Raw genomic sequence first — 57,671 nt, forward strand, 5'->3', positions numbered from 1 at the left:
CGCCTGGCACCAACCCGGCCTACGTCAGCGGCCTGGTCGACCTGGTGATGGAACGCGTCAACGACGTACCGGTCGACGAGCGCCCCGCGCTGACCGAGCTCGGACCCTGGTACGACGTCTGTCGCCCCGGATGCTGTGAAAATGTGCGCCTCGGCTTCAAGCCGGCGCTGGCAGGAATGACACCATGAACGCACCGATCACCCAGACCCCGATTCGCGTCGGTACCCGGGGCAGCGCCCTGGCGATGGCGCAGACCACTGCCATCGCCAATCGCCTCGGTGCGGCGGCCGGCGTGCCGGTGGAGATCATCCCGATCACGACCCACGGCGACACCTCGCGCGAGTCGCTGTCGACCCTCGGGGGTACTGGGGTGTTCGCCAGCGCGCTGCGCGAGTCATTGCTCGCCGGTGACTGCGATGTCATCGTCCACTCTTTGAAAGACCTGCCGACCGGAGCTCACCCCGGCCTGGTCATCGGCGCAACGCCCAAGCGGGCCGACCCGCGCGATGTGCTCTGCGCGCGCGACGGCCTGACTTTGGCCACGCTGCCGGAAGGCGCCAAGGTCGGCACCGGTTCGCCGCGTCGTGTGGCCCAGCTGCGCCGGCTGCGACCCGACCTGACCGTGGTGGACATCCGCGGCAACGTCGATACCCGCCTGGCCTTCGTCTCCGACGGTGAACTCGATGCCGTGGTGCTCGCCGCCGCCGGCCTCGGGCGGCTGGGCCGCCTCGACGCGGTGGCCACCGACTTTCTCGACCTGTCGGCCTGGCCGACCGCTCCCGGCCAGGGTGCGCTTGCGATCGAGGTGCGTGAGGGCAAGCTCGACCGTGCTCTCACTGCGGCGTTGGCGGCAGTCAACCATTCGACTACTCAGACCGTGACCACCGCCGAGCGGCTCGTTCTGGCCGGCCTGGAGGCCGGCTGCGCCGCTCCGATCGGGGCTTCGGCCGAGATCGACGATGGGCTGCTGTTTCTCACGGCAACGGTCTACCGACCCGATGGCACGGAGCAGCTCACCGCTTCGCACGCGGCCACCCCGGAATCTCACGCGCTGGTCGATCTTCTCGACGCCGCGCACGATGTCGCCGAGCGCGTCGTCGCGGAGCTGCTCGCGAAGGGGGCGGCCGAACTTGCGCCGCTTCGAGCCGCATCTGGTGGTGGAGCCGAGCCTCTTGGTGACGGAGCGGTCGGCGAATCGTTGCCGGACAACATCTCTCCGGGCGGCACCTCATGACGAAGTCGGTCGAGGTCAAGCCGCTCGCCGGCTGGCGCGTGCTCGTGCCCAGAGGCGGCCCCTGGGGCGATCAGGTGTCGGCCAAGCTGCGCGCTCAGGGCGCCCAACCGGTTGTCGCCCCGATGATCAACTTCGCTCCGACCGACGACGCCCCGACACTCGAGGCCGCGCTGGAGCGCCTCGCCGCCGGAGAGTTCGACTGGATGACCGTGACGAGTGCGACGACCGTCGACGTGTTGTCGTCGCACCGGGTTGTGGTTCCACCCACCACCCGCGTCGCCGCGGTGGGGGAGACCACCGCTGCAGCGCTCATCGCAGCCGGCTACCAGGTCGACATCGTTCCCTCCGAAGACAACTCAGCGCGGGGCCTGCTTGCTGAATGGGAAGCGGCGACCGACGGCGTGATCCCGCTGCGCATCCTGACTCTGCGGTCTGAAATCGCCAAGCCGCTGTTGACTGAGGGCCTTCGCCGCATCGGTCACGATGTGCAATCGGTCGTCGCCTACCGCACCATCGGGGTGCCGGTCAGCGAGCAGGTTGTCGCCGATGTCGCTGCCGGGCGCCTGCACGCCGTGCTCGTCACCTCCGGCAGCGTGGCCCAGCAGGTGCAGGAGCAGCTCGGCCCGATCCCTGAGACCACTCTGGTCGCCTGCATCGGTCCGCGCACGGCGAAGGACGCGGCGGCCGTCGGCCTGCGTGTCGATGTCATCGCCGACGAGCGCAGTGCCGAAAGCTTGATCGACGCCTTGGTGCGGGCGGCGCGCGCATCCTGAGCGTGCCGAACGCCCACCTGAACGGCGGATGCGGCGGCGACACTCAGAGAGGCCGCATAGGCTTGAAGGGTGAATAGCCCCGTCATCCGCCCGCGACGACTGCGTGCCACCCCCGCGCTCCGCCGCCTGGCTAGCGAAACCCGCCTCCACCCCGCCGACCTCGTTCTTCCGCTGTTTGTGCGTGAAGGCACCGAGCATCCACTGCCGATCCAGTCGATGCCTGGCGTCGTGCAGCACAGCCTCGACAGCGCCCGCCGAGCCGTCACTGAGGCCGCAGCAGCGGGCATCGGCGGAGTGATGCTGTTCGGCGTTCCGTCGCACCGCGATGCGACGGGCACCGGCGCAACAGATCCAGACGGCATCCTCAATGTGGCGACCAGGGCCCTCGTCGCCGAGATCGGCGACGCTCTCGTCGTGCAGACCGACCTCTGCCTCGACGAGTTCACCGACCACGGCCACTGCGGCGTTCTCGACTCCCACGGCCGCGTCGACAACGATGCAACCCTGGTGCGCTACCGCGAGATGGCGCTGGCACAGGCCTCGGCCGGCTCGGCACTGCTCGGGCTGAGCGGCATGATGGACGGCCAGGTTGCCGCCGTGCGCGAAACGCTCGATTCCAACGGATTCGCCGACACCGCGGTGCTCGCCTACTCGGCCAAATACGCCTCGGCGTTCTACGGCCCCTTCCGCGACGCCGTCGAGTCGACTCTCGACGGCGACCGCCGCAGCTACCAGCTCGACCCGGCCAACCGCCGTGAGGGTGTGCGCGAAGCGCAGCTCGACATTGCAGAAGGCGCTGACGTCGTGATGGTCAAGCCGGCCGGCGGCTATCTCGACGTGCTCGCCGATGTCGCGGCGATGAGTGAGATTCCAGTCTGGGCATATCAAGTTTCCGGCGAGTACGCCATGATCGAAGCGGCTGCGGCGCACGGCTGGATTGACCGCCGCCGCGCTGTTGAAGAATCGGTGCTGTCGATCCGTCGCGCCGGCGCCGACGCAGTGCTCAGCTACTGGGCTGTCGAACTTGCCACCTGGCTCAACGAAAAGGATGCCCGATGACCTCCCACTCCGTGACACACAACGACGAGCTGTTTGAGCGCGCACAGCGGTCGATCCCCGGCGGAGTGAACTCGCCGGTGCGGGCATTCCGCTCGGTCGGTGGCACCCCCTTGTTTCTCGTATCGGCGCAAGGCCCCTACGTCACCGACGCTGACGGTCGTGAGTATGTGGACCTCGTCTGCTCGTGGGGTCCGGCGATTCTCGGCCATGCGCATCCGGATGTTGTGAAAGCCGTGCAGGACGCCGCAGCGCGCGGCCTCTCTTTCGGGGCTTCGACCCCAGCAGAGACTGAGCTCGCTGAGCTCGTCACCGCTCGCGTCGGCGCCGTCGACAAGCTGCGCCTGGTGTCGACCGGCACCGAGGCGACGATGACGGCCATTCGGCTGGCTCGCGGATTCACCGGCCGTGACCTGCTGGTCAAGTTCGCCGGTCACTACCACGGCCACTCCGACGGGCTTCTCGCCGAGGCCGGCTCCGGCCTGGCCACGCTGGCGATGCCCGGCTCGGCCGGCGTGACCGCCGCGACCGCAGCGCAGACCCTTGTGCTTCCCTACAACGACCTCGACGCCGTGCGCGCCGCGTTTGCCGCGCATCCCGGCCAGATCGCCGCTGTCATCACCGAAGCCGCCGCCGCAAACATGGGCGTCGTCGCGCCGAACCTGGGCTTCAACGCGGCACTAGCCGACCTGGTTCACGCGGAGGGCGCTCTGCTCATCCTCGATGAGGTGCTCACCGGATTCCGCGTCGGCGCCGCCGGCTACTGGGGTCTCGAGAACCTCGGCGAGGTGCGTTACACGCCCGATCTGCTTACCTTCGGCAAGGTCATCGGCGGAGGGCTGCCCGTCGCGGCACTCGGTGGGCGAGCCGACGTGATGGATTACCTCGCCCCGTCCGGACCGGTCTACCAGGCCGGAACGCTCTCCGGAAACCCCGTTGCCGTCGCGGCCGGCATCGCCACGCTGCGTGCCGCCGACGAGAGCGTCTACCAGCGCCTCGATGCGACAAGTGTGATCATCTCGGAGGCCGTCTCGGCTGCACTCGATGCCGAGGGTGTCGACCACCGTGTGCAGCGTGCCGGCAACCTGTTCAGCTTCGTCTTCGGACCGGATGCAGCCGCCAACGCCCCGCAGAACTACGAGGCGGTCAAGCGCCAAGAGGCGTTCCGCTACGCGCCGTTCTTTCACGCGATGCAAGAAGGGGGAGTCTCGCTGCCGCCGTCGGTATTCGAGTCATGGTTCGTCTCGGCCGCCCACGACGATACGGCGATCAGCCGCATCTTCGATGCCCTTCCCGCTGCGGCGCGGGCCGCCGCGGCCGCGGTGGATCCGGCTGCGGTGCCGGTCGCGAGCTAACGCCCTCCGGTCCCTTCCGCTCCCCGCGGCTCCCGCTCCCGCCGCGCCGTTTCTGGCGTTGCGCGGGTCGGGTGCCGCTGCGCTGGTCGGCCCCAGCGCGCGCGTCGGCGCCCGACCCGCGCGCCGGGTTTGACACCTGCGGTCGAGTTTCCCCGTTCTGCCGGGCAAACTCGACCGAAACAGTCAAACTCGGCTGGGTACGACGGCCTACCACCGAGCTCTCGTGCCTTTGTCAGATTCAGACACGGCGAATTGACCGGCGACCGGGCAGACTAGACGCATGACCTCTCTGCGCGTGCACCCCGATCGGCTTGAGATCCACCTGTCGCGCGCTGAGAAGACAATGTCCCTCCGGCGAGAGGACATCGTCGTGCAGCGGGAGAACATCCGTTCGGTCACAATCACCGACGACCCTTGGATCTGGATCCGCGGAATCAGAGCCCCTGGCCTCGAGGTGCCGCTCGTGATCGCAGTCGGAACCTGGAAGTTTCACGGCGGCAAGGACTTCGTCGCGATCAAGAGCAAGCGTCAGGCCGTCGTGATCGACCTCGTCGACGAGGAGTTCGCGCGCGTGATTCTGACCTCGCAGCACGCTCCCGACCTGATTGCCTCGCTTAAAATCACACCATCCGAATCCGATCCGTCCGAGTCGATCACGTCGACTGAGGCGACGAAGCCAGCCGCGTCGACCGAGAAGCCGGCCAAGCCGACCACGTCGACCGAGAAGTCGGCCAAGCCGGCTAAGTCGGCCAGAGCGCCCAAATCAACGGAGCCGACCAAGTCGACCGAGCCGACCACGTCGACCGAGAAGTCGACCAAGTCGGCCAAGCCGGCCAGAGTGCCCAAATCAACGGAGCCGACCGAGCCGACCGCGCACTGACGACTCAGCGCACCCCGCTGCGCGTGACGATCGTGAGCCAGGGGCCAGCCGGCACATCCTTTTCCTCGACGAACCGCCAATTGACTTTGTCGTTCTCACCGTTGATATCGGTGAAGCGCAGACAACCGTTTATCGCGGGGGAGACATCCATCCCCGCACCGTTGAACTTGGAGTTGGCCGGCCGGGCGTCGTTGGTTCCGAACACATAGTTGGCGTCGTCGTAGACGCCGGGGCCGGCATCCTCGACTTGGCCGTAGCAGGTCTGCCCACGCGAGGTGATCTGCACCCACCGGTTCTTCATCATGCTGGAATTGGGGTCGGCGGCGAGGGAGGTGTAGGCCGCCTCGTTCGCCCATGGGATAACGTCGTTTCGAATTGCCGCCGCATGCGGGTCATTCACGTCGTCAAACGGGAGATCCAGATAGAACGGGTTCTGCTGCGGCTTCATCGAGGTCGGAAAATAGCCGTTGCTTTTGGTTCGAACTTCTGTCTCACAGGTGTCGGCGATGATCACACCGTCGCATCCGCCGTAGCTCTGCAGCCACTGTGAATCGTAGGTCGAGATCACCTGGCTTCCGTCTGAGGCATTCGGATCGAACACCTCACCGACCCAGAATGTCGTCGCGACGATGCCGGTGTGCCAGGGGTACTGCCCGTTATTCATACCATTCCCTTCCAGGGATCGCACGACGAAAAGAGCACCGGCAGCGATCACCCCGACACCGGCGAGCACCCCGACGCCGAGGAGGATCCGGCGGCGGGTGACGCCGCCGGATCCTCCTCGGCGAGAAGCGTGAGGATGAGAGTTACTCACCGGTCCGCTCCCTCGGGGTCAGTTGGCTCCGTGCTAGCTGCATGGCACCATGTTTTGCACTCCGCTGGTGAGCACCGCCTCGCCGCCGAAGAGCACGGCTTTGGTGGCGGCCACCCGGGCGATGTCGGCGCCGACAGATCCGAGGACACAGGTCGACGCGGTCAGGTACAGCGGCCCCGCCTTCGTGCCGGCCAGGGCGCCGCCGACAATGGCATCCGCATAGCCGGAGCCGGTGGCGAGGTAGACCGTGTCGCTCGTCGCGAACGCGTCATGGTTGATCGCAATCGCGGTGCCGTACCGATCACTGCCGGCAAAGCGTTTGACCGCGGCTGCACCGAACGACGTCTTCAGCGAGTTTTCGATTCCGGTGCTGACGGCGGCGGCGCCTCCCGCAATTTTGACCGTCGTCGTGCCGAGATTCTTCAGAAGTGTCACCGTCCCAGTATCGATCGCACCGGCGTTTCCGGGAACAAGCACGACAGGTCCCGCGAACCGTGCCGCGCCGGGCGCCGAGGCCAGTGCGTCAGGGAAGTTGAGTCCGCTCGCCACATACGCCGTTGTGGCGCTGCCGGAACTAAATGCGTTCTGCGCGATCAGCTGGGATGTCGCGTATCGGTCGGCGCCGCCGATTCGTACGGTGGCTCCGAGTGCTTTCAGTTGGTTGAGCACGCTGTCGGAGACGACAGCTGTTCCGCCCACCACAACGATGGTCGAAGGCTGCAGGCGCTGGATTTCAGCCTTCACCGCTGCCGGCAATGAACCGGCTTCTGTGAGCAGAACGGGCGAGGCGAAGTGCGCCGCGGCCGGTCCGGCGCTCAGCGCGTCGGGAAAGTTCCATCCGTTCGCCACATAGACGCGGGAGACCCCGGCGGCGAATTGCTTCGAGACCTGGATGGCCGTGCCGAACCTGTCGGCGCCTGCCAAGCGGGTAACGGCGAGCGGGGTTGTCGGACCGCCGCCGCCGACGGGAGGTGCGCCGACCGAATCGTAGAGGGCGTAGTCATCGGTGATGAGCTGCCCGTTCTGAATCAGGTTCAGACCGAATGCGATGGCGGTTACTCCGGCCGGAATCGCCGGAGTCGTCCAGGCAGCCTGGGTGTAGCTCGCGCTCGCCGCGAAATACGGGCTATCGGTCCAATACGTCCAGACACCGTTCACATCACGCTTCTGCACATTGAACTGGGTCGTGACTGTTGAGTTGTACCAGGCACGCAGCGAATAGGTGTGCCCTGGTGTGACAGTGGGCGCGCAGGTGCCGAGATCCATGGTCAGCAGGAGTTTCGAGTCTCCGCTCGCATAGTTGGTCATCGTGAGCTTCTCAGCGATCTGACCGGTGTGGCCGGGGGACACTGTCGAGTAGGCCGGTGTGTTCGTTCCGAATCCTTCGATCTTGAAACAGGACGGAACGCCGTTGGCTCCTACCGTCTCCAAGCTCGGGTTCTGCACTCCATTGACGCCCGGGCCGGGAGCTGCGGTGTTCGGGCTGGCAACAACCGGCTTCACTGAGCCGCCGATCACCTGGTTGGCGGTTTTCACGAGGGTGTTGTTCGTGGCCGACCGAGCGGCCAACCAGGTTGCGAAAGCGGTCAGTGTCGTGGGCGTGACCGAGAGGCCATCGGTATCGCACGCTGTGGCACAGATGTGGTGGAAGGTCAGTTGAACCCAGCCACCAGTGGTTTCTGCATTGGTGACGGTCTTCTTCAGATCGTCGAGAGTCCAGGCGGTGGTCACCTGGTCAGGTGCTTTAACTACGAACGGATTGGCCGGCGGTATCGTCTCCGCAAAGGCTTCGCCCGCGCCGCCGAATCGCGTCTGAATATCGCCGAGCCCCCGCGCGCTGTTGTAGCCGCAGCCCTTCACCGCTGCCTCTGCGGCAGCGTTGACCGATGCGAACGGGTAGGCGAAACTCGTCACCGCAAAGCCCCAACTCGTGAGTGTCGCCCGGTCGGTACAGACCTGGCGAGATGCCTCGGCAGCCGTCACCGTCGTCAAATCGGCATGGTTCACGGTGTGGCCGCCGATTTCGTGTCCTGAATTCGCCATGCTCGTCAATTGAGCGCGGGTCAGGTAACCGGCTGCGCCGACAAAGCCGGACGGAATGTAGAAGGTTCCTTTCAATCCGGCGGCATTCAGGATGCTGACTGCCGCCGTCTGATCGGCGTTCGCGTCGTCGAAAGACAGAGTGACTGCAGTGTTGGGGCCGACCGCTGCGTGTGCAGGGGCGACGACGCCCACCGTGGTCAGGGCAAGGATGAGACCGGTCAGGACCGCAATCCATCGTGCCGATGTGCCGGGCTTGTCTGGACGTCGAGTTTTCATATCGGGCAGCGCTCCTTGATCGCGGTAATGCGGTTAATCGACCGTGACCGACTTGGCCAGGTTGCGGGGTTTGTCGACGTCGAACCCGAGTTCGGCGGCGAGTGTGAAGGCGAGCAGTTGCAATGGGACAACCGCTTCGAGGGGGCCGCAGGGCGACAGAGTGCCCAGCGGGATATCGACAACGCTTCCGGCGCGACCGATCGTGACGACGCGTCCTCCGCGGGCCAGAACCTCAGCGATATTTCCGGCGAGGCGGGGGTCGCCGTTGTCGACGACGATGACCGGAGTGCCGTCCTCGACGAGGGCAAGGGGGCCATGTTTGAGCTCCCCAGCGGGATACGCTTCGGCCCACCGGTAGGTGAGTTCTTTCAATTTCAGAGCCCCCTCCATCGCGTACGGGACCGCGGCTCCGCGGCCCAGAAAGATGAAGCCGCTGGCGTGGCGCACCTCGTCGACGATGCCGGGAATCGCCGCGCGGGCAGCGAGCGTTGCGGTAGCAAGACGATCGGGCAGCGAACGCAACTCACCGACGAGATGCGCGGCGTCGCCGGAGCTCAGGCGACCAAACTCGACGAGTGCAGAGAGGATGAGTCCGGTTCCGACCAACACCTGGCAGACGAAGGTTTTGGTGGCGGCGACGCCGATCTCGGCGCCGGCGGAGCATCCGAGCACGGCGTCGACGTTACGCGCCAGCGTCGAATGCAGATTGTTCACCAGCGCCAGCATCGGGCGGTCTCGCGGGCCTTCCTCGACAGCCCGCAGCACATCGGCGGTTTCACCCGATTGGCTGATCGCGATGGTGAGCGTTCCCGGCTCGACGATGGTTCCGGCGGCCTCGCTCGCCACAACGATGTTGTGAGCGAGCCCGCCGAACCGGCTCACTGCTCCACCGATCACCAGACCGGCATTGAGCGAGGTACCGCAGGCGAGCAGTCTGAGGCGTTCGAAGGGTGCCAGCTCGAGTGAACGCCAGAGAGCGCCGTTTGCGATGTCGTCGCCGATCGTGTCGAGAATGCGCGCTGCAGCGTCAGGCTGCTCGTCGATCTCGCGGGCCATGTGATCGACGCGGTCGGTCGGCTGGATTCCCTGACGTCGTGGTGGGCAGGAAACCGGGTCGGGGGCCGGACTCCGCACTCCGGCGTGCAGCCAGATCAGTTCGTCGGCTAGTTCGACCGTGTCGCCATCGCCGAGAATGCGGAATTCGTCGACCCAGTCGGTCAGAGCAGAAATGTCGCTGGCAAAGAACGATCCCTCTGTCGATTGGGCGACGAGAAGGGGGGACCGGTGCGCGGATGCCACCACGCGGCCTGTCACGGTGTCCAGCGCGACGAAGGCCCAGGAACCGGTCAGTCGGTGCACGCTTTGATCCACGGCCTGCCTCAGGTCGCCGGAGTGCGCCATCGCTTCTTCGAGGAGATGGCCGATCACCTCGCTGTCGACCTCTGAGGCGAAGCCATGACCAGTTCTGCTCAGCTCCTTGCGCAGCACGTCGGCGTTTTCGATAATCCCGTTGTGCACGACGCTCAGACGCTGATTGCAGTCTTGGTGAGGGTGGGCATTGGCGACGCTGACCCCGCCGTGTGTCGCCCAGCGGGTATGACCGATGCCGGCGTCGCCGAGTTCCGGGCCTTCCCAGCTGTTCGTGAGTGTCTGCAAGGAATCGACCCGATTCGTGGTTCGAAAGACCGCAGTGCTTCCGTCTTGCGCGGTCACTGCAATCCCGGCGGAGTCATAGCCGCGGTATTCGAGTCGCTTCAGGCCGGCCATTAAATAGTCGGCGGCCCCGGTGGTTCCCCGGCAGGCGATGATGCCGCACATCAGCCGACCGCTTCGTGGGAGAACGGGGTCGCCAGCGTCATCGCTTCGTTGAGGTGTCCGCCATGCGACGTCGCGCCGGCCACCCGCCGAATGACCTCATCGAGCGGAGTCGACGGGGAGAACCCGACGAGGGCCATGGCCCGGGAGTTGTCAGGCACGCGTCGGCGCATGTCTTCGTAGCCTTCCGCATAGGCGTGCGCATACGGCACGAGCCGGATGGCGCTCCTGCTGTCGAGAACCGAGATCGTGCGGCGCGCGAGCTGAAGGATTGAAATCTCCTCAGCACCACCGAGGTTGACCGCAGTTCCGTATGCATCCGGCGTCTCCGCCAACTTCACCAGGGCCGGGATGATGTCGCCGACGTAGGAGAAGCACCGGGTTTGCAGGCCGTCGCCGAACACCGTTAGCGGCTCGCCGCGTTGCGCCTGCCCGACGAGGTTCGGAACGACCATTCCGTAGCGTCCGGTTTGACGCGGCCCGACGGTGTTGAAGAGCCGCACGATGGCCACCTGGAGCCCATATTCAGACCAGAAGGCGTGGGCGAATGACTCGTCGATCCCTTTGGCGGCGGCATAGGTCCAGCGGGACTTGAGCGCTGATCCGAGAATCCGATCCGCGTCTTCGGAGAGGCGGTCTGCCGTGTTCTTGCCGTACACCTCACTCGTCGAAGCGAGGAGCAGGGTCGCCCCGGCCGATTGGGTTGCCTCCAAGACGTTCTCGGTGCCATGGATGTTGGTGCGCAGGCTGGTCAGCGGCTCTTCGACGATGATCTTGACGCCGACCGCTGCGGCCAAGTGGTACACCTGGTCGGCGCCGGCGATCACGCTGTGCACGAGGGAGCGGTCGAGCACCGTTCCCTCAACGAATCGGAGCCGAGGATTGCGCAGGGCCGTCTCGAGGTTGAAAAGCGTTCCCGTCGACAGATTGTCGAGCACCACGACGTCGTCGCCGCGTCGAAGCAAGTGGTCGACCAGGTGGCTGCCGATGAAGCCGGCGCCTCCGGTAATGACACTTTTCATGGTTTCCTCCTGCGTGGTCAACTGACGGTCAGTGAGCAGAGCGCCCTGCCGCGGCTACAACAGCTCCCGCTCGAGCAGATCGTCTCTGCGGTAGGTGGCGTCAAGCACTGTCGTTTCGGCGGGAATCCAACTGAGATCCGATCCGGAGTGATTGGTGTGCACGAGCACCAGGTCAGCGCCGAACGCCGCCGGATTGACGGTTCCGTCGAGCTCGATTCCGTCGGCAAGCATGATCGACTCAAAATTGGGATCGTGGTAGGCGATTTCAGCGCCCAGCCCATTCAAGAGCGAGAGGATCTCGAGCGCAGGAGACTCCCGGAGGTCAGAGACATCCGGCTTGTAGGCGACTCCGACCACGAGAATGCGTGACCCGGCGATTGACTTGCGTTGGTCGGAAAGAATCTGGCGAATCCGCTCGACGACCCGACGAGGGCGCCCGGCGATCTCCGACATCGCTTGTTCGATCACCGGGAGGGTGATGTGCGATTTGCGCAGCTGCCAGAGGAGGTAGTGCGGGTCGCACGGGATGCAGTGCCCGCCGACGCCGGGGCCGGGAACGAACGGCATGAACCCGTATGGTTTCGTTGCGGCGGCCGTGATGACCTCCATCACCGGAAGCCCGAGCGCGAGGCACGCTTCTGCGAACTCATTGGCGAGGGCGATGTTGACGGCTCGAAACGTGTTCTCGAGCAGTTTCGTCATCTCGGCGACTTCCATCGATCCCACCGGGTGCACGCTGTGGGCGTATCGTCCCAGCAACGCAACCGCCAGGCGCTGGCACGTCTCGGTCGCCCCGCCGACCACGCGGGGAACGTCTTCGTGCGCGTAACCGGCATTGCCCGGGTCGATTCGTTCGGGGCTGAACGCCACGAAGACATCCCGCCCGACGCTGAGTCCGCGCATCTGCAACGGACGCAGCAGCAGATCGCGCGTGCAGCCGGCGTATGTCGTCGAGGTGAGAAGCAGAAGCTGCCCGCCGATGGCCGCGTCGACCACCATTGAGCAAGCGGCGCGAAGGATGGTCAAGTCGGGGGTGAGGTGTTCGTCGAGCGGGGTCGGCACGCAGATGATGACCGCTGCGGCGTCGCTCAACCGATAGGTGTCGCTGGAGATCTGAAAATCGTCTCCGGGGAGTGCGGCCTCCAGGCGTTCCCGGTCTGAGTCCAAGAGATCTGCCTCGCCATTGCGGATCGAGTCGAGTCGTCGTTCGCTGAGGTCGAGGCCCAGCACGCGTGCGCCAGACGCATGAAGTGACAACGCGGTCGGGAGACCGACGTAGCCGAGCCCGACGATTGCGACGTCGAAGTCGAATTGGGTGCGAGGGATGACCGGGATCGGCTCGGTCTCTGGCTGAAGCTCCGTGGAGGCTCGGCGCAGTCGGGATGTTTGTGTTGCGCGTGCCGTTTCGAGTGACATTCCATTCCTCAGTTCTGACTGGATGGATGCGGGGTGGGTTGTTCCTCAGTGTCTGCGAATTGCCGGGCAGCGTGAGTGTTTTCGGCCCGATGTGTGGTTTCACGCAGACATCCCGCAGTGCTGTGTGGTTAACCGTGGCGGTGAAGCTCAGCAGCAGGTTTTACTCGGTGTTACGGTGTCGAGGCGTTGGTTTCGATGCCATCGAAGACCTCACGCGAACCGGTGTCTGCACGTCACCGGCGTCGAACCCGGGAGACCTGATATGTCTGCATTCGTCATCGCGATGGTCGTGGTGTTGGGTGTGAACACTGTGCTCTGGAGCCTGGTGGGGCTGGGGCGCGCGATGTTCGCGTTCTTCACTCGTCACCGCTATCGGCGGTGGCCGAAACAGCGCAGCCGCGTTGAGGCCGGCTCCGTCGCCGTCTTGATCGCGGCGCACAATGAACAGCTCGTTATCGCCAGAACGATTCGCTCGGCTTATGCCCTGGTGCCCCACGGCAACGTCTTCGTGGTGTCAGACGGTTCGACCGACGGCACAGTGCGGGCGGCAGTCGAGGCCGGGGCGCGGGTGATGGATCTGTCACGGAATCGCGGAAAAGCTGGGGCGTTGACGGTGGGAATCACCCATTTCAATCTGGCCGATTCGTTCGAGGTGGTGATGCTTCTCGACGCGGACACCGTGCTGGCGCCTGACTACCTGGCCACTGGACTGCCCTACTTCGACGACCCCACCGTTGTCGCTGTCGCGGGGAGGGCGACCACGCTCACCGAACCGCAACCCCGCAACCGCGTCGGACGCTTCCTCGTCGCCTACCGGGAACGGTTCTATGTGGTCATCCAGTACCTCATCAAGTATGGACAGGCCGCGCGCCCGATCAATGTCGTGTCGATCGTTCCCGGGTTCGCGAGCATGTATCGCGCGCGGATCTTGGCGGACATCGATATCGCCGCTCCCGGATTGGCGATTGAAGACTTCAACATGACCTTCGAGGTTCATGCGAAACGACTCGGCCGGATCGCGTTCCGGCCACAGTCGGCAATCGCATCCACACAGGATCCCGACACCTTTGCCGATTACCGAAAACAGCTTCATCGCTGGACCTTGGGCTTCTGGCAGACGGTGCGTCGCCACGGCCTTCACTTCGGTGCGTTTTGGGCTGCGCTCGGGCTGTACATCCTCGAACTTGTCGTCAGCAGCGTGGTGCTCCTGATGCTCGTTCCGCTCTTCATCGTCTCCTGTGTGGCGACAATCTGGTTCGACTCGACAGGGACAGAGCTGGCGGGTGTCGGCCAGATCGCCGAGACGTTTCCGCCTTTGGCCATAGCGCTTGGCGTGTTCATTCCCGACTACCTGCTCACGATTTTCACGGTGTTCGTCACTGGCCGGCCGCGCTACCTCTTGCTCGGCCTCGGCTTTCCGTTCATGCGGGTTGTGGATGCAACGATCTGCTTGCGCTCGCTCGCACAAGCCCTGCTCGCCACAACGGTGGCCCCGGCCGGAGCATGGAAGAGCCCGGTGCGCCGACCGCCGGTTACAGCGGGCGCCCGGCGTCAGCTCTGAGACGCGTCAGCTCAGAGACGCGTCAGCGCGGCAGGATCGACCGTCGGTTCTCGCCACCGTCGGTCGAGAGCATGGCGGTGAGATGAGATCGCGAGCGTGCGCCGAGCTTGTGATAAATGTGGGTCAATCGCACTTCCACGGTGCGAAGCGACACGAAGAGCTCCGCCGCGATCTCCTTGTTCCGCATCCCGCGGCAGACGAGCAGGGCGACCATCTGTTCATCGGGGGCAAGCGATTGAAGAAGCGGATGCTCCGGCGTCGACTCGTAACCGCGGCCGGCGGCATCCGCCTTTCGCGCCCACGAAATTGCACCGAGCTGGGTGAGGATCATCCGGGCTGACAGAAACTGTTCCCGGCTCTCAGCTGAATGTCCGAGCGCTTCGAGTCGGGTGGCATAGCTCAGAAGGGTTCGACCGAGCTCGAACTGCGAGTCGCCGGTATGCCAGAGCTTGAGCGCGCTCTGGAAAGCGAGAAGCGATGGCTCTCCCGGAGTGACAAGAGCCCTGGCTCTGGCGGTCGCCAGCGTGATCCAGCGTGAACGGTAGGGCAGAGACCTGGCATGGAATTCCTGAAACTGGGCGACCGCTTCGTTCAACTGGCCCGCCATCGAGTACGCCTCAACAAGGTCGACCTCGTGGCGCAGAAGCGACGGATTCTTGAACCCGGCACCGATGGTCGATGCGGTGCGGAGAAAAGCGATCGCATCGCCTGGTCGTCCGTCCATCAGGGCAAAGCTCCCTTGATGGGCCAGGAGCCTGGCTGTCAGGGCCGGGTTGTCGGATGCCGCGAACCGGCGGGTGCATTCCGCGATCGCGGCGTCGGCTTCCGCGCGGTTTCCGGTTGCCTGCCAGTACCAGGCCATCAGGAGGTGGTGCAGATTTCGGTGCAATTGCACGGTGGAGTGTGAGTCGTGCAGGCGACTGATGATCTCCAGCGCCTCATTGTGATGCCCCGACAAAATATCGTTCTCAGCAAGAAAGTAGCGTGCATCGGCCAGCCAGATCGGATCGGGGGCCGGCTCAAGGGTGAGAAGCGCAATGAAGATTCGGCGGGCCTCTGCAAAGCGGTCGGCGTAGGTGAGGCTTCGACCGAGAATTGACAGTGCCTGGGGAGAGGACTTTCCCGCTCCTTCGTGGCGAAAGATCCGTTCGTACATTCTGTTCGCCGGCCCCGGTTCACCCTCTAGGGAAGCTTGAAGCATGGTGACGAGGTTGTACTCCTCGACCGCGTCGGTCGCGGAGTGGGCCAGGAGTCGACCAGCACGCTCCAGTAGCGCAGCGGCCGCCTCGGTTTCCCAGCGTTCTGCATGGAACTGGGCGACGACGAGTTGCACCCTGGCGGCGGCATCCGAGTCTTCACCAGGGCGTGCGCTGGTCCAGCGATCCGTCTCTGCGGTGAGGAGCTGCCGGGTGGAGAGAAACTCGATGCGGGTGCGGAGCACGGCGAGTTTCGGCGCGACCTCGCTGCGTTCGGACAGGCGCTGACCGCGCCGGGCGTATCTCTCGGCGTAATCAAGTTCACCTTGGAGTAGGAGCTCACTTGAGAAGTCACAGAGCGCTTGGGACAGATCGGCCGCTGCCGGGGCAAGGGTGAGCGCGCGCTCGGCCAGTTCGAGCGCTTGCACCGTGCGCCCGTGGCGGGTGAGAATCGTGGCTGCGGCCATCAGCTCCTCTGGGTGCACGGTGCCGGGGTTCAGCCAGCTGCGATGCCAGGTGGCAAGTTCGGGCTCGTGCCCCGCCTCGGCCCGCAGCGCCGAAGCATGGTGGTTCAAGCGGCTCGTCGCGCTTTGCGACCAGTAGATCTGGGATCGAAGTAGCGGGTTGTCGATGCGAAGGTAGCGTCCTTCTCTCGCCACGGTGCCGGAGGCGACGAGTTCCTCCAGCGCCATCGGAACGCGAACCGAACCCTGAAGCACGGCATTCTCGCTGCTGAGGAATGCGGATGAGAGGCGCTCAAGAAGAAGGCGCAGCTCGGTGGCGACGGGTCCGGAGTCGTTTTCCTCAGGGACTGAAGTGATTCGGGGACCGCGGAGGGGGAGGATGAGGGCCTCGGCGTGAAGTCTTTGCCGTTCGGTGAGTGAACTCGCGATGTAGGCCAGCGCCCGCGGGTTTCCGGCCGACGAAGAAACCACGATTCGTGACACTGCCGCATCGATGTTCGGGCCGACGAGCGCCGTGACGAGGGCGAGGGCCTGGGAATCGTCGAGAGGGGACAGCGTCATTCGGGGTAGGGAGGCGAGCGGGCCAGTGATCGGGTCTGATGACGCTGTGCCGACCACGCGGAGCCCGCTTCCGGTGAGCCGTGCGGCAACCATTGCCAGCACGACCTGGCTGGGGAGGTCCATCAGGTCCACGTCATCGACGAGAAGGAGCGTGGGGGTGGCGGTGGCCGAGTGGATGAAATGGAGAAGCTCCGCGGTCACCGTCTGAATCTGACCGCGCCATCCCGGTGGGTGCAGGAGACGCCGGGACAGCTCGATTGCTGCGGGATGGGAGAAGGAGGTGACGATGGTCGACAGCCCAGACAGCGGCAGGCTTGATTCGGCCGGGTTGATCCGAACCCGAAAGACCTCGGAGTCGACGAGCGTCGCCGCGTTGTCGAGCACGGTGGTTTTTCCGGTTCCGGGCCCGCCGACGAGCAGGAGGGCAACTTCAGGAGCGGTTGCGGCAAGATCCTTGATCCGCGCAATCGCATCTGCCCGGATCATCGGTCCTGCTTGGCGAGTAGGAGGCGCGGGTCGGGCAAGGAGCACATGCGGGGCATGTGCCGGTTCTCAGAGCACAGGTTCTCAGTGCACAGGTTCATCGGGTGCCACGATTCGGGTCGCGGAAACGGATTCTCTCGCCGCCGGGAGAGGGGGATGGTGCATGTCGTGCATTCGGGCCGGGTAAGGAGCCTGAATGACGCTCATTTCACACTGGCGGCTCGGGTGAGGTCAGCAAAATGAGAGTCACTGCCAAAGTATTCCGAAACCCGAAAAGATGTGCCCCCAATTTGGGGGTCATTGACATTATGTGAGCAGAAACAGCACGAAGCCGATCAGCGGCAGTGTGCCCTGAATCAACGCCGGACGCAGATAACGGCGGCCCGACGTCGTCAAGACGAGTGCCGCCAGCACCATGGAGCCGGTCGAAAACAGCACGAGCGCGACGCCGGCTTGCTGCACATTAGTGAACCAGAGCGTGAGCCCGAGCACCGCCCCTGCCGCCAGGAATAGATTGTAGAAGCCCTGGTTGTAGGCCATGGAGCGCGTCGTGTCGGCATCCGCTTGGCTGGCCAGTCCGAATCGTTTCCAGATGCTCGGCTGCGTCCACCAGACGCTCTCCATCAGAAAGATGTACACGTGCAGGGCCGCTGCAAGGGCGACGAATACTGCGGCGACGATGATCATGCCAGAAGTGTACGACGTGGCTCAGGTTCAACCGGCACACGGATGCCTTGGACGGGTCCGGCCGGCAGGTGTCAGGCCCTCACGTCGACGACAGTGCGGCCGTGCACGCCACCGGCAAGTATGCGCTCCGCCGCATCGAATGCCTCATCCAGCGCGATCACCGTCGTCAGCGCCTCCAGCTGGGAGATGTCGAGTTCGCGTGCCAACCGCTGCCACGCCTCCTCGCGAAGCGCCAGCGGCGCATCGACGGAATTGATTCCGGCGAGCGTCACTGCCCGCAGGATGAACGGCATGACGGTGGTCGGCAGATCGGCGCCCTGGGCCAGCCCACAGGCGGCCACGACCCCGCCGTAGTTGGTCTGCGCCAAGGCGTTGGCCAGCGTCGCGCTGCCCACCGAGTCGACGACGGCAGCCCAGCGCTGGGTCTGAAGCGGCTTGCCGACCGTTGCGAGTTCGGCACGATCAACGAGATGGGTGGCGCCGAGGCCCCGCAGATAGTCACCGAGTTGTGCCCGGCGCCCGGTCAGAGCATGAACCTCGAAGCCGCGCCCGGCGAGCAGCGAGATAGCGACGGAGCCGACCCCGCCGGCAGCGCCCGTCACGAGCACGGGGCCGGACGCGGGCGTCACGCCCTGTCGCTCGAGAGTCATCACCGCGAGCATGGCGGTGAATCCGGCGGTGCCGATCGCGGCAGCCTGCTGTGCGGTGAGGCCATCGGGCAGGCGCACGAGGCTGGCGCCGTCGACGCGTGCCCGCTCGGCCAGGCCGCCATTCAGACGTTCGCCGAGCCCCGCCCCGTTCTGAATGACGGTGTCACCGGCGCTCCAGCGCGGGTCGGTGCTGCCGGTCACCACGCCGACGATGTCGATGCCGGCGATCAGCGGCCAGACGCGCACCACGCCGGGCTTGCCGCAGAGGGCAAGGCCATCCTTGTAGTTGATGCTCGAGAACTGAACGTCGATGGTGACGTCGCCCGGAGCGAGAGAGTCGTCATCGACGAGGTGTAGCCCCGCCGTCTGCTGGATGACGCCGGCGGCATCCGTCTCGGTGTCGACGACGATGGCGCGAAACTGCGACGGTGTGCTCATGCGCTCAGCCTAGGCGGCGCGTTGGCCCAGCACAGCGGAGCGGGCGTGTGCGGGGTCTGCGTCATCTCCGAAACAAAGGTGACTCAGACCTGCGGCTCCCCATAGACTCCGCTGAAGGGACAGCACGACACGGACGGGGACATGATGGACCAGCAACCGGGGGAGACCCCTCAGAATCCGGCTGAATCGGTGCCGCCGACAGGATCAGCGCCGGCGCCGACTCCTGCAGCATCGGCAGCAGGTCCAGCGCCATCAGCGGCACAACCCGCACCGGCGCCGACTGATACGAAGCCCTTCTTCTCGCGGCCTGGAGCCCTCCTCGGCTGCGCACTGGTGGTGGGTCTCCTCGGTGGCTTTCTCGGCGGCTACCTGGGCCAGTTGGCCGGCGCGAGTAGCGCCCCGACCTCCTCGGGAACACCCGGAGGGTCGGCAGGGACGGTCACCGGTTTCTGCGACGCTGCAACGGTAGCGGCGAGGGTTCTGCCCGCGATCGTCACCATCAATGTGGTCAGCAGTGCCGGCGGCGGGGTAGGAACCGGCTCGATCATTCGCGATGACGGCTACATCTTGACGAACAACCACGTCATTTCGGATGCCGCGAACGGCGCCACCATCATCGTCACGTTCAGCAACGGCCAGCAGGTGCCCGCGACGCTCATCGGCCGGTCTCCGCAAGCTGACATCGCTGTGGTGAAGGTCGACATCGGCTCGAAACTGCCGGCCGTCGCCATCGGCGACTCCGATATGCTCGCCGTCGGACAGCCCGTCGTGGCCCTCGGCGCCCCGCTCGGCCTGTCGAGCACCGTGACGGCAGGCATCGTGAGCGCTCTCGGCCGCGATGTGCCGGTGGCGAGCGATGACGGAGGCGCCGCGCTCCTGGCCGGTGCCATCCAGACCGATGCGGCCATCAACCCGGGCAATTCGGGCGGCGCGCTGGTGGACTGCAACGGTGCACAGATCGGCGTGAACTCGGCGATCGCGACAGTTCCCAACTCGGCGGGGCAAGCCGGCGGCGGAAGCGTCGGCATCGGCTTCGCTGTGCCGGTGAACCTCGCCATGTCGCTGGCCAACCAGCTGATCGACACCGGCAAGGTCTCGTACCCGTACTTCGGCATGCAGGTCGTCGCGATCCCGCAGGATGTCGCGGAGAAGTTCAACACCGAGCCCGGCTTGTTCGTTGAAGGGGTCACCCCGGGCGGACCGGCAGAGAAGGCGGGAATCCAGGCCGGCGACATCATCACCGCCCTCGACGGCCAGTCGGCCACCGACGTCGCAGCATTGACGCGGATCAAGCTGACGAAAAAGCCCGGCGACACCGTTGAGGTCAGCTACCTGCGCGGAACGGAGAAGGGCACGGCGACGGTCACGCTCGGCGAGGCGCCGTAGCGGCGCGCGTGCCGTCGCAGAGGGGGCGGGGCCGATGGCCTCGGCCCCTCTCGTCGTTGGGGCAAGCCGAATGCCGGCGCCGCGACCGCAGGCATCCGTTTCTCAGTGCTTGTGAACCTATACTTCGACCATGCCCGAGCAGCCGCGTGTTCTTGTTGCTGAAGACGACACTCGGCTCGCGCAGATGCTGCGAGACCTACTGACCGGGGAAGGTTACGAGGTCACCGTCGCGCATGACGGCCAGCGCGCGCTGCATGAGGGCCTGACCAACGAATTCGACGTGCTCCTGCTCGATCGCGGGCTGCCGGTGATTGAGGGACTTGACGTTCTCGGCAAGCTGCGCGCAAACGGAGTGGTGACACCTGCGCTGATTCTGTCAGCGCTCGGAAACCCGGCCGATCGCGTCGAGGGGCTGGACCGCGGTGCCGAAGACTACCTGTCGAAGCCGTTCGACATCGACGAACTTCTCGCCAGGCTGCGAGTTCTGCGCCGCCGGCTTACCTCGACGGTACCGGTGCTCAGAGTTCCCGGAGGGATGCTCGACACCGGCAGCAGGTCCGTCGCGCTCGACGACGGGAGCACCGTCACCCTGTCGGAACGCGAGGGAGATTTGCTGGAGCGGCTCGCTCGTCGTTCTGAGCAAGTCTTCTCCAGGGAAGACCTGCTGGTGACGGTCTTCGCCGACGCCGACGATGCGGGAGTTGTCGATACCTACGTGCACTACCTGCGCAAGAAACTCGGGCGCGGGATCATCGACACCGTGCGCGGTGTCGGCTATCGACTGGGCCGGTCGGCATGAACTCCCGGGATCTCGTTGAGTCGCGGCGTGCCGCTCGCCGGTTGGCTCTTCAATTCGCGGCACTCATCGTCGTTCTCTTCGCCGTTCTCGGCGCCGTCGTCTTCGCCATCGTGAGCGCAAGTCAGGCTGAGGCGACGCAGCGCAGTCTGGTTGCCGCGTCACTCATCGACTCGCCTCACGATGCACCGCCCGGAGTGTTCGTTGTCATGGTCGGCGATCACGGTGTTCAATCTTCCCCGGACTTGCCGAACGGGCTGCCAGACGAAGCGGCACTCCGCACGGTTGAAGGCTCGGGTGGCGAGGTACAGACCGCGCTGACCCTCGACGGGCAGGACTACGCTGTGCTCACGTCGCAGGGACAGAGGGGCATCAGCCAGGTGGCGGTCAGCCTCCACGAAAGCCAGGAGGAACTCGCACGGCTGGGCTGGGCCTTGGCCATTTCCGGCGTTCTTGCGGCTGTCGCCGCCGTTCTCATCTCAGCGTGGATGGCGCGCCGGGCCATGCGTCCGCTGGTCGAGGCGCTCGCTCTGCAGCGTCGTTTCGTGATGGATGCGAGTCACGAGCTGCGTACGCCGTTGACGCTGCTGAGCACCCGCGCCCAGATGCTCCGGCGGACGTTGCCGACGGCATCCGTGGACAGCTCGCCCCTCGCATCGGTCGCGTTACCTGCGCACGTTTCGTCGGCGTCTTCCGTCGACATCGCGGCGGCAGTTGAGGAGATCGTGCAGGACTCCCGAGTGCTCACCGAGATTCTCGAGGATCTCTTGATTGCGGCAGACCCACGTGAGGTCGCGCCCACGTCCCGGCTCGATCTTGTCGCCCTTGCTGACAATGCCGTGGCATTGCAGAGCCCTGAGGCAAAAAGGCGCGGGCTGCTGCTCGCGCGCGACGGCTCGCCCGGTCCGGTCGTCATTCAAGCGGCCGGAGTCTCGATCCAACGCCTCTTCACCGCACTCATCGCCAACGCACTCGATCACGCGAAGACTGAGGTGCACGTCGAGGTGAGTCGTTCAGGCTCGGATGCCCTGATCCGGGTGAGCGACGACGGCCCGGGTTTTGCGGCGGGGATGGACGCGGCGGCATTCGAACGATTCGCGTCGTCGCGCCCGGTCGTCGACGCGCCGAACCGCCCTCGGCACTACGGCCTCGGCTTGGCCTTGGTGGCAGAAGTGGCTGCCCGCTACGGAGGCAGGGTCAGCATCGAGCCAGCCGCCCATGGAAGCGGTGCCGTGGTGCTCGTGAGGCTGCGCGCCGGTTCGTAGGCAGCGCCGGTTCGTGAACGGCCCAGTGCGCGGAGCAGGGCAGATTCATAAGTTATGCCCCGAATTCTCCCAGCTGGTCTAAGAAAGTTGGAAGAAACCTGCCGGAGTGTGGTCTCTAGAGACGCACTGAATCCGAGAAGGGGAACTCCATGGCCACGCACGTGGTGACTGACAGACGTGCAGGCCGAGTGGGCCAGAGCATCACGTCCTGGCGGCCGAGAGTGCGCGGTTTGAGTGCGCCGGCGCAGCGTCGTCGTGCAGTGCTCGTTCGCGCCGTGCTCACCGCCGGCCTCGTCGGCGTGCTGCTCATGTGGTGGACAAGCACCGGCCCGAGTTCCGCGGCAACGCCAGCCGCACTCACTACCACCATCGGCGAGCTGAGCGGGATGCTCGGCGGGTATCTCGTCTGCGCCCAGGTGCTGCTCATCGCCCGGATTCCCTGGTTCGAAGCGTCGGTGGGGATGGACAAGCTGGTGCTCTGGCACCGCACACTCGGCACCGCCGTCATCCTCCTGATTGCAACGCACGTTGGATTCATGATCGTGGGCGGAATGCTCTTCGACCAGTCGACGCCCTGGGCAGAGATCGTCACGATTCTGACGAGTTACCCCGACATGCTCACGGCGCTGATCGGCACGATCGTCTTCTTCGTGGTGGGGCTCAGCAGCGCGCGACTGCTGCGCAATCGCCTGTCATATGAGGCGTGGTACTGGCTGCACATGACGACCTATGTCGCCATCTTCCTGACTTTCTTTCACCAGATCAGCGCAGGAGTGCACTTCGTGAGCAACCCCATCAATCGTGGGGTATGGATCCTGCTCTACCTCGGCACGGCGGCCGCGGTTCTGACCTGGCGCGTCGTCCTCCCCGTCGTCGTGGCCTGGCGTCAGCGGTTACGCGTCGATCGCGTCGTCATTGAGAACTCGGGAACGACCAGCGTGTGGTTCAGCGGAAAACGAATGGATGAGTTGGGCATCCGAGCGGGCAACTTCATGCTCTTCCGTTTCCTGTCGTGGGGGCATCTGCTGACTGCCCACCCCTATTCCATCTCCCGCATCCCGCAGGCCGGGGTGCTGCGCATCACTGTCGGTGCGCTGGGCGACCACTCGCGACGCATTCGGCAGCTGCGGCCAGGAACACTCGTCTTCGCTGAGGGGCCGTTCGGGCATTTCACGGCGGATCGAGCGAGTCGTACCCGAATCCTTTTGATCGCCGGCGGTGCGGGAATCGGCCCGATCTGTGCACTGGCTGAGGAGTTGACGGCCCGCGGCTACGGAGTGACGCTTCTCTATCGCGCCCATTCGGTCGAACATCTGGCTCTGTTGCCCGAACTCGCGCTCATGCCAGGTCTGAGACTGATTCCGGTGCTCGGGCGGCGCAACGAACTCGGCTACGACCCGCTCTCCGCGCAGGCGGTCGCTGCGCTTGTCCCCGATGTGAAAGATCGGGAGGTCTTCATCTGCGGCCCGGCCGGACTGGCGCTGCAAATGGAGTCGGTACTCCGCAGCCTGCGGGTTCCGATGCGTTTCATCCACCGCGAAGAACTGAGCCTGTCATGAGACTGAAGAAGTGGCGCGGCACCATGCTGTTCGCCGTGATTCTGACCACGATGGGACTCACCATCGGGCTGAAGCTCTACGGCACTGCCGATCTCGTCGGGGCTTCGGCATCGGGCACGACAACTTCGGCCGGCGTGGCACTGCCGTCGACCCCGCAGCCAACGGTCGCCTCGGCTCCGGTGCCCAGCGGGGCCGCGGTGACTCCGACTCCTGCGCCGAGCGCGACAGCAGCGACTCCCAGCGCGGCTGCGTCGGCCGGCGTCACCACAACGATCGACGGTCAGGTGGAGCAGACGCGGTACGGCCCCATTCAGGTCGCGGTCACCTTCGTCGACAGCACCATCACCGCAGTGACTGAGCTGCAGGCTCCGAGCAATGAGGGGCGAAGCGTGGAGATCAACCAGCAGGCCGCACCCCTTCTCGAGCAGGAAGTGCTGGCCTCGCAATCGGCGAACATCGACACCGTGTCCGGTGCGACGTACACCTCTGACGGCTACGCCCGATCGGTGCAATCAGCGATTGACCAACGATGAGACATGTTGAGACCGTGATGGGCATCCCGATGTCCGTGGACATCCGCGATGCCGGTGACCACGCTGATGCTGTTCGCGCTGCGTTCGACCTGCTGGCCGCCGCCGATCTGCGGTTCAGCTCGTATCGAGATGACAGCGAAGTGAGCGCCGTCAATCGCGGCCTCCTCGCGCCCGATCAGTACAGTGCTGATCTGCGGGAGGTGCTCGCCCTGGGCGCCGGGGCTCAGCGTGCGTCACGAGGCGCATTTTCTCTGCGACTGCCCGGCCAAAAACTCGACACCGACGGCGTGGTCAAGGGCTGGGCCGTGCAGAAGGCGGCAGATCTACTCGGCCAGGCCGGCGTTCGCGACTTCTGCTTCAACGCGGGCGGCGACGTCGTCGTGCGCGGTGCGCCCGAAAACGGGGCTCGGTGGAATGTGGGAGTGCGGTCGCCCTGGAACGCCGCCGAGATGCTGATGGTTCTGGCCGTCACCGATGGTGCGGTGGCCACGTCGGGCACCTACGAGCGCGGGAATCACGTCACCGACGGACGCACCGGCCTCGTTGCCGGGGAGCTGGTCAGCGTCACGGTGACTGCCGCCGACCTCTGCACCGCCGACATCCTGGCCACCGCTGTGTTCGCACTCGGCACTGATGGCTTGGCCTGGGGGTTGGAGAATGGCGCGGATGCCGTCATTGCGATCACGCATGACTGTCGCGTTCTGCAGGCGGGCACGGTTCCGTTCGCCGAACCTGTCCCCACATTCCTTCGCCGAACTTGACTGTTCCGGTCGAGGCGCTCCGTTTCGCCGCACAAACTCGACCGCAGGTGTCAATCTCGACGGGCGCGTTATCGTGCGCCTGATGGCGATTGAGGAAGTCAGGCAGGGTGGCGGATGCCCCGGGAGAGGAGCATTGCCCAGGACTCCGGGATATCCTCGATGCGCGCGGTGACGATCAGATGGCACAGCTGACCGTCAGCAATGAAGTGCTGCACCGCATCGTCGCTGCCGCCGGACCGTCGAGCTTGACCGTTTCGGTCGAGGTGCCCTGGTACACCGCTCGGACTCGACCGCAAGGGGTCGATCTCGGTGGCGCATCCGTCGATTCGGATTCGAGACTGCGTCACGGGGCTCGACAGGGTCGACCAACGAGGTCTAGGTGACGTCCTTTTTCCAGCTGGAGAAGTAGCCGCCGAGGCCGGCTGCTGCGGCATACGCTAGCAACACGAGACCACCCTGCCACCAGTCGAGTGAGGCCGCCGAACTGCTCGATGCGCTCGCGATCGTGAAGAAACTGGCGCCGACCAGGGCATCGGATGCCGCACCCGGCAAGAACTGGCCAATGCCGGCGGTGACCTCGGTGAACGAGGAAGCGAGGCGCAGCAGCGGCTCGACGAACTGCGTGAAAGCCAGCACGATCACAATTGTCGCGACCTGATTCGGCACAAGTACGCCGAGACCGACGCCGATCGTCGCCCAGAGGGCCATCGCGAGCATCGCTCGGCCGACGAGCGCCCAGGTCGCGCTGTCACCGAGCTGCGGGTCGATGCCGAAGCCGTTCATCACGAGCGCGCCGATGCCGACGGATGCCGCCAGGGCGATCGCCCCGTATGCCGCGCCGACGACGAACATGCTGACGCCCTTCGCACCGAGCACTCCGAGGCGGCGTGGGTTTGCGAGGAACGTCGGGGTGAGGGTCTGGTGTCGGAACTCGCCCGTTGTGGCCAGTGCCCCGATCAGGACAGGAAAGACGTATCCGACCGACGACGCGAAGCTGTAGATGAGCGGGGGCAGGCTTTCGGCGGGCGGGGCCCCACCGCCCGTGCCGCCGGCGCCGGGACCGATGGCCCCGGTGTTGATGCCTCCGAAGAGAGCCGAGAGTCCGCCGGCCAGCAGCGCAATGTAGAAGAAGAGAACGAGGGCGAGAAGCCACCACATCCGCGTCGTGAGGATTTTGGCGAATTCGGCGGCAATGGAGCGCAGAAAGACGATCACAGCGAGTCACCTCCGCCGACGAGAGCAAGGAACGAGTCTTCGAGACCCGATTTCTGCCGATGCAGAACACTGATTTCGACCCCCGCCGCGAAGGCGAGATGGCCGATTCTGCCCGGGTTGGCCTCGGCGACGAGGAGCCCGGTGCGGCCGAGCGCGAAGCTGAGACCGGCGGCGGAGAGGGCGGCCGATAAGGCGTCGCGATCGGGGGAGTCGACGATCACCTGCGGGGCGACCTCTGAGTCGAGACTGGCGAGCGGCCCCCGGTGCACCAGGTGCCCCTTCGCGATGATGACGACATCATCGACGCTCTGCTGCACTTCCGACAGCAGATGCGAGCTGACCAGTACCGTGCGCCCTTCAGCGGCCATGGTGCGCAGAAACCCGCGGATCCATTTGATGCCCTCCGGGTCGAGGCCGTTGATCGGCTCGTCGAGCACGAGCACGCCCGGGTCGCCGAGCAGCGCGAAGGCGAGCCCGAGGCGCTGGCGCATGCCGAGCGAGTAGCCGCCGACCCGGCGGGAGGCATAGTCGCCGAGCCCGACCAGGTTCAGCACCTCGGTCACCCGAGTGGACGGGAGGCCGGCAGCGATGGCGTAGATGTTGAGGTGGTTGAAAGCCGTGCGACCCGGGTGAAAACTTGCCGCTTCGAGTGCAGCGCCCACCGTTGCAAGGGGCTGGGCCAGGTCACGGTAGCGGATGCCGCCAAAGGTGGCTGTTCCGCTCGTGGGAGCGACAAGTCCGAGCAGGATGCGCAACGTTGTCGTCTTACCCGCCCCATTCGGGCCGAGGAACCCGGTGACTTTGCCTGGCTCGACGGTGAACGACAGATCGTTGACCGCGGCGACAGCGCCGAACTTCTTCGTGATGTTGCTGAACTCGATGACAGCGCCCGTCGGCATCCGTTTCCCCTCAATCGTTGACACCACCCTATGGGCGGCAGGCGCCCTCGGGCGGGAGGCAGGGCGGTTCGCGAACCTTGGGGCCGACCGGTGCGCGAACTAGCATGGCGTTATGCCAGACGAGGCAGAAGCACCTGCCAACATCACTCAGACGAGTCAGCCGCCGCTGGGCGGGCCGCCGTTGGGTCAGCCGCGCGAGCCCGCCAAAATCCAGGCCGGCGCCGGGCGACCCCCGACGAGTTCGGCGCTCGACACCTTCTTCTTCATCTTCGCCGGTGCCGCTTCGGTCTGGCTGGCGGTGCTCGTGTTCGAGGAGAGCTTCTCCTGGGGCTGGGGCGTTGTCTGGGTCATCATCATTTTCTGGGTGCTCAGCGCCTACCTCGTGTTGCCGCGCTTGCACCGCATCCTGACGCGCATCTACCTGCCCGACTATTTCATCGGGCGTGCGCGCACGAGCGACGGCTTGCTCGGTGACCCGGTCAACCTGGCGCTCACCGGCACCGAAGCGCAACTTCATCAGGTCCTGACCGAGGCAGGATGGACGCGCGCCGACGACATCACCGCCGCCTCGACGCGTCGCATCATCACGTCGACCCTCTCGCGCCGCAGCTACGACGAAGCCCCGGTGAGCCCGCTGCTGTTGTTCGACCGGCAGCAAGATTTCGCCTATCAGCAGGAGGTCGCCGGCAATCCGGCGAAGCGGCATCACGTGCGGTTCTGGCGTTGCCCCGACGGCTGGGCGCTGCCCGGCGGCGGCCGCGTCGACTGGCTCGCCGCTGGAACCTTCGACAAGCGCGTCGGATTCTCGCTGTTCACCCTGCAGATCACCCACAAGATCGACGAGAACACCGACATCGAGCGCGACCACATCGTCGCCAGCCTCAGCGCGGCCGATCCGGCGGTGAGCGTCGCGGTGATCCGCGACTTCTCGACCGGATACCACTCGCGCAACGGCGGGGGCGACTCGATCGAGACGGATGGCGACCTGCCGGTGATCAACCTGCGCGACGTGCAGGTGACGGATGCGGCCCCGCCGGCCGCGGCATCCGGTGCGGTCAAAAAACCGCAGGCAATCGTCGTCGGAGCCGCACTGATGGGCGCCCGGGTGCTCGCCGGGCTGCTCTTCATCGGGGTGACTGCCGTGAACTGGCGTGAAGTCGCGGACTCACTTGACGTAGACCTCGGTCGATCGGGAATCACGGGTGCCGCAGCCCACGACCTGGTGCTCGCGACTGTGCTCATTGTCTACGGTCTTGCCCTGCTGGCTTATCTCGTCGTGGCCTGGTTCGTGTTCGTCGGTCACAACTGGGCCAGGGTGACGGCCATGGCCATGGCGACGATCAGCATCGTGATTCAGCTCGCCAGTTCGTTGACCGACGGGGTCGCGATCACCCTGCGCACGACGCTGGTGAGCCTGGCCCTCGACATCCTGATTTTGCTGGCGCTCTCGGCTTCGTCGGCGCGCACCTATGCGCGAAGGCGACGTGAACGCTAAATATTGACGCGAAACTGCAGTTGTCAGACGCTCAGGGCGCGGGAAGCTCCGACAACTGCAGGTTCGCGTGAGACGTGCGAAGGGTGCGGCGGCTAGAGGGCAGCGGCAGCGGCGTGCGCGGCGCAGGCCGGGGGAGACGCTTCGACGCACGACTCGCAGACCACAAGCTGCTCCCGGCACGAGAGGTCGCGGCAGTTGAGCATGTTCTTGGTCGGCTCGGCGCAGACCGCGCAGCGACCGATCACCTCGGTGTTGTCGCTGAAGTCGACGGACATCCGCTGGTCGAAAACGTAGAGCGAGCCGTCCCACAGGCCGGTGTCGCCGTATGCCTCGCCGTAACGCACGATGCCACCGTCGAGCTGGTAGACCTCGCCGAATCCGCGCGCCTTCATCAGGCCGCTGAGCACCTCACAGCGGATGCCGCCGGTGCAGTAGGTGACGACCGGCTTGTCTTTGAGGTGGTCGTATTTGCCGCTGTCGAGTTCGGCCACGAAGTCGCGGGTGGTGGCGACATCCGGAACGACCGCGTTCTTGAACTTGCCGATCTCGGCCTCGAACGCGTTGCGGCCGTCGAAGAAGACCACGTCGTCGCCGCGCTCGGCGACGAGTTCGTGCAGCTCGGCCGGGGCCAGTTTCGTGCCGCCGTCGATCACGCCGGTGTCGTCGACGCGCAACTCACCGGGAGCTCCGAAGCTGACGATCTCGTCGCGCACCTTGACCACAAGTCGCGGAAAGTCGAGGCTGAGCCCGGCCTCGTCGAGCCCGGTTCCTTCGCTCCACTTGAAGTCGATGTTCTTGAACGCCGGGTAGTCCCGAGTCTTGCGCACGTAGCGCTTGAGCGCGGGCAGATCGCCGCCGAGCGTGCCGTTCAGGCCATCCTTCGAGATCAGGATGCGTCCGCGCAGGCCCAATCCCTCACAGAGGTCGCGCTGCCAGAGGCGCACGGCGTCGGGGTCGTTCAACGGCGCGAACACGTAATAGAGCAGAATCTTCGGGATGGCCACCCGCTCATTTTACGCGGGCCTGTCTGGGTGCCGACGGGGCGCATCCGTGCCGCTGCCCACCTGGTCGCGCAAGAATCCGACCCGCGAGTTGTCAGAGATGGCCCCTTGAACGCGCGCGAAGGGGCCATCTGTGACAACTCGCGGAGATATCTCGCGGCCTTGTTGCGACGGTTCAGACGTAGGCTGCTGGCAAGAGAAGGAGGTCAGCGATGACCGATGCAGATCCACTCGCCCGATTCGGCGAAGTACCACTCTTCAACCTCACGAGCAGCGACCTGACCGACGGGCAACCGCTGGCCGCAGCACAGTATGGCGCGGGTTCGGGCGGCGACGATCGTTCGCCGGCCCTGTCGTGGTCAGGGTTTCCGGCGAAGACGGCGAGCTTCGCCCTGACCGCGTATGACCCGGATGCTCCGACCGGGTCAGGATTCTGGCACTGGGCCGTCTTCAACATCCCCGTGTCGGTGACGGCGCTGGCGGCTGGTGCCGGAAGCCCGAGAAGCCCGTTGCTGCCCGCCGAGGCGACAACACTGCCGAACGAGACGCGCCAGAGCAACTTCATCGGCGCCGGCCCGCCGGAAGGAACCGGGGTGCACCGCTACCAATTCATCGTGCATGCCGTCGACGTAGCCCACCTGCGCATCGATCCCGAATCGACGCCTGCCGTGTTGGGGTTCAACCTGCATTTCCACACGCTGGCCCGCGCCGTGCTCACCGGAACAGGAGAGTTCGACCCACAGCGCCGCTGAACCGCTGCGGCGCCTCGCCGCTCCCAGCTTCAGCGGGTCTCCTCTCAGCGCGTGCACGGATGCGCACCGTACAGTTGAGGGAATGTCACAAACGCTCATCGCCCCTCTCCACGCTCCCGCAGCACCGCGCACCCCTTCACAGTGGACGGGTTTGTCCCGAGTTCCGGTGTGGGCGTGGCGGGCGCTGATGACGCGACTCGAGTCCGGCGAACTGCACAAGTTCAACGCGGAACCGATTGACACCGTCGACTACCACCTCGACATTGACTACGTGGGTGACGGCATCCGTGACCACAAGCTTGACGTGCTGGTGCCGCACGATCTGACAGCGCCCCTCCCCGTCTACGTCTACTTTCATGGCGGAGGGTGGACCTCCGGTGACAAAGCGCCACTCACCAAATACGCGGCGAGTCAGGCGCAAGACGGCATGGTCGTCGTGAACGTCAACTACCGGATGGCGAGTCGGCTCAACGACTTCACGCATATGCTCGAAGACGGCCACTCGGTGCTCGACTGGGTGTCACGCAACATCGCCGAGTTCGGCGGAGACGCCACCCGCATCGTGCTTGGCGGCGACTCGGCTGGGGGTCACATCGCCGCGCTGCTCACCGCGACGGCCTACGACGATGATCTCGCCGCGCACTACGACATCCGCCCGCAGATCGACAAGCAGCACCTGCGCGGCCTCGTGCAGCACTGCAGCATGGCCGACTTCTCTGTGATCTTCGATCGCGGCTTCATTCTCAGTCGCAACTTCTTGCGGATGCTGCTGCCCGGTCGCGGTCGCGGACAGTCGCTGAAGGCCGCCGCCCGGTTCTTGTCGCCGATTGAGTGGCTCGACAAGGGTTTTCCGCCCGTGTTTCTCACCACCTCGGAGCGCGACTTCTTCTACCAGTCGAACATGAACTTCGTCGAGGCAATGCGTCGGCGTGCGCTGCCCATTGACACGTTGATCTACTCGCGTGACCGCGTGAATGCCAAGCACACCTGGCAGCAGGATGCGAAGCATCCCGAATCGCAGGAGGTCTACCGTCGTCTCGGTGCCTTCGTGCGTCGCGTTGCCGCCGCCCCCGCGGCTGCGCTGTCGACCGGGGCCCACCCCGTTGCGATGGCCGCGTAGAGCGCGTCAGGACTTCGCGCCGGTCACCGCCAGCACGCCGCCGAGGCCGATCATCATGACGCCGCCGGTGGCCGAGAGGCCTTCCAGGCGCTTCGGCGATGCGGCGAACCAGTCGCGCGCCGTGCCGGCGGCCAACGCCCAGACGCTGTCACCGAGCACGGCGAGCACGACGAAGACGAGCCCCAGCGTCGCGAGTTGCATCGGCACCGCGCCCGCCTGGTAGTCGACGAATTGCGGCAGAACCGCCACGAAGAACACGAGTGATTTCGGGTTGGTCAGGCCAACCACGAAGCCTTCCGCGAGCAGGCGCCACTTCGATTTGCGCGTGACGCTGACCCCGATGTCGGTGGCAATCGTGCGGCGATGACGGATCGCCTGCACTCCGAGATAGACGATGTAGACGGCACCGGCGAACTTGATGATCGTGAACAGCACGATCGATTGGGTCACGATCACGCCGAGTCCGAGCGCAACAGCGGCGACGGCCGGCAGGAGGCCGAGCGCATTGCCGAGCACGCTGAGAAATCCGCCGATGCGTCCGAGCGCCAACGAGCGCCCGATCACGAATAGCACTGACGGACCCGGAAGCGCGATGAGGGCGATGGATGCCAGCGAAAACGTCAGAAGATTGGTCAACGGAACCATGGCAAAACGCTACTGCACAGCCCGGTTGCCGTCACGTGAAATCTGCGTCAGGCATCTTCACAGAAATCGAGCATCGCCAAGACGGCCCGGAACTGCTTGACTGGCGTTTCGAGTACCGCTGTCGCTGACGCAGTCGTCAGTGGCGATGATCGTCTCGAGAGTGAGGGGAGATCATGACCAACGTCACGACCGAAGATGCCGCCCAGCCGGTGATCTACAAGGGTTTGGCCGGCGTTCCGGTGGACTACACCGCGATCTCCAAGGTGAATGGCGACACGAATTCGCTGCTCTACCGGGGCTTCGCCGTGCAAGATCTCGCTGCGAGGTGCAGCTTCGAAGAGGTGGCCTACCTGCTCTGGCAGGGCGAGCTGCCCGATGAACGGCAGCTGGCCGAGTTCGAGACCCGTGAACGTTCGCTGCGTCACCTCGACCACGTTGTGCGCCGGGTGATCGACGAGCTTCCGACGACGGCGCATCCGATGGACGTCTTGCGCACCGCGGTCAGTGTGATTGGCGCGCGCGACCCCTCAGCAGCGGATGCCTCGCCAGAGGCCAACCTCGACAAGGCCATGCGGCTCTACGCCCAGCTGCCGGCGATCGTCGCCTATGACCAGCGCCGTCGTCACGGCCTCGAGCTGGTCGAGCCGCGCGATGACCTGAGTTACTCGGCAAACTTTTTGTTCATGGTCTTCGGTGATGTCGCAGATCTCGAGGTGGTCAGCGCGTTCGACGTGTCGATGATTCTCTACGCCGAGCACTCGTTCAACGCCTCCACCTTCACTGCCCGGGTGATCACCTCGACGCTCTCCGACCTGTATTCAGCCGTGACCGGCGCGATCGGTGCGCTCAAAGGGCCCCTGCACGGCGGCGCCAACGAGGCGGTCATGCACACTTTTGAGGAGATCAAGACGGCCGACCGGGTGAGCGCCTGGCTCGACGACGCCCTTGCCAACAAGCACAAGATCATGGGCTTCGGCCATCGGGTCTACAAGAACGGCGACTCACGGGTGCCGACCATGCGTGCCGCGATGGAGTCGATGCTCGTGCACTTCGACCGACCAGACCTCCTCGAGCTCTATGTGGAGTTGGAGGCCGACATGGGAGCGCGCAAAAATATCAAGCCGAACCTCGACTATCCGGCGGGCCCGACCTATCACGTGATGGGATTCGACACTGCGACTTTTACCCCGCTTTTCGTCGCGAGCCGGGTGGTCGGCTGGACGGCCCATGTGATGGAGCAGTTGACGGCCAACGCTTTGATTCGCCCGCTCTCCGTGTATAACGGGGCGCCGCAGCGCGAATTGCCGCTGTAGTTCGCTTTCGGTCACAGCGTTCTTGCTCGCCCCGTGAACGGAGGTCAGGGGTCTGAGTGGCGCCAGAGGCACCCCTAGAACGGGTGCCGGAACTTATGGGGGATGCCCGAGAATCGAGCAGTAGCAGGTGTTTTGCTCTGCCAGACTTCCGATTGTTCACGACTATTCAGTCGTGCAATTTTCGTCACCGACTCGGGGGAACCAGTGATCCGACCCTTCAGCCGTGCCAAAAAGATTGTGGCGGCTGTGACCGCCGCCACGCTCTTTGGCTCGCTTCTTGCGGCCAGCGCCGCAGCACCTGCTTTTGCCACGTCTGACGACGTATCTGCAACCCCGCCGAGCGTGGCCGGTGTCGGTCCGGTGCTCAGCGGCAGCGTGACGACGGATGCGGGTGATGCCGCTGTCGGCATCGCCGTGCGCGCTTTCTTGGATGCTGCGACCGAGCCGGTTGTTGCGACGACGGATGATTCGGGCGCGTTCGCGTTCGACGCTGCGCAGCTGTCCGTCGGCAGCTATTCAGTGGAGTTCGCCGACGAGAGCGGTGTGTTCGCGACCGAATGGTGGCAGGATGCTGCGACGCGCGCCGACGCTGCGCCGGTTGTCATCGATAGCGTCGAATCCGAGTATCTGGTAGCGAACGTTGCGCGGAGTGCCTCAACCTCGCCCGATGCCGGCGTCGAAACTCCCGGTGAGCCGACGACCGAACCATCGACGGAGCCGACGGCCGAGCCGACCGGGGAACCGACGGCCGAGCCGACTGTGGAGCCGACGACGGAACCGACGACGGAACCGACGGCGGAGCCGTCTGCGGAGCCAACTGCGGAGCCGACGACGGAACCGACGGCCGAGCCGACTGTGGAGCCGACGGCCAAGCCGACGGCCAAGCCGTCGATCAAATCAGACAAGCCATCCGCGACGCCCCTTGCTGCTTCTACAGCGACGATCTCCGGTACCGTCAAGGACTCAGCGGGAAAAGTGGTCGAGAACGCCTACGTCTCCACGTACCTCCAGAACCCGGAAAGCACCTATCCCACGTGGATTGACTCAGCTTCGACCAATGCGTCGGGCAAGTACTCGATCACGGGTCTTGCTGCGGGCAGCTACACCCTGGAGTTCAGCAGTAGCTCAAATTACATCACTGAGTGGTGGAGCAACGCGGCGTCCTCTGAGAAGGCCACGTATTTCACGCTTGCCGCCGGAGCATCGACGACGAAAGATGCAGCTCTAGTCAAGGGGGCGACGATCTCCGGCACGGTGAAGAACGCGTCTGGTGCTGCAATTTCAGGGGTCTTTGTCTATGCCTCGCCGAAGACCGGTTATCAGGGCGGGAGTGCCACGACGAGTTCGACAGGTAAGTATTCGATCAATGGCCTGGCCGCAGGAAGTTACACGCTGCAGTTCAACGGCAATTCGACGTACGCGCCGGAGTGGTGGAGCAACGCGATATCCAGCGACAATGCGACGTACTTCACGCTTGCCGCAGGGGCATCGACGACGAAAGACGCCTCGCTGGCGAAGGGATCGACGATCTCCGGCACGGTGAAGAACGCAGCGGGAACGGGTATCGCCGGTGTTTCTGTGTATGCATCGAGCAAGACTTCAGACGCGTATGGCTCGGCGACGACGAGTTCGTCGGGCACGTACTCGATGACGGGACTGGCTGCGGGCAGTTACACGCTCTCGTTCACGGCCTCTGGCTACGTGTCGGAGTGGTGGAGTAACGTCACGAGCTACGACAAGCGCACCTTCTTCGCAGTGGCGGCGGGTGCGTCACTGACGAGGGATGCTGAGCTCGCCAAGGGGGCGACGATCTCCGGCATCGTCAAAAATTCTTCGGGCACAGCGATCACGGGGGTCAACGTCACAGCCTCGTTGAAAGTGAAGGACTCGCTCTATCCCGCATGGGCCGGCTATGCCACGACCGATGGGTCGGGCAAATACTCGATCACCGGTCTTGCTGCTGGCAGCTACACGCTGCAATTCAGCAGCAGCTCGAATTATGTATCGGAGTGGTGGAGCAACGCTGCGTCTTCAGACAAGGCCAGCTACTTTGCGCTCGCCACTGGGGCATCCGCGACGAAGGATGCCGCCTTGGCGAAGGGCGCGACAGTCTCCGGCACCGTGAAGAACGCCGCCGGCACGGGTATTGCTGGAGTTTCGGTGAATGCATCGAGCAAGACCGGCCAGTATGGCTCTGCGACGACGAGTTCGTCTGGCACGTATTCGATGACGGGCCTTGCTGCTGGTAGCTACACGCTGCAGTTCAGCAGCACCTCGAATTATGTGCCGGAGTGGTGGAGCAACGCCTTGTCTCTTGGCAAGGCGACGTATTTCGCGCTTACCGCAGGCGCATCCACGACGAAGGACGCCGCCCTGGCGAAGGGGGCGACGATCTCTGGCACAGTGAAGAACTCGGCCGGTGCGGGCATTGCTGGAGTTTCGGTGAATGCATCGAGCAAGACCGGCCAGTATGGCTATGCGACGACGAGTTCGTCTGGCAAGTATTCGATCACGGGTCTTGCCGCTGGTAGCTACACGCTGCAGTTCAGCAGCACCTCGAATTATGTGCCGGAGTGGTGGAGCAACGCGGCGTCGTCTCAGAACGCGACGTATTTCGGGCTGGCCGCAGGGGCGTCAACCACGAGAGACGCTGCCTTGGCGAAGGGCGCGACGATCTCCGGCACAGTGAAGAATGCTTCGGGTGCAGCACTGTCGGGGGTCTCCGTCTCTGCCTCACCGAAAACCGGCTACATGGGTGGGTACGCGACGACCAACTCGTCAGGCACGTACTCGATCGTCGGCCTCGCGGCAGGCAGCTACACGCTCTCATTCTCTGCACCTGGCCATGTCTCAGAATGGTGGGGCAACGTCACGAGCTATGACAAGCGCACATACTTTGCGTTGGCGGCGGCTGCGTCGACGACACGAGATGTGACTTTGGCCAAGGGTGCGATCGTCACCGGCGTCGTGAAGAACTCCGCCGGAAAGGGCATCGGCGGAGCGTGGGTGACGGTCTACGCGAAGGGCGCCGACGGTAAACCTGAGTACAGGGGGAGCAGCGGCACGGACGCCACCGGAAGGTATTCGATTAATACTTTGTCGGCGGGTAGCTACACGTTGGAATTCAACGGCAACACCTATGCCCGCGAGTGGTGGTCGAACGCCGAATCGAGCGCGACGGCAACCTACTTCTCACTCGCGACCGGCGCATCGACGACGCGGAACGCCGGTCTCAGCACCGGCGGTTCGTTGAGCGGAACCGTGACCGGAAAAACGGGCAGGACGATCGCGCCGACCCGGGCCACCATTGAGGCATACAACACGTCGGGGCATTTGGTCGCCACGACGTGGGCGGGTTCAGTCAGCGGGGAGTACCTCATCACCGGGCTGAAGCCCGGCAACTACCGTCTGAAGTTCATCTCGGTCGTTTCCACCGGTGAAGATTCGGTGAAGAGTGGACCGTTCATCACCGAGTACTGGAACAACAAGAGCAGTCTGGCCTCGGCGAACGTCGCCACGGTGGCCGCGGGCAAGACCAAGACAGGCGTCAACGTTGAACTCGCCGCGAAGCACACGCTGAAGACGGCGACTCCGAAGGTGTCCGGCACGGTCGCGATCGGCAAGGCTCTGAAGGTGACCACCGGAACCTGGACGTCGGGCACGAAATTCAGCTACCGATGGCTGGCCGATGGCAAGGCGATCAGTGGCGCGACGAAGTCAACCTTCACGATCACGTCGGCTCAGAAGGGCAAGGCGCTCTCGGTGAAGGTCACCGGCGCGAAGACCAACTATCTGACGGTGTCGAAGACCTCGGCGAAGACAGCGAAGGTCGCTCGCTAAACCCGAGCGACGTGTGTGACTGCAACGGGCCGGGGGTCGCCACTGGGCGGCATCCGGCCCGTTGCGCTTGTCGCGACCCTGCAAAGATTGCTGCGCAGCGCGACGGATGCCTGTGCGCGTCGGCAAGAGATGCGGGATCCGGCGTCGGTGGCCCTAGCATCGCAGGGTGCATATGTTCTTTCGAACTCTCCTTCACCTTGTACGGTCGCGCTTCGGCCCGCGCCTCGGCCACTACGACGTGGCTCGAACCCGGTTCATCACGCTGCCGACCGACCAGGACATCCTGCGCCACATGAACAACGGCGTGTACCTGTCGATCATGGACGTCGCCCGCTTCGACATGCTCGTGCGCAACGGGGTCTGGGAGATCTTCAAGCAGCGCGGCTGGTACCCGGTCGTGGTCAGTGAGACGATCAGTTTTCGCAAGTCCCTGCAGATGTGGCAGAAGTTCACGATTGAGTCGCGCATCCTTGGCTTCGACGAGAAGGCCGTCTATGTCGAGCAGCGGTTTGTGCGCCCGGATGCCGAGGGCAACCCCGAGATCTATGCGCAGGGTTTCATTCGTGGCCGGTTTCTGAAGCGCAGCGGTGGTGTCGTCTCGATCGATGAGCTTCTCGAGGCAATCGGTGAGCCGCCCGCGTCGGTGACGGTTGCGGACTGGCTGCTTGCCTGGAGCGACGACGTCACTCTGCCGCCGACGCGTGCGACAGCTCCGAGCATCTGGCAGTAGTCGCGTAAGAAAATGGGAAGCCAGGAGTCTCTTTCAGTGTGACTAGTAGATTTGGCGCCATGAGCCAGCGACCCCCTCGATCGAGCGCGGGCGCCGAGCCGCCCCACAAGCTTGACGAGCAGGGCGATTCCGAGCTGGTCGACCTCGTTCGCGAGGGCAACAAGCAGGCGTTCGGCGTGCTCTGGCAGCGGCACGCCGGGCCAGGCAAGGCAGTGGCCAGAGCTTTTTCGGCCTCGATGGATCCCGACGACCTCGTCGCCGAATCGTTCACCAAGATCTTTCATTCGATTCAGTCGGGCAAAGGCCCGACCACCGCGTTTCGGGCCTACCTGTTCACGACGATTCGCAACACCGCGGCGTCGTGGGGTCGTTCGTCGAAGGAATCATCGACTGACGAACTCGATGAACTGGCTGGACCGACATCCCTGGAGGACGAGTCGCTTGCGGCGCTTGACCGCAGCCTGACGGCCACCGCGTTCCGTTCCCTGCCGACTCGGTGGCAGGAGGTGCTCTGGTACACCGAGGTTGAAGGGCTGACGGCACAGCAGGTCGCACCGCTGCTCGGGATGAAAGCCAACGCCGTCTACGCCCTGGGCTTTCGGGCCAGGGAAGGGTTGCGCCAAGCCTGGATTCAGGCTCATATTTCGTCGGTGCCGGAGAATTCGGAATGCCGCTGGTCGATCGAACGGCTCGGCGGCCACGCACGTGGAGCGTTGGCGTCCCGCGATCAGAGCCGCCTCGACGATCACCTCGCCGAATGCAACCGGTGCACCATCATCGCCTCGGAAGCGCACGAGGTCGGGTCCCGTCTCGCGCTGATCCTGCTCCCACTCGTTGCAGGCGTCGGCGGCGCCGCGGCCTACACGGCGTGGAACCAGACGAACGGGGCGTCGTCACTCCTCGCCGCGCTTGAACCGGTCGGTCCGCCGCCCGCGGTGGTGTCGGCATCCTTCGCTAAGCCGGCGAAATCCCTCTCGACTGGAGCCACTGTCGCGCTCGTTGCCGTGGTCACACTGGGGTTGGCAGGCGGCGCCGCACTGATCGTTCCGGCACTGATCAATTCAGCGAGCGATGAGCAGACGCTCGCCCAGACCGTTGACCCTCCGGCCCTCGCGCCAACCGATGAGACGGATGCGGCGGCGCCCGAGATCGCGCAGCCAGAGATCGCGCTGCCCGAGATCACGGTTCCGCCTGTTGTCGAGTTGCTCGTGCCGCCGGCGCCGAGCGAACCTGTGACTGCGCCCAACCCGCCTGCGCCTCGCCCCGCACCGAACCCGGCACCGATTCCAACAGCGGCTCCGATACCTGTGCCGACTCCGACGTCGGAGCCGACACCAACGCCGGACCCTCCCGTGACTCCGACGCCGACCCCCACGCCGACTGCGCCACCGATAACACCGCCGACGACGCCTCCGGTGGTTCCGAATCCGTCGGTGCCGATCGTGAATTCACCGGTCGCAGATGCCGAGCTCAACACGTCTACCGTGAATATGAGCGGCACCGGAGCCCCCGGAAATACAGTGCTTGTCACCATCGAACCTCCCTCTGCGGAAGGACCGTTCAGCGCGACAATCGACGCGACCGGGCACTGGAACGCCGCCGTCGGGCCGCTTCCTGACGGAAGACACGCTTTGACCGTTGTTCAAAGCACGCCTACGGGCGAGACATCGAACCCCCTCTCGCAGAGCGTGACCATTGACACCGTCGCGCTACCGCCGACCGGAACGATCACAAAGGACCCAGGCGATCGCTTTGTTCCCTCGCTTGAGGGTCACGCCGAAGCGAACGCCACTGTCGAGGTCTTGAATAGTGCCGGTGACGTGATCGACGAGACGACAGCGGATGCCGCGGGGGTGTGGGCGATCGATGCGGTCGCCGGACTCGGATTCGGCACACAAACTATTGCAGTACGACAGATCGACACGGCAGGCAATGTCTCGCCGCTGACCTCTCCCAAGACAGTGACGCTGAGGCAGATTTCGATTGCCTGGCCCCTCGAGGGCGCATCGGTGGGAACCTCGGTCAATGTCGACATTGTGGGCGATCCTGGCATCGCCTTCCAAGCCCTGCTCGATGGCGTTCCGACGGGAAACCCACACTCGATCAACCCAGATGGAACGTGGTCAGGCCGTTTGACCCTGCCCGTTGGGATGGAATACGGAGATCATGTACTGAGCGTGCGCTACGCGGACGACGAGGATCACCCGACACGTTTCGGCCCGGAGGCCACGGTCAACTTCGTCGCCGTCGACCCGGCCGATGGGCCTCCGTCTTCCTCCGGACCGCTTCCCCCGGCCTAGTCGAGACCCGCACGCCGTCAGGCGAAACCAAATACGGGTCGCCGCGACCCGAAACTGAGCATTTCTTCTCTGCGTGACCAGTAGATTGGGCTCTATGGGGGACGAGAAGACGCGAATTACGGCGCGCTCTCACTCTCCCCGAAAACTCGACGCTCAGGCCGATGGCGAGCTGGTTGAGCTTGTTCGCAAGGGTAACACCGAGGCGTTCGGTGTGCTCTGGGAGCGACATGCCGAGCCGGGCAAAGCAGTGGCGCGCGGGTACTCGGCCTCGCAGGATCCCGACGACCTCGTCGCCGAAGCGTTTACCAAAATCTTTCAGTCGATTCGTTCGGGCAAAGGCCCGACAACGGCATTTCGGGCCTATCTGTTCACGACGATTCGCAATGTGTCGGCGTCGTGGGGGCGTTCGTCGAAGGAGTCCTCGACCGACGAACTCGATGATCTGGTCGACCCGAAGACCCTTGAGGACGAGTCGCTTGCGGCGCTTGACCGCAGCTTGACGGCCAACGCGTTTCGCTCCCTGCCCACACGGTGGCAGGAAGCGCTCTGGTACAGCGAAGTTGAAGGCATGACCGTGCAGCAGATTGGGCCGCTGCTCGGGATGAAGCCCAACGCCGTCTCCGCGTTGACCTTTCGAGCGAGGGAAGGCTTGCGCCAGGCCTGGATTCAGGCCCATATTTCATCGGTACCGGAGAATTCGGACTGCCGTTGGTCGATCGACCGGCTCGGCAGTCACGCACGTGGAGCCTTGGGACCCCGGGAGCAACGCCGCCTGGACATCCATCTGGCGGAGTGTGGTCGGTGCTCGATCATCGCGTCGGAGGCGCAAGAGGTGGGCAGCCGTCTCGCGCTGATTCTGCTGCCGCTCGCTGCGGGAATCGGCGGGGCCTCCGCCTACTTGACCTGGCGTCAGACCGAAGGCGATTCGTCGCTGCTTGCCCTGGGCGGCCCCGGTCCGATGCCGGCAAGCGTCACGAGCTCGTTCGGGGCGAGCGCTGTTTCAGCGTCATCAGCGACGCTCGGGGCCGGCACCACCCTCGCGCTTGTCGCCGTCGCCACCATCGGTCTGGTCGGTGGAGCGGTCGCGGTCGTTCCCCTCTTCCTCAATCCGGCCCCGGAGGTGTCAGTCGCTCAGCCGATCACCCCCGGCGCCCCCGCGACGGATGCCCCGCCGATTGCCGGCCCTGTCGGCTCGCCGGCAGGAGACAACCCGGTGGTCGTCGGCCTGCCGGTCGCTGACCCGTTCGACACCGAACAGGGACCGCTGCCGAGCCCGAGTCCGAGCGATGTGCCGGGGCTGGACCCGACGCCGAGCTCGAGCCCGACTCCGACTGCGCCGCCAACTGCCCCGCCGACTCCGACTCCGACTCCGACGCCGACGCCGACTCCGACACCAACGGCGCCGCCGACCGTTCCCCCCCAGCCTCCGGCACCGATTCCCGGCACGCCAACCGTGGGCTCACCAGCCTCTGGCGCGGTGATCGGCAGCAGCACGGTTCGAATCAGCGGCACCGCAGCATCGGACGATGCCGGAAACACCATCGAGGTGACAGAACCAGCCGGCGCGTCATCCGCCCGACTAAGCACCCGGTTCGTGGTGTCGGCTGCCAGCGCTGCCTTCGCGGCCCCGATCGCGGCCAATGGGTCGTGGACGGTGGACGCTGGGCCCTTGGCCGACGGCGTACACACCTTGAGCATCCGCCAGCTCACCCCGTCGGGTGAGGGGTCATCGGCGACGACCCTCGTCGTGACCGTCGACACCCTGGCGCTTGCCCCGGAGTTCACACTCACTCCAGACCCGAACGGCCGGCTCTTTCCCTCGGCCGGGGGCACGGCCGAGCCCGGTGCAACGGTTCAGTTGGTGAACGGGTCGGGCACGACCATCGATCAGGTCAGAGCGGATGCCGCCGGCAATTGGTCGATCGACGTGATCGACGGCCTCGGCTTCGGTGCGCAGACGATTGCCGCCCGCCAGACCGACACGCTCGGAAATCGCTCGACTCTGACGAGCCCGGAGTCCCTCACCCTCGCGGCGCTGAGTCTCACCGCGCCGGCCGACGGAAGTGACGTGACGCGCACGGATCCCGTCGATGTGAGCGGCGTTGCCGCCGCCAACTTTGACCTGACGATCGACGGGCTACCCACGCGCTTCGGCCTCGACGCGGGGGAAACGTTCTCGCAGAGCCTTTTCGCCGCGCTGGGGTACGGGAGCCATGCGGTCGGCGTGCGCTACGCGGACGACGTCAACGGGGTCGCCCGATTCGGTCCGGCTCGCTCGATCCAGTTCACCTTGGTTCCCGAGGCCCCCACCGTGACGTCTCCGGCGTCGGGTACCGCGACCAGCAGCAGCACGGTGCAGATCAGCGGTACTGCAGCAGTCGCAGATGCCGGAAACAGCGTCGAGGTGTCCGACGGGGCCGGGGCCGCCTTCGCCGCGGCCGTCGCCGCCGACGGGTCGTGGACGCTGAACGCGGGGCCGCTGGCCGACGGCGTGCACACCCTGAACATCCGTCAACGCACATCGACGGGTGAGGTTTCTGCGCCGTCGAGCCTCGTTGTGACGGTCGACACTGTCGCGCTGGCCCCGACGTTCGCACTGGCCGGCGATGCCGGCGGACGGCTCAACCCCTCGGCAACCGGCACGGCCGAGCCCGGAGCGACGGTCGTGCTCGTGAATGGGGCAGGCACCGAAATCGCTCGGGCGAGCGCGGATGCCGTCGGCGACTGGTCGATTGACGTGGTCGGCGGCCTCGCCCTCGGCACGCAGACGCTTGCCGCGCGACAGATCGACGTGCTCGGCAATGTCTCGGCGCTCGGCGGCTCGACATCCCTCACTCTCCTCAGCATCGGTTTTCTCTCTCTGACGGATGGCGGGACGGCGACGGCGGCTGCGCCCGTTGACCTGCGTGGTATTGCGGGTGCCGACCTGCGCCTGGAGATCGACGGCGTACTCACTCCCACGCGATACACCTTCGACGCGGCGGGCACGCTCTCGCCGGCACTGCCGAGCGGTCTCGGCTACGGGAGCCACACGGTGGGCGCGCGCTACGCGGACGACGGCGGTGGGGCCACCCGATTCGGCCCGACGCACTCGGTTCAATTCACGATGATTCCCGAGGCGCCGGTCGTGACGTCGCCGGCTTCGGGCACGAGCACCCGTAGCGACACAGTGCAGATCAGCGGCACTGCGGCATCAATGGATGCCGGAAACAGCGTCGAGGTGACGGACGGAGCTGTCAGCGTCGTCGACGCACTGGTGGGCGCCGGCGGGTCGTGGACCGTGAACGCTGGGCCGTTGGCCGACGGCGTTCACACCCTGAGCATCCGTCAGCGCACCCCAACCGGTGAGGTTTCTGCGACGGCCACACTCGTCGTGACGGTCGACACCACGGCGCTTGCTCCGGCCTTTACACTCACCCCTGACCCGAACGGTCGGCTCTTTCCGTCGGCGGCCGGCACCGCAGAGCCGGGAGCGACGGTCGAACTGGTGAACGGGTCGGGCACGACAATCGATCAGACGACCGCGGATGCCGCCGGTGACTGGTCGGTCGACGTGGTCGGCGGACTCGGGTTCGGCGCCCAGACGATTGCCGCCCGCCAGATCGACCCGCTCGGCACGGTCTCCGTCCTGACGAGCCCGGAGCCCCTCACTCTCGCGTCGCTCGACCTGACCTCGTTTGCCGACGGCGCGGTGGTTGACGGCGGGCAGCTCGTCACGGTCCAGGGCGATCAAGACGCAACCTTCCAGATGTCAGTAGACGGCGCCTTCCAGGACGAGCCCTTCCTCCCGATGCCCTTGTATCAGGCCGGAGGTACCTTCTCGATTCCGATGCCCGACCCGATGTCATTCGGCAGTCACAGCATTGGCGGCCGCTATGTGGAGGTCATCAACGGAATCCGCCGCTATGGCCCGCAATTCGATGTACGCTTCACGCTCGCGTACCCGTCAGTGTCGATCGGCATCCAGTCACCGGCGATGGGCGCCATTCTCGGCAGCAGCACGGTTGCGATCAGGGGCAGTGTCGGGCCGGTGTTCGTCGGCGAAACGGTCGAAGTTTCAGACGGTTTGGGTGCTGAATACGAGGGAACAATCGCCGCCAACGGGTCGTGGGCAGTTGACGCCGGGCCGTTCCCTGATGGGGTTCACACCTTCAGCCTCGTCGTGCGCACGCCGGCGGGCCTGGCACATACGGTCCCGGCCTCCCTCACGGTGACCGTCGACACGGCGGCGGGTCCGCCGACGCTCTCGCTTGCCGGAAACCAGGGCGGACGGTTCGTTCCCTCGGCAGACGGCGTCGCCGAGCCGGGAGCCACCGTTGAGCTCTTCAACGCCGGAGTGAAGATTGATCAGGCGACAGCGGATGTGGCCGGCAACTGGTCCGTCGCCGCGCTGAGCGGTCTCGGCCTCGGCAGCCACCCGATCACCGCTCGGCAGACCGACGCGGCCGGCAACATGTCGGCTTTCACCGGCCCGACGACCGTCACCCTCGCTCCGGTGCAGATCACCTCGTTTGTGGGCGGAAAGTCTCCGAAGGGTGCTCCAGTGGACTTCAGCGGTGTCGCGGGGGCGCCCTTCCAAGCGACTCTCGATGGGGTTGCCACGCCGCTCACTCTCAGCGCAGGGGGCACGCTCTCGCAGAATCTTCTCGCCGGGGCGGCGCTGGGTGGCCACACCCTGAGTGTTCGTTACTCGCAGGTCGTCAGCGGGGTCACCGTTTACAGCCCGGCGAGCACAACCACGTTCGAGGTGGTTCCCGCGACGCCGATCGTGACCTCGCCGGCGTTCGGTGCAACGGTCGATGGCAATCCCTTCGTGATCGCGGGCACCGTGCCGGCGACAGACGTGGGCAATCGTGTAGAGGTTGATTCCTTTGGGTTCATCTCGACGGGAACTGTTGGCCCAGGCGGGTCGTGGACCGTGGGTGGTGTGCTCGTGCCGATCGACGCGAGTGGACAGGGTCACACGTACACCCTGCAGATCAGTCAGTGCACACCGGCCGGGGTGTGCTCGATACCTCGACCCTTCGATGTCGTGGTTGCGGGTTGGTAGTTCGACCCGTTCGGGCGGGCCGCTCGGCCCATAAGAGGGGGTCGCTCGACCCATAATGGGGGGCATTTTTCCTGTAACGGGGGGGCATCTTTGCTCGCAGCAGGCGACCCGGCAAACCTGACTAGTACGTTGGGATTATGGGGGAGCACTCGGCACGATCGACAGCACGTGTTGGGTCGCCCGGCAAATTCGAAGCGCAGTCAGATGTCGAACTGGTCGAACTGGTTCGCAAGGGCAACACTCAAGCATTCGCGGTGCTCTGGCAGCGGCATGCCGAACCGGGCAAAGCGGTTGCGCGCGGGTATTCGACGTCGCAGGATCCCGACGACCTGGTCGCCGAAGCGTTCACCAAAATCTTTCAGTCGATTCAGGCGGGCAAGGGCCCGACGACCGCCTTTCGGGCCTATCTGTTCACGACGATTCGCAACGTGTCGGCCTCGTGGGGCCGTTCGTCGAAGGAGTCCTCGGCCGACGAACTCGACGATTTGGTCGACCCGAAGACGCTCGAAGACGAGTCGCTCGCGGCGCTTGACCGCAGCCTGACGGCCAGCGCGTTCCGCTCACTGCCCACGCGGTGGCAGGAGGCGCTCTGGTACAGCGAGGTTGAGAGCCTGAGCGTGCAGCAGATTGCGCCGCTACTCGGGATGAAGCCCAACGCCGTCTCCGCGTTGACCTTTCGGGCTCGGGAAGGCCTGCGCCAGGCCTGGATTCAGGCGCACATTTCGTCAGCGCCCGAGGATTCCGACTGCCGCTGGTCGATCGATCGGCTCGGCAGCCATGCACGAGGCGGGCTCGGCTCCCGCGAGCAGCGTCGCCTTGACGAGCACCTCGCCGGATGCGGCCGCTGCTCGATCATCGCCTCAGAGGCGCAAGAGGTGGGCAGCCGTCTCGCGCTGATTCTGCTGCCGCTCACTGCGGGAATCGGCGGGGCCGCCGCCTACACGACCTGGAGCCAGACCCACGGAGCATCGTCGCTCCTCGCCGCATTGACGCCGGGACCGCTGCCGGCAAGCATCACGAGCTCGTTCGGCGCCACCGCGGCCGTGTCGACGGGATCGTCCGGCGCCACGGTAGCCGTCGCTGCCCTCGTCACCGTGGTGGCCCTCGGTGGGGGAGCGGCTCTCGTCCTCCCGTCGTTGAACGATTCGGCGCCGCAGCAACACGCTGCCGTGCAGCCGGTCGCCACCGTTGTCACGGCCACTCCCACTCCCCCTGTGCCGACGCCTGCGGTCAGCGCCTCGCCGGAGGCCTCGAACGTGCCGACGCCCGATGCCTCTGCGGAACCGAGCCCCTCATCGAGCCCGAGCCCGAGTGATGTTCCCGCACCGACCCCCGCGCCGACGGTTCCGGCCCCACAGGTTCCCACGCCGGTTCCGACGACGGCACCGCCTCCTGCCCCTCCTGCGCTGCCTCCCCAGGCACCGACCCTGATCTCCCCGGCTTCGGGCGGGGAGATCTCCAGCGACACCATCGTGCTCCGCGGTGCTGTGGCAACAAACGCGGCGGGAAACACGATCGAGGTGTCGACCGCTGCCGGCGACACGTTCGTGGGCACCGTCGGCGCAGACGGAGCATGGGAGGTGAGCGTGGGGCCGCTCGCCGCTGGCACCCACACCTTCAGCATCGTCCAGCGCACGCCAACGGGTGAAGTGTCTCCTTCGGCGAGTTATGTCGTGACCGTCACCTAGACCGTTCCGCCAGCCGCTGCCGCGTGTGGCTAGGCAGACGTGCTCGGAACGATGAGCTCCTTGTAATACTGCGCGTGCGCCGGGTAGTAGTGCTCCCACTCGGGTAGCGGCTCTCCGGCCCGCGCGGCAATCAGCCGGTCGAGATAGTAGTCCCAGCCCGGACCGACCGTTGCAGCCTCGGCCGGGCTTCGGAGCCGTTGGCCGAGCGTGAGGGTGGTCTTGTGGGCGCCTTCAACCAGGTGAACCAGCAGCCGCCACGCGTCATCCCCAGTGCCGATGTCGCAGGAGAACCGGTGCGGTGCATTGCATTCCAGAATACTCACGTACTCCCAGGTGGCGTCGTCTTCTGCGGTCATCAGAAACTTGACGGCTCCGGTTGACGGGGAGCCCGTGTAGGTGCCGATCCATTTCTCGAGTTCGGCTGCATGGGTCACGCTCCACCAGACATCCTCGATCGGGGCGGAGAACAGTCGATCGAGCATGAGATAAAGCCCATCGGGGCGGTGGGCGAGGCGTCCGGTTGGTTTGATTGACATTGCGACCTCCACGGTGTGCGGAACACGAGCCAACTCGGCAGCCGGCTAATTTGAGGCTAAGCCTCTTTGCCCCGCGGGGCCAGAGAAATGGTAGTTGTCTCGGCGGCGGGTCAGGCGCGCAGGGGGTCGGGCGAATTCATTCGACGAGATCAGGAATCTTCCACGCCGCCCGGCGTTGGGGTTGATGATCCCCTTCGAAAGGAACATCCCCATGACAGTTGTCGTCACCGGAGCCACTGGGCACCTCGGTCGTCTCATCGTCGAATCGCTTCTCGCCCGTGGAGCGGAGCCGACGAGCATCGTCGCCGCCGGACGTCAGGCCGACAAACTGGCCGCACTGGCCGAGCTCGGAGTCACGACGGCCAGCATCGACTATTCCGATGAGGCGAGCCTGGCTGCGGCCTTCGTCGGCGCCGACAGCGTGATGCTGGTCTCCGGCACCGAAATGGGTCAGCGCGTGGCACAGCACGCTGCAGTGATCACCGCTGCGCAGGCCGCTGGTGTCGGCCGCATCGTCTACACGAGCGCTCCGCAGGCCGACACCTCTGCACTCATTCTGGCTCCAGAGCACAAGGCGACCGAAGAACTGATTCGCGCCTCTGGCCTCGGTTTCACCATCCTGCGCAACGGCTGGTACACCGAGAACTACCTCGACATGCTCGACCAGTCAGACGCGAGCGGCGAGATCGCGGTGAGTGTCGGCGACGGCCGGGTCGCCAGCGCCAGCCGGGCTGACTACGCGGATGCCGCAGCCGTCGTTCTCCTCGGAGAGGGCCACGATGGCGCGACCTACGAGCTTTCCGGCGACGTCGCCTGGAACTTCGGAGACCTCGCCGCTGCGTTCAGCGACATCCTCGGGCGCGAGATCCCGTTCCGCGCGATCAGCACAGAGGAGCACATCGCGGAAATGACGGCGGCCGGTCTGCCCGCTGGTGCTGTGCAGTTCGTCGCGGCTCTCGACTCCAACATCCGCGACGGCGCGCTCGAGGTAACCTCTGGCGACCTCGCCCAGCTGATCGGCCGGCCCACGACGCCGCTTCTGCAGGGCCTGCGCACGGCCAGAGGCATACTGGTCGGATGAGTGCTGCCGCGGCCCCGTCTGGCCTGAGTCTTCTCGATTCGGCGTTCGAACGCTGGAATCTGGTGCCAGACGGGGAGCCGTTCGCAACCGCCAGCAGTCTGCTCGCCCCGGTGCGACGCGGCGACGGAACCCCGGCCATGCTCAAGCACGCGCTGGTGGCCGAGGAGCGGATCGGCAACCGCGTGATGGTGTGGTGGGGCGAATCTGACGCGGGGTCCGCCGCGGTACTCGAACACGACGATGCGACGATTCTGCTGGACGGTGGCTCGACTTCATTCGATGCCGGGCCCGGTCCCGCCGGCTCTGGCCGGTGAAATGCCCAGCCTGACCGAGCGGTTCGCCGACCTCTTCGCGCACGGTGAGCAGCGCGGCGGTTTCTTCGCTCGAGCCGCGGCCGATGCGCGGGTGCTGCTCGCTGGGCAGCGCGAGAGCGTCGTGCTCCACGGCGATATGCACCACGGCAACGTACTCGACTTCGGCGACGCCGGGTGGTTGGCGATCGACCCCAAGGGCATCGTCGGCGACCCGATTTTCGACTTCCTCAATCTGTTCTGCAATCCGACTCAGGCCGTGGCCGTGCGCCAGGGCCGGTTGGCTCGACAGGTGGCAGTCGTGGCGGATGCCGCGGCGTACGACCCCGACACCCTCCTGCGCTGGCTGATCGCCTGGAGCGCGCTCTCGGCGACCTGGTACGAGCTCGACGGGCTGCCGGCTGATCACGCGCTCACAGTGGGGGAGGAGGCGGAGCGCCTCCTGGGGCGCAATCGGTGATCGAGGAGCGCCCGACGGAGTCGGCCGCGTCTATGAGGCAAATGACCACTTCGTCGATCGAGGAGCGCGCGAGCTTGCGAGCACGCGTCTCGAGATCTCGCGAGCCAATTCTTGAACTCGGGTTGCGTTCAAACATTGGCTCGCGGGGTCTCGAGACGGCCGCGGGCGGCCTCCTCGACCAACGAAATGGTCAGATTCGTTCACCACAATGCCGCGCAGCGGCGCCACTGCTCGAGATCTCGCGAGCCAATCCTTGAACTCGGGTTGACTTCGAACATCGGCTCGCGAGGTCTCGAGACGGCCGCGGGCGGCCTCCTCGACCAACGAAATGGTCAGATTCGTTCACCACTATGCCGCGCAGCGGCGCCACAGCTCGAGATCTCGCGAGCCAATCCTTGAACTCGGGTTGCGTTCAAACATTGGCTCACGGGGTCTCGAGACGGCCGCGGGCGGCCTCCTCGACCACCGAAATGGTCAGATTCGTTCACCACAATGCCGCGCAGCGGCCTCACTGCTCGAGATCGCGCGAGCGGATCCTTGAGCCGGGTTGCGTCTGTAGGTCGGCCGGCGGGGGTCTCGAGACGCTCGCTGGCGCTCGCTCTTCGACCAGCAAGAAAACTAGACCGGCGCATCCGTTCTGATACCGAAGAGCGGATGCTCCGGCGTGCTCGAGCCGAGCTCGGTGAAGCCCAGTCGCCGGTAGAAGGCGCTCGCCGAGGCATTGGTCGGGGAGACTCCGAGGTGCACTGCCGCAACTCCCCGTTCGCGCAGGGCGGCGAGCAGAGTGCGAATCAGCTCCCGGCCAAGACCCTGCCCCTGCAGCGAGGGCAGCAGGTTGATGTGCAGGTGGGCGGGAAACTCGTCGACCTCGTCGATGAGCATGTTCTCCGGCCGGTAGCCGCGGTCGGCCATCTCCTCGGCGAGGCTCAGCTCCGTGCCCAGCGCCACCCCCAGCGCCGCAGCCGGGCGCGCGTGCCGATCTGCAAAACCCGGCAGCCAATGCTCGCGATAGCGACGAACGAACTGCCGGGTGTCTGCGGTGCCGATGATGTACCCCTCGACCCCGCGATCGGTGTCGACCACGAACGACAGATCCGGCTCCAGCTCGAGATAGGGGCCGGCGTAGATGTCGGCGACGACCGTCTCGTCGAGGTACAGACCGGTGGCATCGGTGCCGGCGTCGCCAGTGAGCAGACAGACGCGGTAGACATCCGCCCGATCGGCAGCACGATACTGACGGATGCTGCTCGTCGGCCGCAGCTCAGGGCCGGCGCCCTCCGATGGCGACGGCTTTGGCAAGGGCTCTGGCGACGGCTCTGGCCCTGGCGAGTGCGGGGTTGCGGCGGTGACGGGGACTACTCGCTGCGCTCGAGGGTTCCGATGGTCTTGTCGTCGGCGTCGAGGAGCGTCAGTGTGGAGCCGCTCACCGTGCCGGTGGTCGCGAGGCTCAGCCAGGTGTCGACGCCTTCGCAAGCCATCATCGTCGAGGCGAGGTCGCTGAACTTCACGGTGTCGCCGTCCTGAGTCCAGTTGCCCATGAGACGGTTGCAGCCGTCGGTTCCACTCAGCTTGCCTCCCTCGGCCAGGTCGAGCGACGGCTCGCCCTGCACGTCGACCTTGCCCCAGGATCCCGTCGCGTCGTTGCCGGCGCCGCCAGCGTTGGTGGCGCAGCCGCTGAGCGCGAAGGCGAGGGCGACGATGGCGGTCAGGCTCAGAACTTTGCGCATGTGAAGGATCCCCAATCGAAATGACGGCCAGCCGCGCGGGTGACCCGCGACGCCCGACCGATCAGACATGTTCGTTGTAACTTACACCGCGCATCCCGGCGAACGGTGGCGGCGCGTCGGGTCTCGCACCCTGTTCACCCTCGGTTCACGCCGGCTCGTTTCCGCCCTCCGGTTTGAGTCGTCCCCCCGCTCCGATTCACGCTGGTTTGTGCCGGTTCGCTTCGCGCGCGCTGGTCCGCCCCATGCCGGCCCCCGTTCGCCCCGCGCGTGCGCTCAAATCGTCGTGCTCGGTCGCGGGAGGCGACGATTCAAGCGCACGCGTGACGTGGGCGGCGAGATTTCGCTGCCGGGGGTGCGCAGCGGCGGCCCAAATGCCCGCGAGTGCGGGCAAACGGTCGCTATCCGGCGACTCAGAGCGGCTATTCGCCCGCACTCGCGAACAACGGATGTCGAGGTGCGAGCTCCCGCTCACTTCATTCGCGCGTGCGCTCGAATCGTCGCGCGTGGATGCCTGGAAGCGACGATATGAGCGCACGCGCGAACTCGCCCCGCGCGATGAGGGGGCGCACGACGAGAGTCAGCGCGATGAGGGGGCGCGCGATGAAGGGGCGCGCAACGAGGGGGCGCGCGATGAGGGGGTGCATGACGAGGGGGTGCGCGATGAGGGGGCGCGCTATGAGGGGGCGCGCGACGAGAGTCAGCCGACGACGGAACCGACGACGGGGCCGACGGCCGGCGCCGCCACGCGCGCGACGGCATCCGCCAGCGCGGCACGCACGGCGACGACACCGGGGCGATCGGCGCTCGAGCGGCGGGCCGAAGTGAAGACGGTGCGCTCCGGGTGGCCCGGCAGATCGACCAGGTGCACGCTCGGCCGAGCGCCGGCCCAGACGAGGTCGGGAAGGATGCCGACGGCATTTCCGGATTCGATCAGCCGGATGTGGGCGATCAGGTCGGCGGTCTCGAAGCGCACATCGGGCTCGAAACCGGCCGACCGGCAGAGTTGCGTCGCCCAGTGGCGGGAGGCGGTGTCGGCCGGTTCCATCACCCACGGCAGCGCCGCCGCAGCGGTGAGCGAGGTGATCGGGAGGGACGCGGCACCGGGCGCACCCGGTCGAGTCGCCGCGGGTGAGACCGCCAGTCGCAGCGCATCCGTCGCCAGCGGAACGCGGTCGAGATCGGGCCGATGCTGCCGCGTGGTGCCGGGGTATTGCTCGGCGATGACGAGGTCGAAGTCGCGGGCCGACACCTCGAACAGGCCCAGTTCGGGCTCGCGCTCGGTGATTTCGACGCGGAGGTCGGGGTAGTCGGCGGCGAGCAGGGTGAGCGCCTGCGGGATCACGGCGTGCGCGGCCGACTGGAAGACGGCGACGCGTACGGTTCCGGAGACGGTGGTGAGGGAAGCCGTCACCTCGGCTTCGGCGAGCTCGAGCCGTTCGAGCACGTGCGCGGTGTGCGCCACGAGAATCTCGGCCTGCGGAGTGAGCTGCACGCGCCGCCCGACTTTCTGCAGCAGCGGAACCCCGACTTCTTTCTCGAGGAGGGCGAGCTGCTGCGAGACGGCAGAGGGACTGTAGGCGAGCGCTTCAGCGACGCCGGCGAGGGTTCCGCGAATCTTGAGTTCGCGCAGCAGGCGCAACCGTCGCACATCCAGCATCGTCGCTCACTTTCCTGCCGTGGCCGTCGCGGCGCATCCGTCAAGTTTGCTTATCATTATCGTTCAGAAAGATTCGCTTTTGCTTCACGAACTTGGGCATCACACTGAGATCAGCACCCCGCTTTTTTCCCCCATTCGACGGAGATTTTGCGGTTATGAACCCGTTTCGGGCCGTTTTCGGCCGGGAGGTCAAGAATCTCCGTCGAATGGGCGGGTGTAACACCTGCACCCAGCACGCCCCGCCCGCTGCCTCAGAGCAGACTCAGCGAACGAAAGACTAATCTCGTGACCATGACCAATCCCACTGTCCCCGCGCAGAAAGACCTCGCCACCGAGGTCGTCGCCCTCGTACAGAAGTGGCTCGCCGAGAGCGCGGAGATTCCTGCCGACGCCTCGGCCGAGCGTCTGGCCGGCGTGCTCAAAGACCCGAATGGTCTCGACTTCACCGTGGGCTTCGTCGACGGCGTGATGCGCCCAGAAGACGTGATGGTCGCCGGCTACAACCTGCAAAAGGTGGCGAAGAAGGCACCAGGGTTCCTGCCCTCCTACATGCGCGGAGCCATCGGACTCGGCGGCGTGATGGGGCCGGTGCTGCCCTGGGTGGTCATTCCCGCCGCCCGCACCGTGCTGCGCCAGATGGTCGGTCACCTCGTCGTCGACGCGACCCCCGACAAGCTCGGCCCGGCGATCGCGAAACTGCGCGAAGGCGGCAACCGCCTGAACATCAACCTGCTCGGCGAGGCCGTGCTCGGCGAGAAAGAGGCGCTGCGACGCCTCGAAGGCACCCGCGCACTGCTCGCCCGCGACGACGTCGACTACGTCTCGATCAAGGTCTCCGCCATCGCCAGCCAGCTGTCGATGTGGTCATTCGACGAGGCCGTCGACCGGGTCGTCGAGCGGCTGACCCCGCTCTACCGACTCGCCGCATCCGCTCCCACTGGCGCCAAATTCATCAACCTCGACATGGAGGAGTACCGCGACCTCGACCTCACCATCGCGGTGTTCGAGCGCATCCTCGACCAGGAGGGTCTCGAAGGCCTCGAGGCCGGAATCGTGCTGCAGGCCTACCTGCCCGACGCGCTCGCCGCGCTGCAGGGCCTCACCGCCTGGGCGCAGAAGCGTCGGGCGACCGGTGGCGCACCGATCAAGGTGCGCATCGTCAAGGGCGCGAACCTGGCGATGGAACACGTCGACTCGGCCGTGCACGACTGGCCGCTCGCCACCTATTCGACCAAGCAAGACAGCGACACCAACTACAAGCGCGTGCTCAACTGGGCGTTCACCCCCGAGAACACGGATGCCGTCAAGGTCGGCGTCGCCGGCCACAACCTCTTCGACGTGGCCTACGCCCACCTGCTCTCCGTGCGTCGCGGCGTGGCCGACCGGGTCGAATTCGAGATGCTGCTCGGCATGGCCACCAGCCAGGCCGAGGCGGTGCGCCGGGATGTCGGACGCCTGCTGCTCTACACGCCGGTCGTGAACCCGGCCGAGTTCGACGTGGCCATCAGCTACCTGATCCGCCGCCTCGAAGAGAACGCGAGCCAAGAGAACTTCATGTCGGCCGTGTTCGAGCTGACCAGCACACCGGCCCTGTTCCAGCGCGAGAAGAAGCGCTTCATCGCCTCGCTCGACGAGCTGAACGCCGACACCATCAGCGTTCCCACCCCGCACCGCACCCAGAACCGGGCGCTGGAGACCGAACTCGACCGTGCCGCGAAGGCCGCAGCGGTGGAATCCGGCCAGGCAACGGATGCGGCGGCCATCGCCGCAGCGGATGACGCGCTCTCTTTCACGCAGCCACGAGCCCGCGAGGAAGACCCGCAGCTCACCAACGCGGTGCTCGGCCTCACCCGTGGGTCGCTCGGCACCGGTTTGCTTGACGCCGCGGCTCCCGGAGCCGGATCGTTTGATGCCGGAACAGTCGAAGCCGGATCGCACGAAGCCGCGGCGACGCAGGTCGGGGTGGCTGGACCACACCCCGTGCAGGGCGCGCGCGCCCTCGCATCCGGATTTCACAACGAACCAGACACCGACCCGTCGCTGCCGGCGAACCGTGCCTGGGGCCGCGCCATCCTGGCCCGCGTCGAGCAAAGCCAGCTCGGCGTCGACACCATCGCCGCCGCGCGCATCGACGAGGCGGCCCGCCTCGACGAGGTCATCGCCACCGTCGTCACCGCCGGAACCACCTGGGGTCAGAAGAGCGGCGCCGAGCGGGCCCGTGTGCTTCACCGTGCCGGCGAGGCGCTCGCCCGCAACCGTGACAGGTTGATCGAAGTGATGGCGGCCGAGACCGGCAAGACCATCGCCGAATCCGACCCGGAGATCAGCGAAGCCATCGACTTCGCCCACTACTACGCTGAACGGGCCAAAGACCTCGACGCCGTGCAGGGCGCGATCTTCGTGCCGTCGACGCTGACCGTGGTCACCCCGCCGTGGAACTTTCCGGTCGCCATCCCGGCCGGTTCGGTGCTGTCGGCGCTCGCCTCCGGCTCCGGAGTCATCATCAAGCCGGCCAAGCTCGCGCAGCGCTCCGGCGCCATCATGGTTGAGGCGCTCTGGGAGGCGGGAGTCCCACGCGAACTGCTCGCACTCGTGGACCTCGGCAACCGCGACCTCGGCACCCAGCTGATCTCCCACCCGGCCGTCGACCGCGTCATCCTGACCGGCGGCTACGAGACCGCCCAGCTGTTCCGTTCGTTCCGCAACGACCTGCCCTTGCTGGCCGAGACCAGCGGCAAGAACGCCATTATCGTCACGCCGAGCGCCGACCTCGACCTGGCCGCCGCCGATGTGATCAAGAGCGCGTTCGGTCACGCCGGCCAGAAGTGCTCGGCCGCCAGCCTGGTGATCCTGGTGGGGTCGGTCGCCAAGTCTGAGCGGTTTGTGCGCCAGCTGGTGGATGCGGCGACCTCGCTGCACGTGGGCTACCCCTCCGACCCGGCGACCCAGATGGGTCCGATCATCGAACCGGCCAACGGCAAGCTACTGCACGCGCTCACCTCGTTGGGCGTCGAGGAGGAGTGGCTCGTCGAGCCGCGCCAGCTCGACGACACCGGCAAGCTCTGGTCGCCCGGCATCCGCACCGGTGTTGCCCCCGGCTCGTACTTTCACCTCACCGAATTCTTCGGCCCCGTGCTCGGCATCATGCACGCGAAGTCGCTGGAGGAGGCCATCCGTTTTCAGAACGCCGTCGACTACGGGCTGACGGCCGGGCTGCAGTCGCTCGACTCCGACGAACTCGCCGAGTGGCTCGACACGGTCGAGGCCGGAAACCTCTATGTGAACCGCGGCATCACCGGCGCGATCGTCGAGCGCCAGCCGTTCGGCGGCTGGAAGCGTTCCTCGGTCGGAGCCGGCACCAAGGCCGGCGGCCCGAACTACCTCTACGGTCTCGGCAGCTGGATGAGTGCGCCGGGCAAGAACAGCTCGACGCTGCACCTGCGCGGGCTGGAGCAGCGGGTGACCGACGTGATCGAGGCCTCACAGAGCTCCCTCGACTACACCGATTTCGACATCCTGCGCCGCTCTGCCCTCAGTGATGCGATCGCCTGGCGTGACGAGTTCAGCGCGGTGAAGGATGTCTCGGCGGTGGGCCTCGAGCGCAACCTGTTCCGCTACCTGCCGCTGCCCGTCACGGTGCGCCTCGGCGAGGACGGCTCCCTCGGCGAGCTGCTGCGTGTGATCGCCGCGGCCACACTCTCGCAGTCGAAGTTCGTGGTCTCGAGCGCCGTCGCGATTCCACCGAAGGTGCGCAACCTGCTCGACGGCCGGGAAGTGCCGGTGCACGTCGAGAGCGACGCCGACTGGCTGAAGCGTGCCGCCCAGGGCGGCATCACCACCAGCCGGGTGCGGCTGATCGGCGGCGACCAGTTCGACGGAGCGGCAGCGGCGGCGACAGCGCTGCTCGGCGCCCTCGGCGGCAGCCCCGACGTGGCGGTCTACTCGCACCCGGTCACGCAGGCCGGCCGGGTGGAGGTGCTGCCGTTCTTGCGCGAGCAGGCGATCTCGATCACCGCTCACCGCTTCGGCAACCCGAGCACGCTCTCTGACGGTGTGATCTAGCGCCGCGTGATCTGGCCGCGGGTGCGGGTGCGGGTGCGTGTGCGTGTCCGCACCCGGGTTTGCGTTCGATTTCTCCTCGCGCCCTCACGCTCGAGTTCCTTCTCGCGCTCTCGCTTCCCCTCGCGCTCGTGTTCGGCATGGGCCCGTTTCGTTACGCGAAAGGTCGCAGACCGCCCCTTGAGATCGATTCATGGGGCGGTCTGCGACCTTTCGCGAAGGCATTTCCCCGCGAACGTGCAGCGCTCGAGTGCAGGGGCGCGGCTTGGGACCGCCGGAGTGATCAGGTCTAACGGATGCCGAGGGCGGCAGCCGCCAGGGCGAGCGCCTCGGTGGGCGCGACGCCGAGCGTGGTGATGCGGTCGGCGTAGGCGACGGCCGCCAGCTGCGCCTGCCGGTGGGTCGAATCACCGCTGGCGGAGACGAACGACCCGTTGCGCCCTCTGGTCTCGATCACCTCGTCCTGTTCCAGGGCGCGGTAGGCCTTCGCGACGGTGTTCGCGGCGAGTCCGAGATGGTCGGCCAGGCCGCGCACCGTCGGTAGTTTGTCGCCAGCGGCCAGCCGCCCCGACTGCACGCCGGCGAGAATCTGCGTGCGCAACTGCTCAGAGGCAGGAGTCGTGGACTGCGGGTCGAGCGTGACGAAGGACGCATCCATTGTGGTGATCACGTGCTACGCCGCGACGCTGATGCGTTCTTTGAGAAACTCCACCACCCGGTCGCGCGCGGCGATCGTGGGGTGGCCGGGCACCTCGCGCACCTCGTTGG

The 57,671-nt window shown here is 65.7% G+C and carries 42 protein-coding genes and 1 pseudogene (2 of these 43 cut by a window edge); 25 read left to right on the forward strand and 18 right to left on the reverse strand.

The genetic code is table 11. The features are described from left to right. The 6 genes from ABD791_RS18125 to ABD791_RS18150 form a co-directional block, all read left to right on the forward strand. A protein-coding gene (locus ABD791_RS18125) for a ferrochelatase (protein WP_345069281.1) crosses the window boundary here: on the forward strand, positions 1-188 show its final stretch. It extends 955 nt beyond the left edge of the window; the window shows 188 of its 1,143 coding nt (coding positions 956-1,143); its start codon lies off the left edge, out of view; it ends in the stop codon at positions 186-188. Beyond that, on the forward strand, positions 185-1,234 hold the full coding sequence (hemC, locus tag ABD791_RS18130) for a hydroxymethylbilane synthase (protein WP_345069282.1): 1,050 nt from the start codon (positions 185-187) through the stop codon (positions 1,232-1,234). Before ABD791_RS18125 ends, hemC begins: the two co-directional genes overlap by 4 nt. After that, positions 1,231-2,007 carry a uroporphyrinogen-III synthase gene (locus ABD791_RS18135; RefSeq protein WP_345069283.1) on the forward strand — a complete coding sequence of 259 codons (777 nt, stop codon included), beginning with the start codon at positions 1,231-1,233 and terminating at the stop codon, positions 2,005-2,007. Before hemC ends, ABD791_RS18135 begins: the two co-directional genes overlap by 4 nt. 69 nt (positions 2,008-2,076) lie before the next feature. Next, positions 2,077-3,066 carry a porphobilinogen synthase gene (gene hemB, locus ABD791_RS18140; RefSeq protein ID WP_345069284.1) on the forward strand — a complete coding sequence of 330 codons (990 nt, stop codon included), beginning with the start codon at positions 2,077-2,079 and terminating at the stop codon, positions 3,064-3,066. Beyond that, positions 3,063-4,418: a glutamate-1-semialdehyde 2,1-aminomutase gene (gene hemL, locus ABD791_RS18145; RefSeq protein WP_345069285.1), complete on the forward strand. Its 1,356-nt coding sequence runs from the start codon at positions 3,063-3,065 to the stop codon at positions 4,416-4,418. Before hemB ends, hemL begins: the two co-directional genes overlap by 4 nt. 280 nt (positions 4,419-4,698) lie before the next feature. Next, on the forward strand, positions 4,699-5,298 hold the full coding sequence (locus ABD791_RS18150) for a hypothetical protein (protein WP_345069286.1): 600 nt from the start codon (positions 4,699-4,701) through the stop codon (positions 5,296-5,298). A gap of 4 nt (positions 5,299-5,302) precedes the next feature. Here ABD791_RS18150 and ABD791_RS18155 read toward each other — a convergent pair whose 3' ends face one another. Genes ABD791_RS18155 through ABD791_RS18175 form a run of 5 tightly spaced genes read right to left on the reverse strand, consistent with a single transcriptional unit; the run spans position 5,303 to position 12,684 of the window. Continuing rightward, the gene (locus ABD791_RS18155; protein WP_345069287.1) at positions 5,303-6,112 is read right to left on the reverse strand and encodes a hypothetical protein; all 810 of its coding nucleotides are present in this window, start codon (positions 6,110-6,112) and stop codon (positions 5,303-5,305) included. A 33-nt stretch (positions 6,113-6,145) separates the two neighbouring features. Next, a complete protein-coding gene (locus tag ABD791_RS18160) occupies positions 6,146-8,431 on the reverse strand; it encodes a cell wall-binding repeat-containing protein (protein WP_345069288.1) in 2,286 nt (761 codons plus the stop codon). 33 nt (positions 8,432-8,464) lie between these two features. Then, positions 8,465-10,249, reverse strand: coding sequence for a glutamine--fructose-6-phosphate transaminase (isomerizing) (gene glmS / locus ABD791_RS18165; RefSeq protein WP_345069289.1), 1,785 nt, complete (start codon positions 10,247-10,249; stop codon positions 8,465-8,467). Beyond that, entirely contained in the window at positions 10,249-11,268 is a 1,020-nt protein-coding gene (locus ABD791_RS18170) for an NAD-dependent epimerase/dehydratase family protein (protein ID WP_345069290.1), read from the reverse strand. The genes glmS and ABD791_RS18170 overlap by 1 nt, the downstream gene beginning before the upstream one ends. A 54-nt stretch (positions 11,269-11,322) precedes the next feature. Continuing rightward, positions 11,323-12,684: a nucleotide sugar dehydrogenase gene (locus ABD791_RS18175; protein WP_345069291.1), complete on the reverse strand. Its 1,362-nt coding sequence runs from the start codon at positions 12,682-12,684 to the stop codon at positions 11,323-11,325. A gap of 262 nt (positions 12,685-12,946) precedes the next feature. On the opposite strand from ABD791_RS18175, the gene ABD791_RS18180 reads away from it, so the two are divergent. Next, positions 12,947-14,245, forward strand: coding sequence for a glycosyltransferase family 2 protein (locus tag ABD791_RS18180; RefSeq protein ID WP_345069292.1), 1,299 nt, complete (start codon positions 12,947-12,949; stop codon positions 14,243-14,245). 22 nt (positions 14,246-14,267) lie between these two features. On the opposite strand, the gene ABD791_RS18185 is transcribed toward ABD791_RS18180, so the two are convergent. The 3 genes from ABD791_RS18185 to ABD791_RS18195 form a co-directional block, all read right to left on the reverse strand. Next, on the reverse strand, positions 14,268-16,952 hold the full coding sequence (locus tag ABD791_RS18185; protein WP_345069293.1) for a LuxR C-terminal-related transcriptional regulator: 2,685 nt from the start codon (positions 16,950-16,952) through the stop codon (positions 14,268-14,270). A gap of 303 nt (positions 16,953-17,255) precedes the next feature. Then, positions 17,256-17,636: a DUF1304 domain-containing protein gene (locus ABD791_RS18190; protein WP_345069294.1), complete on the reverse strand. Its 381-nt coding sequence runs from the start codon at positions 17,634-17,636 to the stop codon at positions 17,256-17,258. A gap of 71 nt (positions 17,637-17,707) precedes the next feature. Beyond that, positions 17,708-18,724: an MDR family oxidoreductase gene (locus ABD791_RS18195; protein ID WP_345069295.1), complete on the reverse strand. Its 1,017-nt coding sequence runs from the start codon at positions 18,722-18,724 to the stop codon at positions 17,708-17,710. Between the two features lie 141 nt (positions 18,725-18,865). On the opposite strand from ABD791_RS18195, the gene ABD791_RS18200 reads away from it, so the two are divergent. The 6 genes from ABD791_RS18200 to ABD791_RS18225 all read left to right on the forward strand — a co-directional run bounded on the left by ABD791_RS18200 (position 18,866) and on the right by ABD791_RS18225 (position 25,024). After that, positions 18,866-20,110 carry a S1C family serine protease gene (locus tag ABD791_RS18200; RefSeq protein ID WP_345069296.1) on the forward strand — a complete coding sequence of 415 codons (1,245 nt, stop codon included), beginning with the start codon at positions 18,866-18,868 and terminating at the stop codon, positions 20,108-20,110. 130 nt (positions 20,111-20,240) lie between these two features. Continuing rightward, a complete protein-coding gene (locus ABD791_RS18205; RefSeq protein ID WP_345069297.1) occupies positions 20,241-20,909 on the forward strand; it encodes a response regulator transcription factor in 669 nt (222 codons plus the stop codon). After that, on the forward strand, positions 20,906-22,171 hold the full coding sequence (locus tag ABD791_RS18210) for a sensor histidine kinase (protein WP_345069298.1): 1,266 nt from the start codon (positions 20,906-20,908) through the stop codon (positions 22,169-22,171). The genes ABD791_RS18205 and ABD791_RS18210 overlap by 4 nt, the downstream gene beginning before the upstream one ends. Before the next feature lie 149 nt (positions 22,172-22,320). Next, positions 22,321-23,730: a ferredoxin reductase family protein gene (locus ABD791_RS18215; protein ID WP_345069299.1), complete on the forward strand. Its 1,410-nt coding sequence runs from the start codon at positions 22,321-22,323 to the stop codon at positions 23,728-23,730. After that, positions 23,727-24,263: an FMN-binding protein gene (locus tag ABD791_RS18220; protein WP_345069300.1), complete on the forward strand. Its 537-nt coding sequence runs from the start codon at positions 23,727-23,729 to the stop codon at positions 24,261-24,263. The genes ABD791_RS18215 and ABD791_RS18220 overlap by 4 nt, the downstream gene beginning before the upstream one ends. Next, the gene (locus ABD791_RS18225) at positions 24,260-25,024 is read left to right on the forward strand and encodes an FAD:protein FMN transferase (protein ID WP_345069301.1); all 765 of its coding nucleotides are present in this window, start codon (positions 24,260-24,262) and stop codon (positions 25,022-25,024) included. The genes ABD791_RS18220 and ABD791_RS18225 overlap by 4 nt, the downstream gene beginning before the upstream one ends. 375 nt (positions 25,025-25,399) lie before the next feature. Here ABD791_RS18225 and ABD791_RS18230 read toward each other — a convergent pair whose 3' ends face one another. Together ABD791_RS18230 and ABD791_RS18235 are read right to left on the reverse strand one after the other, a co-directional pair. Continuing rightward, entirely contained in the window at positions 25,400-26,239 is an 840-nt protein-coding gene (locus ABD791_RS18230) for an ABC transporter permease (RefSeq protein ID WP_345069302.1), read from the reverse strand. Beyond that, positions 26,236-27,138, reverse strand: coding sequence for an ABC transporter ATP-binding protein (locus ABD791_RS18235; protein ID WP_345069303.1), 903 nt, complete (start codon positions 27,136-27,138; stop codon positions 26,236-26,238). Before ABD791_RS18235 ends, ABD791_RS18230 begins: the two co-directional genes overlap by 4 nt. Before the next feature lie 112 nt (positions 27,139-27,250). Here ABD791_RS18235 and ABD791_RS18240 point away from each other — a divergent pair, with 112 nt between their 5' ends. Continuing rightward, positions 27,251-28,633, forward strand: coding sequence for an LssY C-terminal domain-containing protein (locus tag ABD791_RS18240; protein WP_345069304.1), 1,383 nt, complete (start codon positions 27,251-27,253; stop codon positions 28,631-28,633). A 92-nt stretch (positions 28,634-28,725) separates the two neighbouring features. On the opposite strand, the gene trhO is transcribed toward ABD791_RS18240, so the two are convergent. Continuing rightward, positions 28,726-29,637: an oxygen-dependent tRNA uridine(34) hydroxylase TrhO gene (gene trhO / locus ABD791_RS18245; protein WP_345069305.1), complete on the reverse strand. Its 912-nt coding sequence runs from the start codon at positions 29,635-29,637 to the stop codon at positions 28,726-28,728. A gap of 209 nt (positions 29,638-29,846) precedes the next feature. Between trhO and ABD791_RS18250 the strand changes: the two genes are divergently transcribed. Continuing rightward, positions 29,847-30,386, forward strand: a complete 540-nt coding sequence (locus ABD791_RS18250; protein ID WP_345069306.1) for a YbhB/YbcL family Raf kinase inhibitor-like protein — start codon at positions 29,847-29,849, stop codon at positions 30,384-30,386. Between the two features lie 82 nt (positions 30,387-30,468). After that, entirely contained in the window at positions 30,469-31,506 is a 1,038-nt protein-coding gene (locus ABD791_RS18255) for an alpha/beta hydrolase (protein ID WP_345069307.1), read from the forward strand. Positions 31,507-31,512: 6 nt separating this feature from the next. On the opposite strand, the gene ABD791_RS18260 is transcribed toward ABD791_RS18255, so the two are convergent. Beyond that, complete coding sequence (locus ABD791_RS18260; RefSeq protein WP_345069308.1) at positions 31,513-32,151, reverse strand: LysE family translocator; 639 nt, start codon at positions 32,149-32,151, stop codon at positions 31,513-31,515. Positions 32,152-32,324: 173 nt separating this feature from the next. Between ABD791_RS18260 and ABD791_RS18265 the strand changes: the two genes are divergently transcribed. The 6 genes from ABD791_RS18265 (at position 32,325) to ABD791_RS18290 (ending at position 47,072) form a co-directional block, all read left to right on the forward strand. Beyond that, entirely contained in the window at positions 32,325-33,464 is a 1,140-nt protein-coding gene (locus tag ABD791_RS18265) for a bifunctional 2-methylcitrate synthase/citrate synthase (RefSeq protein ID WP_345069309.1), read from the forward strand. Between the two features lie 246 nt (positions 33,465-33,710). Beyond that, the gene (locus ABD791_RS18270) at positions 33,711-37,304 is read left to right on the forward strand and encodes a carboxypeptidase regulatory-like domain-containing protein (RefSeq protein WP_345069311.1); all 3,594 of its coding nucleotides are present in this window, start codon (positions 33,711-33,713) and stop codon (positions 37,302-37,304) included. Between the two features lie 166 nt (positions 37,305-37,470). After that, positions 37,471-38,034, forward strand: coding sequence for a thioesterase family protein (locus ABD791_RS18275; protein ID WP_345069312.1), 564 nt, complete (start codon positions 37,471-37,473; stop codon positions 38,032-38,034). Between the two features lie 59 nt (positions 38,035-38,093). Beyond that, entirely contained in the window at positions 38,094-40,334 is a 2,241-nt protein-coding gene (locus ABD791_RS18280; protein WP_345069313.1) for a sigma-70 family RNA polymerase sigma factor, read from the forward strand. 94 nt (positions 40,335-40,428) lie between these two features. Beyond that, positions 40,429-45,384 carry a sigma-70 family RNA polymerase sigma factor gene (locus ABD791_RS18285; protein ID WP_345069314.1) on the forward strand — a complete coding sequence of 1,652 codons (4,956 nt, stop codon included), beginning with the start codon at positions 40,429-40,431 and terminating at the stop codon, positions 45,382-45,384. Positions 45,385-45,521: 137 nt separating this feature from the next. Continuing rightward, positions 45,522-47,072: a sigma-70 family RNA polymerase sigma factor gene (locus ABD791_RS18290; RefSeq protein ID WP_345069315.1), complete on the forward strand. Its 1,551-nt coding sequence runs from the start codon at positions 45,522-45,524 to the stop codon at positions 47,070-47,072. A 29-nt stretch (positions 47,073-47,101) separates the two neighbouring features. Here the strand turns inward: ABD791_RS18290 and ABD791_RS18295 are convergent, their stop codons facing one another. Further along, positions 47,102-47,608 (reverse strand): SRPBCC domain-containing protein, encoded by a 507-nt coding sequence (locus tag ABD791_RS18295; RefSeq protein WP_345069316.1) that lies wholly within the window; start codon positions 47,606-47,608, stop codon positions 47,102-47,104. A 211-nt stretch (positions 47,609-47,819) separates the two neighbouring features. On the opposite strand from ABD791_RS18295, the gene ABD791_RS18300 reads away from it, so the two are divergent. Both ABD791_RS18300 and ABD791_RS18305 read left to right on the forward strand, forming a co-directional pair. Continuing rightward, entirely contained in the window at positions 47,820-48,689 is an 870-nt protein-coding gene (locus ABD791_RS18300; RefSeq protein ID WP_345069317.1) for an SDR family oxidoreductase, read from the forward strand. Further along, positions 48,686-49,460, forward strand: a pseudogene (locus tag ABD791_RS18305) (aminoglycoside phosphotransferase family protein). The gene ABD791_RS18300 and the pseudogene ABD791_RS18305 overlap by 4 nt, the downstream one beginning before the upstream one ends. Positions 49,461-50,078: 618 nt before the next feature. Here ABD791_RS18305 and ABD791_RS18310 read toward each other — a convergent pair. The 3 genes from ABD791_RS18310 to ABD791_RS18320 form a co-directional block, all read right to left on the reverse strand. Continuing rightward, positions 50,079-50,759, reverse strand: a complete 681-nt coding sequence (locus ABD791_RS18310) for a GNAT family N-acetyltransferase (protein WP_345069318.1) — start codon at positions 50,757-50,759, stop codon at positions 50,079-50,081. A 56-nt stretch (positions 50,760-50,815) separates the two neighbouring features. Then, a complete protein-coding gene (locus ABD791_RS18315) occupies positions 50,816-51,187 on the reverse strand; it encodes an META domain-containing protein (protein WP_345069319.1) in 372 nt (123 codons plus the stop codon). A 697-nt stretch (positions 51,188-51,884) separates the two neighbouring features. Continuing rightward, on the reverse strand, positions 51,885-52,844 hold the full coding sequence (locus ABD791_RS18320) for a LysR family transcriptional regulator (RefSeq protein WP_345069320.1): 960 nt from the start codon (positions 52,842-52,844) through the stop codon (positions 51,885-51,887). 291 nt (positions 52,845-53,135) lie between these two features. On the opposite strand from ABD791_RS18320, the gene ABD791_RS18325 reads away from it, so the two are divergent. After that, on the forward strand, positions 53,136-56,906 hold the full coding sequence (locus tag ABD791_RS18325; protein ID WP_345069321.1) for a proline dehydrogenase family protein: 3,771 nt from the start codon (positions 53,136-53,138) through the stop codon (positions 56,904-56,906). Positions 56,907-57,192: 286 nt separating this feature from the next. On the opposite strand, the gene ABD791_RS18330 is transcribed toward ABD791_RS18325, so the two are convergent. Then, complete coding sequence (locus ABD791_RS18330; RefSeq protein ID WP_345069322.1) at positions 57,193-57,573, reverse strand: GntR family transcriptional regulator; 381 nt, start codon at positions 57,571-57,573, stop codon at positions 57,193-57,195. Between the two features lie 3 nt (positions 57,574-57,576). Further along, a protein-coding gene (locus tag ABD791_RS18335; RefSeq protein ID WP_345069323.1) for a dienelactone hydrolase family protein crosses the window boundary here: on the reverse strand, positions 57,577-57,671 show its final stretch. Its footprint extends 781 nt past the window's final position; the window shows 95 of its 876 coding nt (coding positions 782-876); the start codon falls outside the window, past its right edge — the gene reads right to left on this strand; its stop codon occupies positions 57,577-57,579.

The sequence above is a fragment of the Glaciibacter kafniensis genome (assembly GCF_039538945.1).
Lineage (GTDB): Bacteria > Actinomycetota > Actinomycetes > Actinomycetales > Microbacteriaceae > Cryobacterium > Cryobacterium kafniensis.

Coding starts and splice junctions, on each gene's coding strand:
- hemL (WP_345069285.1), top strand. CDS start 3,063: ATGACCTCCCACTCCGTGACACACAACGACGAGCTGTTTGAGCGCGCA.
- ABD791_RS18235 (WP_345069303.1), bottom strand. CDS start 27,138: ATGCCGACGGGCGCTGTCATCGAGTTCAGCAACATCACGAAGAAGTTC.
- ABD791_RS18135 (WP_345069283.1), top strand. CDS start 1,231: ATGACGAAGTCGGTCGAGGTCAAGCCGCTCGCCGGCTGGCGCGTGCTC.
- ABD791_RS18280 (WP_345069313.1), top strand. CDS start 38,094: ATGAGCCAGCGACCCCCTCGATCGAGCGCGGGCGCCGAGCCGCCCCAC.
- ABD791_RS18250 (WP_345069306.1), top strand. CDS start 29,847: ATGACCGATGCAGATCCACTCGCCCGATTCGGCGAAGTACCACTCTTC.
- ABD791_RS18320 (WP_345069320.1), bottom strand. CDS start 52,844: ATGCTGGATGTGCGACGGTTGCGCCTGCTGCGCGAACTCAAGATTCGC.
- ABD791_RS18240 (WP_345069304.1), top strand. CDS start 27,251: ATGCCAGACGAGGCAGAAGCACCTGCCAACATCACTCAGACGAGTCAG.
- ABD791_RS18180 (WP_345069292.1), top strand. CDS start 12,947: ATGTCTGCATTCGTCATCGCGATGGTCGTGGTGTTGGGTGTGAACACT.
- ABD791_RS18265 (WP_345069309.1), top strand. CDS start 32,325: ATGACCAACGTCACGACCGAAGATGCCGCCCAGCCGGTGATCTACAAG.
- ABD791_RS18255 (WP_345069307.1), top strand. CDS start 30,469: ATGTCACAAACGCTCATCGCCCCTCTCCACGCTCCCGCAGCACCGCGC.
- ABD791_RS18215 (WP_345069299.1), top strand. CDS start 22,321: ATGGCCACGCACGTGGTGACTGACAGACGTGCAGGCCGAGTGGGCCAG.
- ABD791_RS18300 (WP_345069317.1), top strand. CDS start 47,820: ATGACAGTTGTCGTCACCGGAGCCACTGGGCACCTCGGTCGTCTCATC.
- ABD791_RS18220 (WP_345069300.1), top strand. CDS start 23,727: ATGAGACTGAAGAAGTGGCGCGGCACCATGCTGTTCGCCGTGATTCTG.
- ABD791_RS18295 (WP_345069316.1), bottom strand. CDS start 47,608: ATGTCAATCAAACCAACCGGACGCCTCGCCCACCGCCCCGATGGGCTT.
- ABD791_RS18150 (WP_345069286.1), top strand. CDS start 4,699: ATGACCTCTCTGCGCGTGCACCCCGATCGGCTTGAGATCCACCTGTCG.
- ABD791_RS18290 (WP_345069315.1), top strand. CDS start 45,522: ATGGGGGAGCACTCGGCACGATCGACAGCACGTGTTGGGTCGCCCGGC.
- ABD791_RS18210 (WP_345069298.1), top strand. CDS start 20,906: ATGAACTCCCGGGATCTCGTTGAGTCGCGGCGTGCCGCTCGCCGGTTG.
- ABD791_RS18200 (WP_345069296.1), top strand. CDS start 18,866: ATGATGGACCAGCAACCGGGGGAGACCCCTCAGAATCCGGCTGAATCG.
- ABD791_RS18315 (WP_345069319.1), bottom strand. CDS start 51,187: ATGCGCAAAGTTCTGAGCCTGACCGCCATCGTCGCCCTCGCCTTCGCG.
- ABD791_RS18325 (WP_345069321.1), top strand. CDS start 53,136: ATGACCAATCCCACTGTCCCCGCGCAGAAAGACCTCGCCACCGAGGTC.
- ABD791_RS18175 (WP_345069291.1), bottom strand. CDS start 12,684: ATGTCACTCGAAACGGCACGCGCAACACAAACATCCCGACTGCGCCGA.
- ABD791_RS18195 (WP_345069295.1), bottom strand. CDS start 18,724: ATGAGCACACCGTCGCAGTTTCGCGCCATCGTCGTCGACACCGAGACG.
- ABD791_RS18160 (WP_345069288.1), bottom strand. CDS start 8,431: ATGAAAACTCGACGTCCAGACAAGCCCGGCACATCGGCACGATGGATT.
- ABD791_RS18225 (WP_345069301.1), top strand. CDS start 24,260: ATGAGACATGTTGAGACCGTGATGGGCATCCCGATGTCCGTGGACATC.
- ABD791_RS18260 (WP_345069308.1), bottom strand. CDS start 32,151: ATGGTTCCGTTGACCAATCTTCTGACGTTTTCGCTGGCATCCATCGCC.
- hemC (WP_345069282.1), top strand. CDS start 185: ATGAACGCACCGATCACCCAGACCCCGATTCGCGTCGGTACCCGGGGC.
- ABD791_RS18170 (WP_345069290.1), bottom strand. CDS start 11,268: ATGAAAAGTGTCATTACCGGAGGCGCCGGCTTCATCGGCAGCCACCTG.
- ABD791_RS18285 (WP_345069314.1), top strand. CDS start 40,429: ATGGGGGACGAGAAGACGCGAATTACGGCGCGCTCTCACTCTCCCCGA.
- glmS (WP_345069289.1), bottom strand. CDS start 10,249: ATGTGCGGCATCATCGCCTGCCGGGGAACCACCGGGGCCGCCGACTAT.
- ABD791_RS18185 (WP_345069293.1), bottom strand. CDS start 16,952: ATGATCCGGGCAGATGCGATTGCGCGGATCAAGGATCTTGCCGCAACC.
- ABD791_RS18205 (WP_345069297.1), top strand. CDS start 20,241: ATGCCCGAGCAGCCGCGTGTTCTTGTTGCTGAAGACGACACTCGGCTC.
- ABD791_RS18190 (WP_345069294.1), bottom strand. CDS start 17,636: ATGATCATCGTCGCCGCAGTATTCGTCGCCCTTGCAGCGGCCCTGCAC.